Origin of the sequence: Trueperella bernardiae (assembly GCF_001469025.1) — a bacterium.
GTDB classification, from domain to species: domain Bacteria; phylum Actinomycetota; class Actinomycetes; order Actinomycetales; family Actinomycetaceae; genus Trueperella; species Trueperella bernardiae.
In genome coordinates this window covers 1-53,862 of the sequence record NZ_LNIZ01000004.1, presented here as the reverse complement: position 1 = coordinate 53,862, position 53,862 = coordinate 1, and the positions used below count along the sequence as shown (strand labels likewise).

At 64.3% G+C, this 53,862-nt stretch carries 69 protein-coding genes (1 of these 69 only partly in view); 56 read left to right on the top strand and 13 right to left on the bottom strand.

All coding sequences use genetic code 11. From position 1 onward, the window contains the following. A protein-coding gene (gene rpoC, locus AQZ59_RS05050) for a DNA-directed RNA polymerase subunit beta' (protein ID WP_062613591.1) crosses the window boundary here: on the top strand, positions 1-1,945 show its 3' end. 2,030 nt of this gene lie to the left of the window's left edge; the window shows 1,945 of its 3,975 coding nt (coding positions 2,031-3,975); its start codon lies beyond the left edge, outside the window; its stop codon occupies positions 1,943-1,945. 453 nt (positions 1,946-2,398) lie between these two features. Here the strand turns inward: rpoC and AQZ59_RS05045 are convergent, their stop codons facing one another. After that, positions 2,399-2,788, bottom strand: coding sequence for a hypothetical protein (locus AQZ59_RS05045; protein ID WP_062613590.1), 390 nt, complete (start codon positions 2,786-2,788; stop codon positions 2,399-2,401). 399 nt (positions 2,789-3,187) lie between these two features. Continuing rightward, positions 3,188-4,663 carry an amino acid permease gene (locus tag AQZ59_RS05035; RefSeq protein WP_101923780.1) on the bottom strand — a complete coding sequence of 492 codons (1,476 nt, stop codon included), beginning with the start codon at positions 4,661-4,663 and terminating at the stop codon, positions 3,188-3,190. Between the two features lie 392 nt (positions 4,664-5,055). Here AQZ59_RS05035 and rpsL point away from each other — a divergent pair, with 392 nt between their 5' ends. From rpsL to rplQ, 35 genes are all read left to right on the top strand, one after another. Then, complete coding sequence (rpsL, locus tag AQZ59_RS05030; protein WP_062613587.1) at positions 5,056-5,430, top strand: 30S ribosomal protein S12; 375 nt, start codon at positions 5,056-5,058, stop codon at positions 5,428-5,430. Further along, the gene (gene rpsG, locus AQZ59_RS05025; protein ID WP_062613586.1) at positions 5,430-5,900 is read left to right on the top strand and encodes a 30S ribosomal protein S7; all 471 of its coding nucleotides are present in this window, start codon (positions 5,430-5,432) and stop codon (positions 5,898-5,900) included. The genes rpsL and rpsG overlap by 1 nt, the downstream gene beginning before the upstream one ends. Before the next feature lie 89 nt (positions 5,901-5,989). Continuing rightward, the gene (fusA, locus tag AQZ59_RS05020; protein WP_062613585.1) at positions 5,990-8,059 is read left to right on the top strand and encodes an elongation factor G; all 2,070 of its coding nucleotides are present in this window, start codon (positions 5,990-5,992) and stop codon (positions 8,057-8,059) included. 107 nt (positions 8,060-8,166) lie between these two features. Then, a complete protein-coding gene (tuf, locus tag AQZ59_RS05015; protein WP_062613584.1) occupies positions 8,167-9,357 on the top strand; it encodes an elongation factor Tu in 1,191 nt (396 codons plus the stop codon). Positions 9,358-9,578: 221 nt separating this feature from the next. Continuing rightward, the gene (locus AQZ59_RS05010; protein WP_062613583.1) at positions 9,579-10,211 is read left to right on the top strand and encodes an HAD family hydrolase; all 633 of its coding nucleotides are present in this window, start codon (positions 9,579-9,581) and stop codon (positions 10,209-10,211) included. A 367-nt stretch (positions 10,212-10,578) separates the two neighbouring features. Then, positions 10,579-10,887 (top strand): 30S ribosomal protein S10, encoded by a 309-nt coding sequence (rpsJ, locus tag AQZ59_RS05005; protein ID WP_024963332.1) that lies wholly within the window; start codon positions 10,579-10,581, stop codon positions 10,885-10,887. An 11-nt stretch (positions 10,888-10,898) separates the two neighbouring features. Beyond that, the gene (gene rplC / locus AQZ59_RS05000) at positions 10,899-11,561 is read left to right on the top strand and encodes a 50S ribosomal protein L3 (RefSeq protein ID WP_062613582.1); all 663 of its coding nucleotides are present in this window, start codon (positions 10,899-10,901) and stop codon (positions 11,559-11,561) included. Between the two features lie 2 nt (positions 11,562-11,563). Then, on the top strand, positions 11,564-12,202 hold the full coding sequence (rplD, locus tag AQZ59_RS04995; RefSeq protein ID WP_062613581.1) for a 50S ribosomal protein L4: 639 nt from the start codon (positions 11,564-11,566) through the stop codon (positions 12,200-12,202). Beyond that, on the top strand, positions 12,199-12,510 hold the full coding sequence (rplW, locus tag AQZ59_RS04990; protein WP_236698671.1) for a 50S ribosomal protein L23: 312 nt from the start codon (positions 12,199-12,201) through the stop codon (positions 12,508-12,510). The genes rplD and rplW overlap by 4 nt, the downstream gene beginning before the upstream one ends. A gap of 27 nt (positions 12,511-12,537) precedes the next feature. Beyond that, entirely contained in the window at positions 12,538-13,377 is an 840-nt protein-coding gene (gene rplB, locus AQZ59_RS04985) for a 50S ribosomal protein L2 (RefSeq protein ID WP_062613579.1), read from the top strand. Between the two features lie 12 nt (positions 13,378-13,389). Beyond that, entirely contained in the window at positions 13,390-13,671 is a 282-nt protein-coding gene (gene rpsS, locus AQZ59_RS04980; RefSeq protein ID WP_024963327.1) for a 30S ribosomal protein S19, read from the top strand. 18 nt (positions 13,672-13,689) lie between these two features. Further along, complete coding sequence (gene rplV / locus AQZ59_RS04975; protein WP_062613578.1) at positions 13,690-14,043, top strand: 50S ribosomal protein L22; 354 nt, start codon at positions 13,690-13,692, stop codon at positions 14,041-14,043. 2 nt (positions 14,044-14,045) lie between these two features. Next, positions 14,046-14,867, top strand: a complete 822-nt coding sequence (gene rpsC, locus AQZ59_RS04970; protein ID WP_062613577.1) for a 30S ribosomal protein S3 — start codon at positions 14,046-14,048, stop codon at positions 14,865-14,867. Positions 14,868-14,872: 5 nt separating this feature from the next. Then, positions 14,873-15,289, top strand: a complete 417-nt coding sequence (gene rplP, locus AQZ59_RS04965) for a 50S ribosomal protein L16 (RefSeq protein WP_062613576.1) — start codon at positions 14,873-14,875, stop codon at positions 15,287-15,289. Then, complete coding sequence (rpmC, locus tag AQZ59_RS04960) at positions 15,289-15,522, top strand: 50S ribosomal protein L29 (protein ID WP_062613575.1); 234 nt, start codon at positions 15,289-15,291, stop codon at positions 15,520-15,522. Before rplP ends, rpmC begins: the two co-directional genes overlap by 1 nt. 10 nt (positions 15,523-15,532) lie before the next feature. Then, positions 15,533-15,814: a 30S ribosomal protein S17 gene (gene rpsQ / locus AQZ59_RS04955; protein WP_062613574.1), complete on the top strand. Its 282-nt coding sequence runs from the start codon at positions 15,533-15,535 to the stop codon at positions 15,812-15,814. 81 nt (positions 15,815-15,895) lie between these two features. Further along, positions 15,896-16,264: a 50S ribosomal protein L14 gene (gene rplN / locus AQZ59_RS04950; protein ID WP_062613573.1), complete on the top strand. Its 369-nt coding sequence runs from the start codon at positions 15,896-15,898 to the stop codon at positions 16,262-16,264. A gap of 1 nt (position 16,265) precedes the next feature. Then, the gene (gene rplX, locus AQZ59_RS04945) at positions 16,266-16,604 is read left to right on the top strand and encodes a 50S ribosomal protein L24 (RefSeq protein WP_062613572.1); all 339 of its coding nucleotides are present in this window, start codon (positions 16,266-16,268) and stop codon (positions 16,602-16,604) included. Further along, entirely contained in the window at positions 16,601-17,146 is a 546-nt protein-coding gene (rplE, locus tag AQZ59_RS04940; protein ID WP_062613571.1) for a 50S ribosomal protein L5, read from the top strand. Before rplX ends, rplE begins: the two co-directional genes overlap by 4 nt. After that, entirely contained in the window at positions 17,146-17,331 is a 186-nt protein-coding gene (locus AQZ59_RS04935; protein WP_024963318.1) for a type Z 30S ribosomal protein S14, read from the top strand. Before rplE ends, AQZ59_RS04935 begins: the two co-directional genes overlap by 1 nt. Positions 17,332-17,386: 55 nt before the next feature. Next, positions 17,387-17,785 (top strand): 30S ribosomal protein S8, encoded by a 399-nt coding sequence (gene rpsH, locus AQZ59_RS04930; RefSeq protein ID WP_062613570.1) that lies wholly within the window; start codon positions 17,387-17,389, stop codon positions 17,783-17,785. Between the two features lie 14 nt (positions 17,786-17,799). Beyond that, positions 17,800-18,336 carry a 50S ribosomal protein L6 gene (gene rplF, locus AQZ59_RS04925; protein WP_062613569.1) on the top strand — a complete coding sequence of 179 codons (537 nt, stop codon included), beginning with the start codon at positions 17,800-17,802 and terminating at the stop codon, positions 18,334-18,336. Then, complete coding sequence (gene rplR / locus AQZ59_RS04920) at positions 18,336-18,692, top strand: 50S ribosomal protein L18 (protein WP_062613568.1); 357 nt, start codon at positions 18,336-18,338, stop codon at positions 18,690-18,692. The genes rplF and rplR overlap by 1 nt, the downstream gene beginning before the upstream one ends. 22 nt (positions 18,693-18,714) lie before the next feature. After that, positions 18,715-19,404, top strand: a complete 690-nt coding sequence (gene rpsE / locus AQZ59_RS04915) for a 30S ribosomal protein S5 (protein WP_062613567.1) — start codon at positions 18,715-18,717, stop codon at positions 19,402-19,404. After that, positions 19,401-19,580: a 50S ribosomal protein L30 gene (gene rpmD, locus AQZ59_RS04910; RefSeq protein ID WP_062613566.1), complete on the top strand. Its 180-nt coding sequence runs from the start codon at positions 19,401-19,403 to the stop codon at positions 19,578-19,580. Before rpsE ends, rpmD begins: the two co-directional genes overlap by 4 nt. Then, positions 19,580-20,053, top strand: a complete 474-nt coding sequence (gene rplO, locus AQZ59_RS04905; RefSeq protein WP_062613565.1) for a 50S ribosomal protein L15 — start codon at positions 19,580-19,582, stop codon at positions 20,051-20,053. Before rpmD ends, rplO begins: the two co-directional genes overlap by 1 nt. Positions 20,054-20,271: 218 nt before the next feature. Continuing rightward, positions 20,272-21,558 carry a preprotein translocase subunit SecY gene (secY, locus tag AQZ59_RS04900; protein WP_062613564.1) on the top strand — a complete coding sequence of 429 codons (1,287 nt, stop codon included), beginning with the start codon at positions 20,272-20,274 and terminating at the stop codon, positions 21,556-21,558. Beyond that, positions 21,555-22,139 carry an adenylate kinase gene (locus AQZ59_RS04895; protein ID WP_062613563.1) on the top strand — a complete coding sequence of 195 codons (585 nt, stop codon included), beginning with the start codon at positions 21,555-21,557 and terminating at the stop codon, positions 22,137-22,139. The genes secY and AQZ59_RS04895 overlap by 4 nt, the downstream gene beginning before the upstream one ends. Further along, positions 22,136-22,963, top strand: a complete 828-nt coding sequence (map, locus tag AQZ59_RS04890) for a type I methionyl aminopeptidase (RefSeq protein WP_082661171.1) — start codon at positions 22,136-22,138, stop codon at positions 22,961-22,963. Before AQZ59_RS04895 ends, map begins: the two co-directional genes overlap by 4 nt. 120 nt (positions 22,964-23,083) lie before the next feature. Further along, the gene (gene infA / locus AQZ59_RS04885; protein ID WP_062613562.1) at positions 23,084-23,305 is read left to right on the top strand and encodes a translation initiation factor IF-1; all 222 of its coding nucleotides are present in this window, start codon (positions 23,084-23,086) and stop codon (positions 23,303-23,305) included. Between the two features lie 40 nt (positions 23,306-23,345). Then, entirely contained in the window at positions 23,346-23,459 is a 114-nt protein-coding gene (rpmJ, locus tag AQZ59_RS09145; protein ID WP_009748913.1) for a 50S ribosomal protein L36, read from the top strand. Between the two features lie 133 nt (positions 23,460-23,592). Continuing rightward, positions 23,593-23,961 (top strand): 30S ribosomal protein S13, encoded by a 369-nt coding sequence (gene rpsM, locus AQZ59_RS04880; RefSeq protein ID WP_062613561.1) that lies wholly within the window; start codon positions 23,593-23,595, stop codon positions 23,959-23,961. Between the two features lie 17 nt (positions 23,962-23,978). Then, the gene (rpsK, locus tag AQZ59_RS04875) at positions 23,979-24,371 is read left to right on the top strand and encodes a 30S ribosomal protein S11 (protein WP_062613560.1); all 393 of its coding nucleotides are present in this window, start codon (positions 23,979-23,981) and stop codon (positions 24,369-24,371) included. Between the two features lie 110 nt (positions 24,372-24,481). Beyond that, complete coding sequence (locus AQZ59_RS04870; RefSeq protein ID WP_062613559.1) at positions 24,482-25,477, top strand: DNA-directed RNA polymerase subunit alpha; 996 nt, start codon at positions 24,482-24,484, stop codon at positions 25,475-25,477. 93 nt (positions 25,478-25,570) lie between these two features. Further along, positions 25,571-26,077, top strand: coding sequence for a 50S ribosomal protein L17 (gene rplQ, locus AQZ59_RS04865; protein ID WP_062613558.1), 507 nt, complete (start codon positions 25,571-25,573; stop codon positions 26,075-26,077). A gap of 169 nt (positions 26,078-26,246) precedes the next feature. Here rplQ and AQZ59_RS04860 read toward each other — a convergent pair whose 3' ends face one another. The 5 genes from AQZ59_RS04860 to AQZ59_RS04840 all read right to left on the bottom strand — a co-directional run bounded on the left by AQZ59_RS04860 (position 26,247) and on the right by AQZ59_RS04840 (position 30,886). Beyond that, positions 26,247-27,023, bottom strand: a complete 777-nt coding sequence (locus tag AQZ59_RS04860; protein WP_062613557.1) for a MerR family transcriptional regulator — start codon at positions 27,021-27,023, stop codon at positions 26,247-26,249. A gap of 161 nt (positions 27,024-27,184) precedes the next feature. Continuing rightward, positions 27,185-27,943 carry an amino acid ABC transporter ATP-binding protein gene (locus AQZ59_RS04855; protein WP_062613556.1) on the bottom strand — a complete coding sequence of 253 codons (759 nt, stop codon included), beginning with the start codon at positions 27,941-27,943 and terminating at the stop codon, positions 27,185-27,187. Positions 27,944-27,987: 44 nt separating this feature from the next. Then, complete coding sequence (locus AQZ59_RS04850; RefSeq protein WP_062613555.1) at positions 27,988-28,965, bottom strand: amino acid ABC transporter permease; 978 nt, start codon at positions 28,963-28,965, stop codon at positions 27,988-27,990. A gap of 79 nt (positions 28,966-29,044) precedes the next feature. Then, positions 29,045-29,944 carry an ABC transporter substrate-binding protein gene (locus AQZ59_RS04845; protein WP_062613554.1) on the bottom strand — a complete coding sequence of 300 codons (900 nt, stop codon included), beginning with the start codon at positions 29,942-29,944 and terminating at the stop codon, positions 29,045-29,047. A 174-nt stretch (positions 29,945-30,118) separates the two neighbouring features. Then, on the bottom strand, positions 30,119-30,886 hold the full coding sequence (locus AQZ59_RS04840; RefSeq protein WP_062613553.1) for an ROK family protein: 768 nt from the start codon (positions 30,884-30,886) through the stop codon (positions 30,119-30,121). Positions 30,887-30,959: 73 nt separating this feature from the next. Between AQZ59_RS04840 and truA the strand changes: the two genes are divergently transcribed. Then, the gene (gene truA, locus AQZ59_RS04835) at positions 30,960-31,802 is read left to right on the top strand and encodes a tRNA pseudouridine(38-40) synthase TruA (RefSeq protein WP_062613552.1); all 843 of its coding nucleotides are present in this window, start codon (positions 30,960-30,962) and stop codon (positions 31,800-31,802) included. A 335-nt stretch (positions 31,803-32,137) separates the two neighbouring features. Then, a complete protein-coding gene (locus AQZ59_RS04830; protein ID WP_062613551.1) occupies positions 32,138-32,581 on the top strand; it encodes a methylglyoxal synthase in 444 nt (147 codons plus the stop codon). Between the two features lie 78 nt (positions 32,582-32,659). Here the strand turns inward: AQZ59_RS04830 and AQZ59_RS04825 are convergent, their stop codons facing one another. Continuing rightward, positions 32,660-33,043, bottom strand: coding sequence for a CBU_0592 family membrane protein (locus AQZ59_RS04825; protein ID WP_143602044.1), 384 nt, complete (start codon positions 33,041-33,043; stop codon positions 32,660-32,662). A gap of 71 nt (positions 33,044-33,114) precedes the next feature. On the opposite strand from AQZ59_RS04825, the gene AQZ59_RS04820 reads away from it, so the two are divergent. The 4 genes from AQZ59_RS04820 (at position 33,115) to glmM (ending at position 36,672) form a co-directional block, all read left to right on the top strand. Further along, positions 33,115-34,047, top strand: a complete 933-nt coding sequence (locus tag AQZ59_RS04820) for a LysR family transcriptional regulator (protein ID WP_062613549.1) — start codon at positions 33,115-33,117, stop codon at positions 34,045-34,047. Positions 34,048-34,230: 183 nt separating this feature from the next. Beyond that, the gene (gene rplM, locus AQZ59_RS04815; RefSeq protein WP_062613548.1) at positions 34,231-34,671 is read left to right on the top strand and encodes a 50S ribosomal protein L13; all 441 of its coding nucleotides are present in this window, start codon (positions 34,231-34,233) and stop codon (positions 34,669-34,671) included. Positions 34,672-34,692: 21 nt separating this feature from the next. Continuing rightward, positions 34,693-35,175 carry a 30S ribosomal protein S9 gene (rpsI, locus tag AQZ59_RS04810; RefSeq protein WP_062613547.1) on the top strand — a complete coding sequence of 161 codons (483 nt, stop codon included), beginning with the start codon at positions 34,693-34,695 and terminating at the stop codon, positions 35,173-35,175. A 168-nt stretch (positions 35,176-35,343) separates the two neighbouring features. Beyond that, positions 35,344-36,672, top strand: a complete 1,329-nt coding sequence (glmM, locus tag AQZ59_RS04805) for a phosphoglucosamine mutase (RefSeq protein ID WP_062613546.1) — start codon at positions 35,344-35,346, stop codon at positions 36,670-36,672. 72 nt (positions 36,673-36,744) lie between these two features. Here glmM and coaA read toward each other — a convergent pair whose 3' ends face one another. Next, positions 36,745-37,680 carry a type I pantothenate kinase gene (coaA, locus tag AQZ59_RS04800; RefSeq protein ID WP_062613545.1) on the bottom strand — a complete coding sequence of 312 codons (936 nt, stop codon included), beginning with the start codon at positions 37,678-37,680 and terminating at the stop codon, positions 36,745-36,747. Positions 37,681-37,767: 87 nt separating this feature from the next. Here coaA and AQZ59_RS04795 point away from each other — a divergent pair, with 87 nt between their 5' ends. The 9 genes from AQZ59_RS04795 to AQZ59_RS04755 all read left to right on the top strand — a co-directional run bounded on the left by AQZ59_RS04795 (position 37,768) and on the right by AQZ59_RS04755 (position 46,500). Next, positions 37,768-39,234 carry an NAD(P)H-hydrate epimerase gene (locus AQZ59_RS04795; RefSeq protein ID WP_062613544.1) on the top strand — a complete coding sequence of 489 codons (1,467 nt, stop codon included), beginning with the start codon at positions 37,768-37,770 and terminating at the stop codon, positions 39,232-39,234. Further along, positions 39,227-40,324, top strand: coding sequence for an alanine racemase (gene alr, locus AQZ59_RS04790; protein WP_062613543.1), 1,098 nt, complete (start codon positions 39,227-39,229; stop codon positions 40,322-40,324). Before AQZ59_RS04795 ends, alr begins: the two co-directional genes overlap by 8 nt. 38 nt (positions 40,325-40,362) lie before the next feature. Beyond that, on the top strand, positions 40,363-40,869 hold the full coding sequence (gene tsaE / locus AQZ59_RS04785; protein WP_062613542.1) for a tRNA (adenosine(37)-N6)-threonylcarbamoyltransferase complex ATPase subunit type 1 TsaE: 507 nt from the start codon (positions 40,363-40,365) through the stop codon (positions 40,867-40,869). Next, positions 40,869-41,723 (top strand): hypothetical protein, encoded by an 855-nt coding sequence (locus AQZ59_RS09570; protein ID WP_062613541.1) that lies wholly within the window; start codon positions 40,869-40,871, stop codon positions 41,721-41,723. The genes tsaE and AQZ59_RS09570 overlap by 1 nt, the downstream gene beginning before the upstream one ends. Further along, positions 41,704-42,363, top strand: coding sequence for a tRNA (adenosine(37)-N6)-threonylcarbamoyltransferase complex dimerization subunit type 1 TsaB (gene tsaB, locus AQZ59_RS04775; protein WP_062613540.1), 660 nt, complete (start codon positions 41,704-41,706; stop codon positions 42,361-42,363). The genes AQZ59_RS09570 and tsaB overlap by 20 nt, the downstream gene beginning before the upstream one ends. Next, positions 42,363-42,875 (top strand): GNAT family N-acetyltransferase, encoded by a 513-nt coding sequence (locus AQZ59_RS04770; RefSeq protein ID WP_062613539.1) that lies wholly within the window; start codon positions 42,363-42,365, stop codon positions 42,873-42,875. The genes tsaB and AQZ59_RS04770 overlap by 1 nt, the downstream gene beginning before the upstream one ends. A gap of 175 nt (positions 42,876-43,050) precedes the next feature. After that, complete coding sequence (locus tag AQZ59_RS04765; RefSeq protein WP_236698670.1) at positions 43,051-43,776, top strand: succinate dehydrogenase cytochrome b subunit; 726 nt, start codon at positions 43,051-43,053, stop codon at positions 43,774-43,776. A gap of 13 nt (positions 43,777-43,789) precedes the next feature. Further along, positions 43,790-45,760, top strand: coding sequence for a fumarate reductase/succinate dehydrogenase flavoprotein subunit (locus tag AQZ59_RS04760; RefSeq protein WP_062613537.1), 1,971 nt, complete (start codon positions 43,790-43,792; stop codon positions 45,758-45,760). Then, entirely contained in the window at positions 45,757-46,500 is a 744-nt protein-coding gene (locus AQZ59_RS04755; RefSeq protein WP_062613536.1) for a succinate dehydrogenase/fumarate reductase iron-sulfur subunit, read from the top strand. Before AQZ59_RS04760 ends, AQZ59_RS04755 begins: the two co-directional genes overlap by 4 nt. Before the next feature lie 107 nt (positions 46,501-46,607). Here AQZ59_RS04755 and AQZ59_RS09390 read toward each other — a convergent pair whose 3' ends face one another. Beyond that, entirely contained in the window at positions 46,608-46,712 is a 105-nt protein-coding gene (locus tag AQZ59_RS09390; protein WP_143602046.1) for a methionine/alanine import family NSS transporter small subunit, read from the bottom strand. Positions 46,713-46,722: 10 nt separating this feature from the next. Continuing rightward, positions 46,723-48,261, bottom strand: a complete 1,539-nt coding sequence (locus AQZ59_RS04750; RefSeq protein WP_062613535.1) for a sodium-dependent transporter — start codon at positions 48,259-48,261, stop codon at positions 46,723-46,725. 20 nt (positions 48,262-48,281) lie between these two features. Between AQZ59_RS04750 and AQZ59_RS04745 the strand changes: the two genes are divergently transcribed. Together AQZ59_RS04745 and tsaD are read left to right on the top strand one after the other, a co-directional pair. Next, a complete protein-coding gene (locus AQZ59_RS04745; RefSeq protein ID WP_062613534.1) occupies positions 48,282-48,467 on the top strand; it encodes a hypothetical protein in 186 nt (61 codons plus the stop codon). 5 nt (positions 48,468-48,472) lie between these two features. Further along, positions 48,473-49,516 carry a tRNA (adenosine(37)-N6)-threonylcarbamoyltransferase complex transferase subunit TsaD gene (gene tsaD, locus AQZ59_RS04740; protein WP_062613533.1) on the top strand — a complete coding sequence of 348 codons (1,044 nt, stop codon included), beginning with the start codon at positions 48,473-48,475 and terminating at the stop codon, positions 49,514-49,516. A gap of 107 nt (positions 49,517-49,623) precedes the next feature. Here the strand turns inward: tsaD and zupT are convergent, their stop codons facing one another. Together zupT and AQZ59_RS04730 are read right to left on the bottom strand one after the other, a co-directional pair. Beyond that, complete coding sequence (gene zupT, locus AQZ59_RS04735; RefSeq protein WP_062613532.1) at positions 49,624-50,442, bottom strand: zinc transporter ZupT; 819 nt, start codon at positions 50,440-50,442, stop codon at positions 49,624-49,626. Between the two features lie 56 nt (positions 50,443-50,498). After that, positions 50,499-51,677 (bottom strand): class I SAM-dependent methyltransferase, encoded by a 1,179-nt coding sequence (locus AQZ59_RS04730; RefSeq protein ID WP_101923786.1) that lies wholly within the window; start codon positions 51,675-51,677, stop codon positions 50,499-50,501. Between the two features lie 181 nt (positions 51,678-51,858). Between AQZ59_RS04730 and groES the strand changes: the two genes are divergently transcribed. From groES to AQZ59_RS09910, 3 genes are all read left to right on the top strand, one after another. Further along, positions 51,859-52,155 (top strand): co-chaperone GroES, encoded by a 297-nt coding sequence (groES, locus tag AQZ59_RS04725; RefSeq protein WP_062613530.1) that lies wholly within the window; start codon positions 51,859-51,861, stop codon positions 52,153-52,155. Positions 52,156-52,612: 457 nt separating this feature from the next. Further along, positions 52,613-53,194 carry a hypothetical protein gene (locus AQZ59_RS09385; protein ID WP_160326872.1) on the top strand — a complete coding sequence of 194 codons (582 nt, stop codon included), beginning with the start codon at positions 52,613-52,615 and terminating at the stop codon, positions 53,192-53,194. Next, positions 53,154-53,705, top strand: a complete 552-nt coding sequence (locus AQZ59_RS09910) for an amidase domain-containing protein (protein ID WP_145989875.1) — start codon at positions 53,154-53,156, stop codon at positions 53,703-53,705. Before AQZ59_RS09385 ends, AQZ59_RS09910 begins: the two co-directional genes overlap by 41 nt. Positions 53,706-53,862: the final 157 nt, after the last annotated feature.

Here is a 53,862-nt window from a genome sequence, read left to right as displayed (position 1 = left end):
CAAGAAGGTGCTGGGCGGCATCGTCAACGAGCTTGCCGAGCGTTACCCGAAGGTCGACGCGGCGGCGTCGTTGGACGCGCTGAAGGAGACGGGCTTCTACTGGGGTGGCCGCTCCGGCGTGACCATCGCGGTGTCTGACGTGATCGCGCCTGCGAACAAGACGAAGATCCTGGAGGAGGCCGAGGAGCGCGCTGCGAAGATCGAGCAGGACTTCCAGGAAGGCAACATCCGCGACGAGGACCGCCGCCGTGACCTGGTGGCCCTGTGGACTGAGGTGACCGACATGGTTGCCGACGAGATGCGCAAGAACTTCGACGACCTGAACAACATCAACCAGATGGTTCAGTCCGGGGCGCGAGGCAACTGGATGCAGATTCGTCAGGTTGCCGGTATGCGTGGCCTCGTGGCCGACCCGAAGGGCGAGATCATTCCGCGTCCGATCAAGTCGAACTACCGCGAGGGCCTGTCGGCGCTCGAGTACTTCACCGCAACGCACGGTGCGCGTAAGGGTCTGGCCGATACCGCTCTGCGTACGGCTGACTCGGGCTACCTGACCCGTCGTCTGGTGGACGTGGCGCAGGACGTCATCGTTCGCGAGGCCGACTGCGGCACCAGCCGCGGCCTGCCCAAGCCGATCGTGGCACTCGATTCCGACGGCAACGAGCTGCGCCTGGCCACGGTGGACGGCGTTCCGACCGAGGTCACCGAGAAGGAGGTCTCGGCCGCCGAGTGGGCATCCGCCGAGCTCATCCGTTCCGAAGACATCGACACGTCGGTCTACGCACGCACGCTCGCCAAGGATGCGCTGGACGCCGACGGGAATGTCGTCGTCGCGGCCGGCACCGACATCGGCGACGTCGCACTCGAGAACCTGCTCGCCGCGGGGATCAAGCAGATCCACGTGCGCTCGGTCCTCACCTGTGACTCGCGCGTGGGCACGTGCGCCAAGTGCTACGGCCGATCGCTCGCCACCGGCAAGCTGGTGGACATCGGCGAGGCCGTGGGCATCGTGGCCGCCCAGTCGATTGGCGAGCCCGGCACCCAGCTGACGATGCGTACCTTCCACACGGGTGGTGCGGCGTCGGCCGAGGACATCACCCAGGGTCTGCCGCGTGTCCAGGAGCTCTTCGAGGCGCGCACCCCGAAGGGTGAGGCGCCGATCGCTGAGGCCGCCGGCCGCCTTGAGATCGAGGACCTTGAGCGTTCCCGCCGCCTCATCATCAAGCGCGACGACGGCGACGAGGACCTCACCTACCTGGTGGCCAAGCGCGCCAAGCTCCTCGTGCCCGAGGGCGCTCACGTACCGGTGGGCCAGCAGCTGGTTGAGGGTTCGGTTGACCCGAAGAAGGTGCTGCGTATCTCCGGCCGCCGCGTGGCCCAGCTCCACCTCGTGTCCGAGGTGCAGAACGTGTACCGCTCGCAGGGCGTGGAGATCCACGACAAGCACATCGAGGTCATCGTGCGCCAGATGTTGCGCCGCGTCACCGTTCTCGAGGCCGGCACCACCACGTTGCTCCCGGGTGAGCTGGTGGACGTGGCCCAGTTCGAGCAGGCCAACCGCGCCGCGATGGCGGAAGGCGGGAAGCCGGCGTCGGGCCGTCCGGAGCTGATGGGTATCACGAAGGCGTCGCTGGCCACCGACTCGTGGCTGTCCGCGGCGTCCTTCCAGGAGACCACGAAGGTGTTGACGGAGGCGGCGCTCAACGCGAAGTCCGATCCGCTTGATGGTCTGAAGGAGAACGTCATCCTCGGTAAGCTCATCCCGGCCGGTACCGGCCTGGAGCAGCTGCGCCACGTCAAGGTGGAGCCGACGTCGGAGGCTCGTTCGGAGTACGAGCAGCTCAACACGTTCGGCGGCCTGGATTCGTTCGACGACATCTACGGTTACAGCTCGCTTGACGACTACGACACGTCGATGGGCTACGGATACGGTCTGAACTTCTAGGGCTGCGAAGAATGTGAGGCTGGGCCGGATTCTTTCCGGCCCAGCCTCGTTTTGTGCGGACCTGCGCTGGCGGGGGCGTGACGTGCGCGACTTGGTGCTTTCACGGCGGCGCTTTCCATCCGCCTTGCCTTTCCCGTTGCTCTCGCCTATGGGGAGACCACTCATTTAGCGACCGTTTCTACTGCGGCTGTCGATGCCCAGCCCGGACCGAGCCTCGCCTTGGCCGAGGGTAACCCGGCGGAGGAGATCGCGCAGGTCCAGCAGTCCTCCCAGCTGTCGCACTTCCCGTGGGGGCGTCATCTTCACGGTGGTCGCCGTCGTGGCCGTGTACCTGTGGCGTAGCGGCTACGCCCGACACAAGTCGTGAACCTGGGGCCAACCAGGCTCCTATAGGATTCGGCAGCCGACATATTCACGAGCTTTGCGCACCACGCGCTGAACTGGGAAGAGCCGCTAATCCAGGTCGACGAGGTTGACACCGGGGAAGATGACGTGTTCTGCCTGCGGGTAGAGCTTGCCACCGCATTCGAATCCATCTGGGATCTCATGCGTGACGCTGGTCTCGAAAGACTCGCCGACCTTGATGGTGACGTCTCCGACCGTGATCGACTTGGCGGCGCTCGCAGATACCGGCTCGGAAAAGACGATGAGCGTATCGTCCCCGACAATGGGGCAGGCGTACCCCTCCGCAACGTCGATGCGGGTGAGAGTGTTCAGTTTAGCGGCTAGGGGGCCTTCCGTCTCGCGCGGGAGGGTGGGCACAGTAAGCGCCTCGGAATTCGTGCATGCGGCGAGGGCTGCTAGATACAGCGCCGCGGTTATCAAAACCTTGTGCTTCATCATGGTCCTTCCTTACTAGAGCATCAGCCGCGCGGCATATGTGGCGGCGATCTTGCGCCAATCCACTACGTATGTAGTCGACTTTCCGATGAGCGGGTTCTTGATTCCAGAGACGATTCCGGTGACCTTCACGCTGGATCCGAAGTCTGCATATGCCATTCCGCCGGAATCCCGCGTTGCGAGTGACATCGAGGTCTCGATGAACACTTGAACCCTGGGTGATTCGGGCGCGCGGCTTGCCGTTGTCGAGGAATCGAGCAGGTAGTCCGCGGGAAGAGCCAGGACTTGCTGGTCTCTTTAGGGCTATAGAAGTAGTAGCGGCTCAAATACGGATCTATGTCCGTGATGCTATCGAACGTGGTCAATGGCGTGAGGGCTCAGGAAGCCCGCAGGGGCGCGCAGTTAGTCGGCGTCCGAACGCCGGGTCAGATCCGCCTCCAGCGGCTTGACCGCCGGCGCGCGCGTGATGAGCTTGTGCCCAGCCCACAGCGCCAGGAACAGCGGCAGGCCGATGTAGCTGGACAGCAGCGACATGAACTCCGTGTCGCCCAGGAGTGCCTCGGTGTTCTGGCCGACGATCACCACCAGCGTCATCGCGAGCGCCAGGAGCGGTCCGAGGGGGAAGAACGACGCGCGGAAAGGCAGCTCGGCGGGGTCGTGGCCCTGAGCCACGTACGCCTTGCGGAACTTGTAGTGGCTCCACGCGATGCCCACCCAGGTGATGAACCCGGCCAGCCCGGAGGCGTTGACGAGCCAGGTGTAGGCTTCGCCGTCGCCGATGAGGGAGGTGAGGAAGGAGGCCGCGCCCACCGCCGTGGTGGCGAGCAGGGCGGCCATGGGGATGCCGCGCCGGGTCGTCGTCGCGAAAATCGCGGGAGCCTGGCCGGACTTGGCAAGGCCGTAAAGCATGCGGGTGGAGGCGTACAGCCCCGAGGTGCCGGCCGACAGCACCGAGGTGAGGATGACTGCGTTCATGATCGCGGCCGCCGCGGCGATGCCGGCACGCTCGAAGACGAGGGTGAAGGGGGACAGAGCGATGTCGCCGCCAGGGTTGAGGAGCGCGGGATCGGTGTAGGGCAGGAGGAAGCCGATGACGGCGATGGCGCCGATGTAGAAGATGAGGATGCGCCAGAAGACGGCATGGATGGCGCGGGGGATGGTGCGGTCGGGGTCCTGGGCCTCGCCGGCCGCGATGCCGACCATCTCGGTGCCCTGGAAGGAGAAGCCGGCGATCATGAACACGGACAGGATGCCGAGCCCGCCGCCCACGAACGGGGCGTCGCCCGTGGTCCAGTTCGCGGTGCCGGGGGAGGTGCCGCCCATGATGCCCGCGATCATGAGCACGCCGAGGCCGAGGAAGACGAGGACCGTGACCACCTTGATTGCGGCGAACCAGAATTCGCCCTCGCCAAACGTGCGCGCGGAGATCGCATTAATAAGGAAAAGGATGACGAGGAAGAGTGCCGACCACACGATCGACGGCGTATCCGGGAACCAGTAGGCCATGACGAGCGCGGCGGCCACGAGCTCGGCGGCCACGGTGATCGCCCAGTTGAACCAGTAATTCCACCCCATCGCGAAACCGAACGATGGGCTGACGTAGCGCGTGCCGTACTCGCCGAAGGAACCGGCAACGGGGGAGTAGGTGGCCATCTCACCCAGCGACTGCATGAGGAAGAAGACCATGATGCCGATCAGCGCGTAGGCGAGCAGGGCGCCGCCGGGGCCGGCCTGGGAGATTGTGGCGCCGGAAGCGACGAACAGCCCCGTGCCGATCGCGCCGCCGATGGCGATCATGTTGAGGTGGCGGGCGCGAAGGCCGCGGTGAAGGCGGCCGGCGGAGGCGGGCGCGCTATGTTGGGTGGGGTCGGTGGTCATGGCAGGCTCCATCATGGGCGAACGTCAATCGTTGTGCATCCTACACCCGGCCGCAGGCAGACCTTCGGAGGCGTCTACGACTCGGGCGTGCCGGCGTGGTGAGTTCCCTCATGTTCGCCCCTGCCGGACGGCCCTGGGAACGACGCCGTGTGGGTAGCGCCACGCACGCGTTTCGGTCACAATCTTTGACCGGATTGGCGCGCTAACGCTATTCTGGAACGCGGTGCCCGTCCCACGGGGTGGCGTTGCGGCGCCGGATTGGTGATAGTTGCTCATGCCGCCGGCGATAAAGACAGCCCGTGGGCGCGTGGAAGGTACGGTGTCCTTTCACCCGCACGTTCGACCGAGCAGGCGGGCAGTTCGACGATCTGAACTCATATACAGGAGAAGTAGTGCCTACTATTCAGCAGCTGGTCCGCAAGGGCCGCTCCAGCAAGGCGTCCAGCTCCGCGACCCCGGGCCTGAAGAGGAGCCCGCAGCGTCGCGGCGTTTGCACGCGTGTGTACACCACCACCCCGAAGAAGCCGAACTCGGCTCTTCGTAAGGTTGCTCGTGTTCGCCTTTCCTCCGGCGTTGAGGTCACGGCTTACATCCCCGGCGAGGGTCACAACCTCCAGGAGCACTCGATCGTGCTCGTCCGCGGTGGCCGTGTGAAGGACCTTCCCGGCGTTCGCTACCACATCGTCCGTGGCGCGCTTGACACGCAGGGCGTGAAGAGCCGCGGCCAGGGCCGCTCCAAGTACGGTGCGAAGAAGGAGAAGAAGTAATGCCTCGTAAGGGTCCCATCCGCAAGCGCCCGCTCGTTAACGATCCGGTCCACGGCTCGCCCGTGGTCACCCAGGTGATCAACCGCGTGCTTCGTGACGGCAAGAAGTCCACCGCCGAGCGCATTGTTTACGGCGCGCTGGCCGGCGTCGCCGAGAAGACCGGCCAGGAGCCGCTTGAGGTGCTCAAGCGCGCCCTGGACAACATCCGCCCGCAGCTCGAGGTCCGCTCCCGCCGCGTCGGCGGTGCCACCTACCAGGTGCCCACCGAGGTCAAGCCGAACCGCGCGAACGCCCTCGCGATCCGCTGGCTTGTGGACTACTCGCGCGACCGCCGCGAGAACACGATGCTCGAGCGCCTCCAGAACGAGATCATGGACGCCTCCAACGGCCTCGGTGCCGCCGTCAAGCGCCGCGAGGATGTCCACCGTATGGCTGAGGCCAACCGCGCCTTCGCTCACTACCGCTGGTAAAAACGGCCGCCCGGCCTGAATTTTAGGAGAGCCAAAACGTGGCACATACACCACAGAAGGATCTGAACAAGGTCCGCAACATCGGCATTATGGCGCACATCGACGCTGGTAAGACCACCACGACCGAGCGCATTCTGTTCTACACCGGCCTGAACTACAAGATGGGCGAGACGCACGACGGTGCGTCCACCACCGACTGGATGGAGCAGGAGAAGGAGCGCGGCATCACGATTACGTCGGCTGCCGTCACCACCTTCTGGCACAACAACCAGATCAACATCATCGACACCCCCGGCCACGTGGACTTCACGGTTGAGGTGGAGCGCTCGCTGCGCGTCCTCGACGGCGCCGTTGCGGTGTTCGACGGCAAGGAAGGCGTGGAGCCGCAGTCTGAGACCGTGTGGCGTCAGGCTGACAAGTACAACGTCCCGCGCATCTGCTTCATCAACAAGATGGACAAGATGGGCGCCGACTTCGATCACGCCGTGCAGACCATCCGCGATCGCCTCAAGGCGACCCCGCTGGTCATGGCCTTCCCGATCGGTGCTGAGTCAGACCTGTCCGGTGTCGTTGACGTCCTGAACAAGAAGGCGCTGCGCTTCCCGGCCAAGGACGACAAGGGCAACGACACGATGGGCTCCATCGTTGTCGAAGAGGAAATCCCAGCCGAGCTCGCGGACAAGGCGGAGGAACTCTACAACGAGCTGGTTGAGACCGTGGCCGAGACCGACGAGGCCCTTCTGGAGAAGTACCTCGGCGGCGAGGAGATCACGGTTGACGAGCTCAAGGCCGGCATCCGTAAGCTCACGATCGCTGGCGAGCTCTACCCGATCTTCGCCGGTTCGGCCTACAAGAACATTGGCGTGCAGCCGGTGCTCGACGCCGTCGTTGACTTCCTGCCCTCGCCGCTCGACATCGGCCTCATCAAGGGCATGGATGTCAAGGACGAGGAGGTTGTGATCGAGCGCAAGCCCGCGACGTCCGAGCCGTTCGCGGCTCTGGCGTTCAAGATCGCCGCGCACCCGTTCTTCGGCCGTCTGACCTACGTCCGCGTCTACGCGGGCAAGATCGAGCCGGGCGACCAGATCCTCAACGCCTCCAAGGGCAAGAAGGAGCGCGTGTCGAAGATCTTCCAGATGCACTCCAACAAGGAGCAGCCGGTGGATTCGGCGTCGGCAGGTAACATCTACGCCGTCATCGGCCTGAAGGACACGACGACGGGCGACTCCCTTTCCGCGATCGACGCCCCGATGCTGCTCGAGTCGATGACCTTCCCGGACCCGGTGATCCACGTGGCCGTTGAGCCCAAGTCGAAGGCCGACCAGGAGAAGCTCGGCATCGCTATCCAGAAGCTCGCCGAAGAAGATCCGACCTTCACCGTCCGCCTGGACGAGGAGTCCGGCCAGACCGTCATCGGCGGCATGGGCGAGCTCCACCTTGACGTGCTCGTGGACCGCATGAAGCGCGAATTCAAGGTCGAGGCGAACGTCGGTGCGCCGATGGTTGCTTACCGCGAGACCATTCGCGGCAAGGCCGAGCACATCGAGTACACCCACAAGAAGCAGACGGGTGGTTCCGGCCAGTTCGCGAAGGTCATCGTCACCTTCGAGCCGCTGGAGGAGAACGAAGAGGGCGTCACCTACGAGTTCGTGGACGAGGTCACGGGTGGCCGCGTCCCGCGCGAGTACATCCCGTCGGTCGACCAGGGTATCCAGGCGGCCATGGAGAACGGTGTGCTTGCCGGCTTCCCGATGGTGAACGTGAAGGCCACGCTTGAGGACGGCGCCTACCACGACGTCGACTCCTCGGAGATGGCGTTCAAGATCGCCGGCCAGATGGTGTTCCGCGAGGGCATCAAGCGAGCCAAGCCGATCATTCTCGAGCCGATCATGGATGTCGAAGTCCGTACCCCGGAGGAGTACATGGGTGACGTCATCGGTGATCTCAACTCCCGTCGTGGCCAGATCGCCTCGATGGAGGATGCCACTGGCGTCAAGATCGTCCGCGCTCTGGTTCCGCTTTCCGAAATGTTCGGTTACGTCGGCGACCTGCGTTCCAAGACGCAGGGCCGCGCCGTGTACACCATGCAGTTCGCGAAGTATCAGGAAGTTCCGAAGAACGTTTCGGACGAGATCATCCAGAAGGCTCACGGCGAGTAAGCCGCTGGAATTTACAAGTAAGTAGCAGAAAAGTAAGATTCATTTAGCGGTGCGCGCCCAGGCGTGCGATCAAGCTAAAGAGTCAATCTAGTCCCAGGAGGGCGCAAGTGGCCAAGGCCAAGTACGACAAGTCCAAGCCGCACATGAACGTCGGCACCATCGGTCACGTCGATCACGGTAAGACGACGACGACCGCCGCTATCACCAAGGTGCTGGCGGACAAGTACCCGGAACTGAACGAGTTCACCCCGTTCGACAAGGTCGACAACGCTCCGGAAGAGCGTCAGCGTGGTATTACCATCAACGTCTCCCACGTTGAGTACCAGACGCCGAAGCGTCACTACGCGCACGTTGACGCCCCGGGCCACGCCGACTACATCAAGAACATGATTACCGGTGCTGCTCAGATGGACGGCGCCATCCTCGTTGTGGCCGCAACCGACGGCCCGATGGCGCAGACCCGCGAGCACGTCCTGCTCGCCCGCCAGGTTGGCGTGCCGGACATCATCGTTGCGCTGAACAAGTGCGACATGGTTGACGATCCGGAGCTCATCGAGCTCGTCGAGATGGAGGTCCGTGACCTCCTGTCCTCGCAGGATTACGACGGCGACAACGCCCCCGTGGTCCAGATCTCCTCTCTGAAGGCTCTTGAGGGCGAGGAGAAGTGGGTTAGCTCCGTCCTCGAGCTCATGGACGCCGTGGATTCCTACTTCCCGGATCCGGTCCGCGACCTCGACAAGCCGTTCCTCATGCCGATTGAGGACGTCTTCACCATCACCGGCCGTGGCACCGTGGTGACCGGCCGTGTCGAGCGTGGTCTGCTCAACATCAACGAGGAAGTCGAGATCCTCGGCATCCGCGCCCCGCAGAAGACCACCGTCACCGGTATCGAGATGTTCCACAAGCAGATGGATCACGCCGACGCCGGCGAGAACTGTGGTCTGCTCCTGCGCGGCACCCGCCGTGAGGACGTGGAGCGTGGCCAGGTTGTTGCCAAGCCGGGTACCATTACCCCGCACACCAACTTCGAGGCTCAGGTCTACATCCTGAAGAAGGAGGAGGGCGGTCGTCACAACCCGTTCTTCACCAACTACCGTCCGCAGTTCTACTTCCGTACCACGGACGTCACCGGCGTCATCACGCTGCCCGAGGGCACCGAGATGGTCATGCCTGGCGACAACACCGAGATGACGGTCGAACTCATCCAGCCGATCGCCATGGAGGAGGGCCTCGGCTTCGCTATCCGTGAGGGTGGCCGCACCGTTGGCTCAGGTCGAGTCACCAAGATCATCAAGTAATCTTCTGATTGCTTGAGTGGGCCCCAGCTTCGGCTGGGGCCCACTGCTATTCCCGCGGGTGTCGGCCGGGATGTTGGCCCGGCGTGTTGGCCCGGTGTATTCCACGCGGGGGCCAGCACGTTGCCGGCCCGTGTGCGGCCGACCCGCACATGAGCGGTCCGCACGTGAGTGGCTGCCGGGCCCGGATCGCTCCTGTCGGCGGGCCACGATAGGATGGCGGCATGAATCTGGACTTCCTTGGAAAGCTGCCCGCCGCCGTCTTGTGGGACATGGACGGCACGATTGTTGACACGGAGTGGGCGTGGGGTGAGCTGTCCGAGGACGTGGTGAAGGCAGCCGGCGGGGTGTGGGGGAGTGAGGACACCGAGTTCATCCTCGGCGCCTCCACCTTGGATCACGCGAACCGGCTTGCCGACGCCGTCGAGCGTGGCGGTAAGCCGCGGCCAGAGCCGATGGAGATTTTCGGCGAGCTCACTGAGCTTATGGCCGAGCGGGCCTACCCGTTCGTGGAGTTGTTGCCGGGAGTGCGTGAGCTGCTCGTTGCCTTCCGCGAGGCGGGGATTGCCCAAGCGCTAGTGACGGCCACGCCGAAGGATCTGGTGGACATCGCACTTGAGAGCTTGGGGGAGACGTACTTCAATACCGTCGTGACGGGTAGTGACGACGTGCCCGGCAAACCCGATCCGGGGCCCTACCTCCTGGGAGCCAGGAGACTCGGGGTCGAGGCGGCCGACTGCCTTGTCTTCGAAGACTCCCGGGCGGGCCTGGCGGCGGCGCGGGCGAGCGGGGCCGACGTTGTCGATGTCAATGACACCCCACCGGCAGAGTTCGCGCGGCGGGCCGGGCTGCTTTAGGGTCGGGCAACTCTAGAGCCAGGCAGTTCTAGCCCCGACCCTGTCAGCCGCTTCACAGGGGGCTACCCTAGTCGGGGTCGGCGTGCGGTGTTAAGATAGATCCCCGGACAGAACTCCACACCGCGCCCCGCGCGTGTGATTGGCCACCATCGCCGGCTGAAGTTGGCGAAGGCCGGGGAAGATACGTCATACTAGTAAAGTTGCTCGGGACGACCGGGCGAGTGAACTTGGCCGAAGGCAGAAAGCATTCGGTACATAAAATGGGTTCGCAAAACCACATAGGGCTTCGTTTGTTACCTCCATCAGGTGCGACACGCCCGACTGCGGGGGACGTGAACACCGAAGGTAGAGAGAGGGAGACGACGCCATGGCGGGACAGAAGATCCGCATCCGTCTGAAGTCATATGACCACGAGGTCATCGACAACGCAGCGAAAAAGCTCGTCGACGAAGTTACCCGTACTGGAGCGTCGGTTGTGGGACCGGTGCCGCTGCCCACGAAGCGCAGCGTTTTTACCGTGATTCGTTCGCCCCACAAGTACAAGGACAGTCGCGAACAGTTCGAAATGCGTACGCATAAGCGACTGATCGATATTGTCGATCCGACCCTGAAGACAATTGACACCCTGCGTCGCCTGGATCTCCCGGCAGATGTCAGCGTCGAGATCAAGCTCTGAGGTAACGCATCATGACAAAGAACAAGACCGCCGCAGCGCCCGTGAAGGCGCTCCTCGGCGTTAAGCTAGGAATGACCCAGGTGTGGGACGAGAACGCTAATCTCGTTCCGGTTACCGTGGTCAAGGTTGGCAAGAACGTTGTCACCCAGATTCGCACCATGGACACCGACGGCTACGAGGCCCTGCAGATCGCCTCGGGCGAGCTGAAGAACAAGAACGTCACCAAGCCGCTCGCGGGCCACTTCGAGAAGGCCGGCGTCGAGCCTCGCCGTTTCGTTGCTGAGATCCGCACCTCCGACGCCGGCGAGTACACGCTCGGCCAGGAGCTCGGCGTGGAGCTGTTCGAGGCCGGCCAGAGCGTCGACGTCGTCGGCAAGTCGAAGGGCAAGGGATTCGCTGGCACGATGAAGCGTCACGGCTTCGCCGGCGTCTCCGCCTCGCACGGTGCGCACCGCAACCACCGCAAGCCCGGTTCGATCGGCGCTTCGGCAACCCCCGGTCGCGTCTTCCGCGGCCAGAAGATGTCTGGACGCATGGGCAACGCCCGCGTCACCGTCCAGAACCTGACCATTCACGCCGTTGACACCGAGAACGATCTTCTCCTTGTCTCGGGCGCTATCCCCGGCAACAAGGGTGGCGTCGTCGTGATCCGTACTGCCGCGAAGGGAGCCTAACGATGGCGGACCTCAAGGTTGACGTTATTGATCTGACCGGCAAGAAGGCCGGCAACGTGGAACTCGACTCGGCCGTCTTCGGTCTCGAGCCGAACATTCCGCTGCTTCACCAGGTGGTTAACGCCCAGCTCGCCGCTCGTCGCGCGGGTACCGCGAAGACCAAGACCCGCGGTGAGGTTTCCGGCGGCGGCATCAAGCCGTGGCGCCAGAAGGGCACCGGCCGCGCCCGCCAGGGCTCGATCCGTGCGCCGCACTGGACCGGCGGCGGCGTCGTTCACGGCCCTGTCCCGCGCGACTACTCGCAGCGCACCCCCAAGAAGATGATCGCTGCCGCTCTGCGTCAGTCGCTCTCGGATCGTGCCAAGCATGACCGCGTGCACATCGTCAAGGGCTTCGTGGAGGGCGACAAGCCGTCCACCAAGGTCGCACTCAAGTTCCTGCTCGAGGTGACCGAGGGTCGCAAGGCGCTGGTCGTCGTCGATCGCACGGACGAGCTGACGATCCTGTCGCTGCGTAACGCCCAGGAAGCACACTTGCTCTACTTTGACCAGCTCAACGCGTACGACGTCCTCGTCGCCGACGACGTCGTGTTCACCGAAGCTGCTTACGAGGCATGGACGAACAAGGAGGAGACGAAGTGACTCACGCTGCGTTCCAGAACAAGGATCCTCGCGACGTCATCATCGAGCCGGTAGCCTCCGAAAAGGCCGCCCGCCTCGAGGACGAGGGCAAGTACACGTTCATCGTTGACCCGCGCGCCAACAAGACCGAGATCAAGATCGCGATCGAGAAGATCTTCGGTGTCAAGGTTGCTTCGGTTAACACCCAGAACCGTCAGGGCAAGGCCCGCCGCACTCGCGATGGCATTGGCCGCCGCAAGGCCACCAAGCGCGCCATCGTCACCCTGCGCGAGGGCACCATCGACATCTACGGCGATATCGTCGGCTAAGCCGACGGGAAGTATTGAGGAACACTCATGGGAATTCGCAAGTACAAGCCGACGACCCCGGGTCGTCGCGGTTCGAGCGTTGCCGACTTCGTCGAGATCACCCGATCTACGCCGGAGAAGTCGCTGCTGCGCCCGCTGCCGAAGACCGGTGGTCGTAACAACCACGGTCGTATCACCACGCGTCACATCGGTGGTGGCCACAAGCGCCAGTACCGCGTGATCGATTTCCGTCGTCACGACAAGGACGGCGTGCCCGCCAAGGTCGCTCACATCGAGTACGATCCGAACCGCACCGCGCGCATCGCGCTGCTGCACTACGTCGACGGCGAGAAGCGCTACATCCTCGCCCCCGAAGGCGTCAAGCAGGGCACGATGGTGGAGAACGGTCCGAACGCGGACATCAAGCCCGGCAACAACCTCCCGATCCGTAACATCCCGATCGGTACGATTATCCACGCCGTGGAGCTCCGCCCGGGTGGCGGCGCCAAGATCGCCCGCTCGGCCGGCTCGTCCGTCCAGCTGGTCGCGAAGGAAGGTAAGTACGCCCACCTGCGCCTGCCGTCGGGCGAAATCCGCCTGGTCGACACCCGCTGCCGCGCCACCGTTGGTGAGGTCGGCAACGCCGAGCAGTCGAACATCAACTGGGGCAAGGCTGGCCGCATGCGCTGGAAGGGCGTCCGCCCGACCGTCCGCGGTGTCGTCATGAACCCGTTCGACCACCCGCACGGTGGTGGCGAGGGCAAGACGTCCGGTGGACGTCACCCGGTCTCCCCGTGGGGCCAGAAGGAATCTCGCACCCGTCATCCGAACAAGCCCAGCGACAAGCTCATCGTGCGCCGTCGCAAGACCGGCAAGAAGTCTCGATAGGAGTAGTCAGCTATGCCGCGTAGTTTGAAGAAGGGCCCCTTCGTCGACGATCACCTTCAGAAGAAGGTTGATGAGCAGAACGAGAAGGGCACCCACAACGTCATCAAGACCTGGTCGCGCCGTTCGGTCATCACCCCGGACTTCCTTGGTCACACGTTCGCAGTCCACGACGGCCGCAAGCATGTGCCGGTGTTCATCACCGAGTCCATGGTCGGCCACAAGCTCGGCGAATTCGCTCCGACTCGCACCTTCAAGGGTCACGAGAAGGACGATCGCAAGGGCCGTCGCCGATAAGGCAGGAGAGGCAGAATAATGGAAGCAAAGGCACAGGCGCGCTACGTCCGCGTCACGCCGCAGAAGGCTCGCCGAGTGATCAACGAGATCCGCGGTTTGAATGCAACCAACGCCTTGGACGTGCTCGAGTTTGCACCCCAGGCTGTTGCCCGCGACGTTCGCAAGATCGTCCAGTCGGCAATCGCGAACGCCCGTTACGCAGCCGGCCAGGCCGGCGAGCGCTTCGATGAGTCCGCTCTCGAGATCCTCGAGACCTACGTGGATGAGGGCCCGACCATGAAGCGCATCCAGCCGCGCGCCCAGGGGCGTGCGAATCGGATCATGAAGCGTACGAGTCACATCACCGTCATCGTCGGAACCAAGGAGGCCTAAGAATGGGACAGAAAGTTAATCCGGTAGGTTTCCGTCTTGGTATCACCACGGACCACCGCTCGAAGTGGTTCACGGACTCCAACGAGGCCGGCAAGACCTACGCCGACTTCCTCGGTGAGGACATCAAGATCCGCAAGATGATCGAGAAGAACCTCGAGCGCGCGGGCGTGTCCCGCGTCAACATCGAGCGTCGCAACGAGCGCGTGGTCATCGACATCCACACCGCTCGCCCCGGCATCGTCATCGGCCGCCGTGGCGCCGAGGCTGACCGCCTCCGCCAGGACCTGGAGAAGCTGACCGGCAAATCCGTCCAGCTCAATATCCTCGAGGTTAAGAACCCGGAAGCCGACGCCCAGCTCGTGGCTCAGGGCATCGCCGAGCAGCTCGCATCCCGCGTTTCCTTCCGGCGCGCCATGCGCAAGGGCATCCAGTCCGCGCAGCGCGCCGGTGCCAAGGGCATCCGCGTGCAGTGCTCCGGCCGTCTCGGCGGCGCCGAGATGTCCCGCTCGGAGTTCTACCGTGAGGGCCGTGTGCCGCTGCACACCCTGCGCGCCAACATCGACTACGGCTTCTACGAGGCCCGCACCACCTTCGGCCGCATCGGCGTGAAGGTGTGGATCTACCGCGGTGACGTCACCGACGTCGAGTACTACCGCTCCCTGACCGAGGCCCCGCGTGGTCGCGGCGGCCGTGGCCGTGGCGAGCGCCGTGGTGAGCGTCGTGGCGGTAACCGTGGTCGTCAGAATCAGGCCGAGCAGGCCACCACCGAGGCGCCCGCCGCTCCGGCAGCTGAGGCGCCCGCTACCCAGGAAACGGAGGCCTGAGTTACATGCTCATTCCCCGCCGAACCAAGCATCGCAAGCAGCACCGCCCGAACCGTCATGGCATGGCCAAGGGTGGCACCACCCTGGCTTTCGGTGAGTACGGCATCCAGGCTCTCGAGCCGGCCTACGTGACCAACCGCCAGATCGAGGCTGCCCGTATCGCGATGACCCGTCACGTCAAGCGAGGCGGCAAGGTCTGGATCAACATCTTCCCGGATCGCCCGCTTACGAAGAAGCCGGCCGAAACCCGTATGGGTTCTGGTAAGGGCTCAGTCGAATGGTGGGTTGCCAACGTCAAGCCCGGCCGCGTTCTGTTCGAGCTGGCCGGTGTTGACGAGCAGCTGGCTCGTGAGGCCATGTCCCGCGCCCAGCACAAGCTCCCCATGAAGACTCGTTTTATTACCCGTGAGGATGGTGAATAATGGCTAAGGGCATTACCACTGAAGAGCTCGATCAGCTCACCGATGTTGAGCTCGCCGAGCGCCTCCAGGAGGCGAAGGCTGAACTGTTCAACCTTCGTTTCTCGGCCGTGACCCATCGCCTGGAAGACTCCGGCCGTCTGAAGGAGGTGCGTCGCTCCATTGCGCGCATCTACACGGTCGCCCGCGAGCGCGAGCTCGGAATCCGCACCGCCCCGACGGCTAAGAAGAAGTAGAGGAAGCGCGATGAGCGAGCAGGAAAAGAACGTACAGACGCAGCGCAACTACCGCAAGGTTCGCACCGGCTACGTCGTGTCCGACAAGATGGACAAGACCGTCGTGGTCGAGGTCGAAGATCGCCGCAAGCACGCGCTTTACGGCAAGGTCATGACCCGGTCCAAGCGCATCAAGGCTCATGATGAGACGAACGAGGTTCGCGAGGGCGATCTCGTGCGCATCATGGAGACCCGACCGCTGTCCGCGACCAAGCACTTCCGTGTGGTCGAGGTCATCGAGAAGGCCAAGTAATCTCAGGTATCTTTACCTGAGAAAACATCCGTTCGGCAAGGCTCAATATTGAGAACCGGCACGACGACAGGAGATAAGTAAATGATCCAGCAGGAGACGCGACTGAAGATCGCTGATAACACGGGTGCGAAGGAAATTCTTTGCATGCGTGTGCTCGGCGGTTCTGGTCGGCGCTACGCCGGAATTGGCGACGTGATCGTCGCCGCTGTCAAGGATGCAATCCCTGGCGGCAATGTCAAGAAGGGCGACGTGGTCAAGGCCGTCGTCGTCCGCACGAAGAAGCACACGCGCCGTGCAGACGGCTCGTACATTAAGTTCGATGAGAACGCTGCTGTCATTTTGAAGAATGACACCGAGCCGCGCGGCACCCGTATCTTCGGCCCCGTCGCACGCGAGCTTCGCGACAAGCAGTTCATGCGCATCGTTTCGCTCGCGCCGGAGGTGATCTAACATGGCGAAGATCAAGAAGGGTGACCTCGTCCAGGTCATCGCAGGCCGTGACAAGGGCATGCAGGGCCGAGTCCTGCAGGTCCGTGACGATCGCGTCGTGGTTGAGGGCGTCCAGCGCGTCAAGAAGCACACCCGGGTTGGCCGTACCGACCGTGGTGGCACGACCGGTGGCATTGAGACCGTCGAGGCGCCGATTCACATCTCGAACGTGATGCTTGTTGGCCCGGACAAGAAGCCTATCCGCGTGGGATTCCGCGAGGTTGAGGTGGAGCGTAACGGCCGCAAGAAGATCATGCGCGAGCGCATCGGCCGCCGTGGCGGAGAGGAGATCGAGCTGTGACCCCTCGTCTGAAGACCAAGTACCGCGAGGAGATCCTCCCGGCGCTGCAGAAGGAGTTCAACCACACCAACGTGAACAACGTGGGTGGTCTGGACAAGATCGTCGTCAACATGGGCGTGGGCGAAGCCGCTCGCGATTCCAAGATTCTCGACGGCGCGATTGCGGACATCACCGCGATCACCGGCCAGAAGCCCCAGGTGACGAAGGCCCGCAAGTCCATCGCGCAGTTCAAGCTGCGTGAGGGTCAGGCCATCGGTTGCCACGTCACCCTCCGCGGTGACCGCATGTGGGAGTTCCTGGACCGTCTTCTGTCCACCGCGCTGCCGCGCATCCGCGACTTCCGCGGCCTGTCGCCCAAGCAGTTCGACGGCAACGGGAACTACACGTTCGGCCTGACCGAGCAGACCGTGTTCCACGAGATCGACATGGACAAGATTGATCGCGTCCGCGGCATGGATATCACCTTTGTCACCACCGCGACGACCGACGACGAGGGCCGCGCGCTCCTGCGCCACCTCGGCTTCCCGTTCAAGGAGGACTAATGGCAAAGACTGCTCTCAAGCAAAAGGCGGCCCGGAAGCCGAAGTACGCTGTTCGCGCCTACACGCGCTGTCAGCGTTGCGGTCGTCCGCACTCCGTCTACCGTAAGTTCGGCCTGTGCCGAGTCTGTGTTCGTGAGATGGCCCTCGCGGGCGAGCTCCCGGGCGTAAAGAAGGCAAGCTGGTAAGAAACTACGTCGCAGGTCCGGTAAGGAAACCACGACGAGGAAGGGCTGTGGCCCGATGTCTATGACAGACCCCATTGCAGATATGCTCACGCGTCTGCGCAACGCCAACTCGGCGTTCCACGAGTCGGTTGAAATGCCGTACTCGAAGATGAAGGCGTCGATCGCCGACATCCTCAAGCGTGAGGGTTACATCGACGGTTTCACCGTCGAAGACGCCAAGGTGGGCAAGACGCTCACCCTGACCCTGAAGTACGGCCCGAACCGCGAGCGCTCGCTCGCCGGCCTGCGCCGCATTTCGAAGCCGGGACTTCGCGTGTACGCCAAGTCGACCAATCTCCCTCAAGTCCTGGGCGGCCTGGGCGTGGCAATCTTGTCCACGTCCTCCGGCCTCCTCACCGACCGCGAGGCCAAGGACAAGGGCGTAGGTGGGGAAGTCCTCGCCTACATCTGGTAGAAGGAAGGGCTGCAATGTCACGTATTGGTAAGCTCCCAATTTCTATCCCGTCCGGCGTCGACGTCGCCATTGATGGCAACAACGTCAAGGTCAAGGGACCGAAGGGCGAGCTTGAGCTCACCGTCGCGTCCCCGATCGAGGTCAAGGTGGAGGACGGCCAGATCGTCGTCACCCGTCCGAATGACGAGCGCGAGTCGCGTTCGCTTCACGGCCTGACCCGTACCCTCGTGGCTAATAACATCATTGGCGTGACCGAGGGTTACAAGAAGGACCTTGAGATTCACGGTACCGGTTACCGCGTGCTGGCTAAGGGCTCGGACCTCGAGTTCTCCCTCGGCTACTCGCACACGATCCTGGTCAAGGCCACCGAGGGCATCTCCTTCGTGGTTGAAGGGCCGACCAAGTTCTCGGTCGTCGGTATCGACAAGCAGAAGGTTGGCGAGATGGCCGCCTCTATTCGCAAGCTGCGCAAGCCCGAACCATACAAGGGCAAGGGTATTCGTTACGCTGGCGAGCAGGTGCGTCGCAAGGCTGGAAAGGCTGGTAAGTAATGTCTAGTCACAAGTTTGCTGCGCGTAAGCGCCGCCACCAGCGCCTTCGCAAGCGCGTCGTTGGAACCGCTGAGCGTCCCCGTCTGGCCGTCTCCCGTTCGAACCGTCACATGATCGCCCAGGTCATCGACGATTCGGAGGGCAAGACCCTGGCCTACGCCTCCACGCTCGAGGCCGACTTCCCGTCGGACACCGAGGGCAAGGTGGGCGCCGCCCGCATCGTGGGTGAGCGCATTGGTAAGCGCGCGATCGAGGCCGGCGTTTCCGCCGTCGTTCTCGACCGCGGTGGAAACAAGTATCACGGTCGCGTGGCCGCGGTTGCCGATGGCGCCCGCGAAGCCGGCCTGAACCTGTGATCTGAAACGAGAGGATATAGACATGGCTGCAGAGCAGCGTGGACGCCGCTCCGAGGGTGACCGCGAGGAGCGCGGCAACCGCGAGCGTCGCAACGAGCGTCGTACCGATCGTCGCGCAGATGACAGGAATGCCTACATCGAGCGCGTCGTGACCATTAACCGTGTTGCCAAGACCGTCAAGGGCGGCCGTCGCATGGCCTTCACCGCGCTCGTCGTGGTGGGCGATGGCAACGGCACCGTTGGCGTCGGCTACGGCAAGGCCAAGGAAGTGCCGGCCGCTATTGCGAAGGGCACCGAGAAGGCGAAGAAGAACTTCTTCAAGGTTCCGCGCATCGGCACCACCATCCCGCACCTGGTGCAGGGCGAGGACGCCGCCGGCGTCGTCCTCCTGCGTCCGGCGTCCGCCGGTACCGGCGTTATCGCGGGTGGCCCGGTTCGCGCCGTCATGGAGGCCGCTGGCATCCATGACATCCTGTCGAAGTCGCTTGGCTCGTCCAACGCGATCAATATCGTGCACGCCACCGTCGCGGCGCTCAAGCAGCTTGAGCAGCCCGAGGCGGTTGCGGCTCGCCGTGGCCTGCCTGTTGACCAGGTTGCCCCGGCTGCGATGCTCCGGGTCCGTGCCGAGCACGAGGCCAAGGAGCGCGAGGACGCCGAGCTCGAAGCTAAGCGCGAAGAGAACGAGGCTGCCGCCGCAGGAGTTGGTGCATGATGCTGAAGATTACGCAGAAGAAGGGCCTCGTTGGGGCCACGCAGTCCCAGAAGGCGACCATCGCCTCCCTTGGCCTGCACAAGATTCACCAGAGCGTGACCCACCAGGACAACGCCGCGATCCGCGGCCAGGTCCGTAAGGTGACACACCTGGTCGATGTGGAGGAGGTCGAGTAATGACTGATTCGACGACCAAGTCGGAGCCGCTGAAGATTCACGACCTGCGTCCGGCCCCGGGCTCGAACAAAGCCAAGATCCGCGCTGGTCGCGGTGAGGGCGGCAAGCGCGGTAAGACCGCGGGCCGTGGCACCAAGGGTACGCACGCCCGCAACACGGTTCGTCCGGGCTTTGAGGGTGGCCAGATGCCGCTCCACATGCGTCTGCCGAAGCTGCGCGGCTTCAAGAACCCGGCCAAGGTCTACTACCAGGTTGTCAACCTTGACGCCCTGAACGAGTTGTTCCCCGAGGGTGGCGACGTCACCGTCGAGCAGCTCGTGGCCAAGGGCGCGGTTCGCAAGAACCGCCCGGTCAAGATTCTTGGCACCGGTGAGATCACGGTCAAGATCAACGCCGTGGTCGACGCCTGGTCGGCGTCGGCCCAGGCCAAGATCGAGGCCGCTGGCGGAACGCTGGCGAAGCGAGATGCCTAACACTTAGTCAATTGGCCCCCACAACCTGTGGGGGCCAATTGCGTTTCACCGCGATTTGTCGCACATCCGTCCATTTTGGTTATTTGTATCAGGGTGGGAGTAGGTATAGTGAAACGGTGTCTGCCTAGACACCGGCAAGATCTGCATGCGCAGATCTCACGAGCTCGATTGATCGGGCACCACGCGACGGCCCACGGGCTGGCATTTGGAGGATTGTTTTGTTCAAAGCACTGGTATCGGCATTCCGTACACCGGATCTGAGGCGCAAGCTTCTTTTTACGATGTTTATCATGGCGATCTATCGCCTCGGTACCTACATGCCTGCACCGTTTGTGTCGTACGCCAACGTCAAGCAGTGTCTGGACGAGCAGGGTAGCGCTGATCTGTTGACGATGTTGAATATGTTCTCGGGCGGTGGCTTCCTGCAGCTGTCGATCTTCGCCCTGGGCATCATGCCCTACATTACGGCGTCGATTATCGTCCAGCTCATGCGAGTGGTCATCCCGCGCTTCGAGGAGCTACACAAGGAAGGGCAGACCGGTCAGGCGAAGCTGACCGAGTACACCCGTTACCTCACGATCTTTTTGGCTGTCCTCCAGGCCTCGGTGATCGTGTCGGTGGCTAATTCTTCGATCTTCCAGCTGTGCACGGTTGACCCGATCCCGAACGCGAACCCGGGCAAATACCTGCTGACCATCCTCGCGGTGACCGCCGGTACGGGCCTCATCATGTGGCTGGGCGAGCTGATCACCGAGCGCGGAGTTGGCAACGGCATGTCGCTGCTCATCTTCACGGGTATCGCGGCGTCGTTCCCCACGATGCTCACGAACGTCTACCGTTCCGACGGCGGCGTCTCCCGCCTCCTCATCGTGCTCGCGATGTTCCTGGCGATCACGCTCGTGGTCGTGTTCGTGGAGCAGTCCCAGCGTCGCATCCCGGTCCAGTACGCCAAGCGCGTGGTCGGTCGTCGTACTTACGGCGGCACCTCCACCTACATTCCGCTGAAGATCAACATGGCGAACGTGATCCCCGTGATCTTCGCGTCCTCCATCCTTGGCCTGCCGCAAATGATCGCCCAGTTCGGTGACCAGAACTCCGGCTGGACACGCTGGGTGGCGGAGAACTTCTCGCACGGCTCGGGCTGGTACCTGGTCATGTATGCGCTCCTCATCATCTTCTTCGCGTTCTTCTACACCTCCATCACGTTTAACCCGGAGGAGATCGCGGACAACATGAAGCGTTACGGCGGCTTCGTGCCGGGCATACGCGCCGGGCAGCCGACCGCCGACTACCTGCGCTACGTCATTAACCGCATCAACTGGGTGGGTGCGATGTACCTCGCGATTATCGCGCTCATTCCGCAGATCGTCTTCAACTCCATGGGTATTAATTCCCTATCCTTCGGTGGAACGTCGATTATTATTCTCGTGGGCGTCGGCCTCCAGACCGTGAAGGACATCGACGCTCAGCTCCAACAGCGTCACTATGAAGGATTCCTCCGATGAATTACCGTCTCGTCATTGTTGGCCCTCCCGGGGCTGGCAAGGGCACGCAGGCAGCCGGCGTCTCTGAACGCCTGGGCATTCCGTGGCTTTCTACCGGCCAGGCGTTTCGCGACGTCATTACGTCCGGTTCCGAGCTCGGCGATCTGATCGCCTCCTACATCAATGAGGGCAACCTCGTGCCTGACGAGCTGACGGATCGCCTTGTGGCCTCTCGCCTGGATGAAACGGGCGCGGAGAATGGCTTCCTCCTTGATGGGTATCCGCGAACGCTCGCGCAGGTCGAGGCGTTGGACAAGATGCTCGAGGAGCGGGATGCTCCGCTCGACGCCGTGATTGAGCTCGACTTCCCGGAAGAGGCGATCGTGGATCGTCTTCTCAAGCGAGCCGAGGTTGAGGGGCGCGAGGATGACACGGAAGAGGTCATCCGCCACCGTATTGAGGTCTACCACGAGAAGACCCAGCCGCTTTTGGACGTCTACCGCAAGCGCGGGATCCTCGTGCCGATCGACGGCCGCGGCACGATCGAAGAAGTGCGCGACCGCCTGATTGCCGGCTGCCGGGCTTTCCTGGGCTCAAAGTGATCGAGTACAAGTCTGACGCCCAGATCGTCGCCATGCGCAAGGCTGGCCTTGTGGTGGCGGCGATTCACACGGCGTTGCGCGATCAGATTCGTGCGGGCATGACCACGGCGGACCTCGACGCGATTGCCCTCGACGTCCTGCAAGCCCACGGCGCGGTCTCCAATTTTTACGGGTACTACGACTACCCGGGCCAGATTTGCGCGTCGGTCAACGACGTCGTCGTCCACGGTATCCCCGGCCCGCTCGAGTTGCAGCCGGGGGACCTGGTGTCGATGGACTGCGGCGCCGTCGTCGATGGGTGGCACGGGGATGCCGCGATTTCGGTGGTCCTGCCCGGGGGAGACCCGCAGGTGCGGGAGGCGCGCGAGCGGCTGAATGACATCACACGTGAATCGATGTGGGTAGGGATTGCGGCGATGGCCACCGGGAAGCGTGTGGCGGACATCGGCAACGCGATCGACGACTACGTCACCGGCCTCGACGACGCCGACCAGCCCGACATCCTGCTCGACTACGTCGGCCACGGGATTGGCACGTCGATGCATCAGGACCCGGAGGTCCTCAATTATCGCACGTCGGGGCGTAGCCCGAAGCTCAAGCGCGGAATGGTGCTGTGCATCGAGCCGATGCTGGCGGCGGGCAACCAGGCCACGAGCGTCGACGACGACGAGTGGACGGTGCGCACGCAGGACGGCTCGGACGCCTGCCACTGGGAGCACATGGTGGCCAAGCACAAGGGTGGCATCTGGGTGCTGACCGCGCCGGACGGGGGAGTCGGAGGGCTGGCGCCGTACGGCATTGTTCCCGTCCCGCTCGAGGCGTGACGAGATACACCGCGAACGCCCTTTCGAACGGTTGGGCCGATCCCGTAGTATTGAACGTTGGTGCCACGTCGGTACCCGTCGGATCCGTCCGGCGATAGCAATTTCAGTTAAGCGGGGAACATGGCGAAAAAAGAAGGCGTCATCGAGGTAGAGGGCACGGTCACTGAGGCCTTGCCTAACGCGATGTTTCGTGTCGAGTTGGAAAACGGGCATATGGTGCTCGCACACATCTCTGGCAAGATGCGTCAGCACTACATCAGGATCCTTCCGGAAGACCGGGTGGTTGTAGAGCTCACGCCCTACGATCTCAGCCGCGGCCGGATCGTTTATCGCTACAAGTAAACCGCACTCTACCGCCACTTTGGCAACAGGAAGCACCCGAATGAAGGTCAAGCCTAGTGTTAAGAAGATCTGCGACAACTGCAAGGTGATTCGTCGCCACGGTCGCGTCATGGTTATCTGCGATAACCCGCGCCACAAGCAGCGCCAAGGCTAAGTCACAGATCGCGGGGTAACCCGCAGCAATTGCATTACTAGTGCGAAAGCACAACCCTCAGTCCGAAGGCTGAGGCCCGATCAGGGACAGTAATGCTCCACACCTTCGGAAGAAGACAATAGGGAGCCACAACATGGCACGTCTTTCCGGCGTTGATCTCCCGCGCGAAAAGCGCGTCGAGATTGCGCTTACGTACATTTTCGGCATCGGCCGGACCCGTTCTCAGGAGACCCTCGCGGCCACCGGTGTGAATCCGGACATCCGCGTGAAGGATCTGACCGAGGAGGATCTGGTTAAACTCAAGAACCACATCGACGAGCACTACAAGGTCGAGGGCGATCTTCGCCGCGAGATCCAGGCCGACATTCGCCGCAAGGTCGAGATTGGTTGCTACCAGGGTATCCGCCACCGTCGTGGCCTGCCCGTGCACGGTCAGCGTACGAAGACGAACGCGCGTACCCGCAAGGGTCCGAAGCGGACTGTCGCAGGCAAGAAGAAGTAGGGTAGAGGAGTTTAAACATGCCACCTAAGACTCAGCGCCGCCCGCGTAAGGCTGCGCGTAAGAACGTCCTCAACGGACAGGCGCACATCAAGTCCACCTTCAATAACACGATCGTCTCGATCACCGATGCCAAGGGCGAGGTCCTCGCTACGGCGTCGGCGGGCATGGTCGGCTTCAAGGGTTCGCGTAAGTCCACGCCGTACGCCGCTCAGCTCGCCGCTGAGAATGCCGCGCGTCGTGCGATGGACATGGGCCTGAAGAAGGTCGACGTCTTCGTCAAGGGCCCGGGCTCCGGCCGCGAGACCGCGATTCGTTCGCTGACCGCGTCCGGCCTGGAGGTCACCTCGATTTCCGACGTGACCCCGCAGGCGCATAACGGCTGCCGCCCGCCCAAGCGCCGTCGTGTGTGATCGCAGGCCCTTTGGGGCCTCAAGCCGCAGGGCCACGCCCTGCAGGGGATGAACCCACATCAGAGAATCAGGGTGTCATATAGCGGGCACCCGTTGAAAGGACATCACCAGTGATCATTGAACAGCGACCCACGCTGACGGAAGAGAAGCTTTCCGATACACGTTCGCGTTTCACGCTCGACCCGCTCGAGCCCGGCTTCGGCTACACGCTGGGTAACTCCCTGCGTCGTACGCTGCTGTCCTCGATCCCCGGCGCAGCCATCACCTCGATTCACATCGACGGCGTCCTGCACGAGTTCTCGACTGTTCCCGGCTGCAAGGAAGATGTCGCCGAGATCATCTTGAACCTCAAGGAGCTCGTTGTGACCTCCGAGCACGATGAGCCGGTTCTCATGTACCTGCGCAAGCAGGGCCCGGGTCAGGTCCTGGCCTCGGACATCACGCCCCCGTCGGGCGTGGAGATCCACAACCCGGACCTCGTGATCGCCACCCTCAATGAGAAGGGCAAGATCGAGGTTGACCTGACTGTCGAGCGCGGCCGCGGTTACGTGTCCGCTGCGCAGAACAACTCGCCGGATTACGAGATCGGTCGTATTCCGATCGATTCGATCTACTCGCCGGTGGTGAAGGTTTCCTACAAGGTCGAGGCCACGCGTGTGGGCCAGCGTACCGACTTCGACAAGCTCATTGTCGACGTGGAGACCAAGCCGTCCACCCAGCCGCGTGACGCGTTCGCGTCCGCCGGCAAGACCCTTGTCGAGCTCTTTACGCTGTGCACGGAGCTCAATGAAGAGGTGGAGGGCCTGGAGCTCAAGGAAGCCCCTGTTGTCGAGCAGCAGTCCTCGGATCTGCAGCGCCCGATCACGATCCTGAACCTGCCCGCCCGCTCGCAGAATTGCCTGCAGCGCGAGGGCATCCACACGATCGGTGAGCTCGTCATGCGCTCGGAGGCTGACCTCCTCGATATCCGTAACTTCGGCGCCAAGTCGATTGAGGATGTCAAGGATGAGCTGGCCAAGCTCGATCTTCGTCTGAAGGATTCGCCCACGGGCTTCATGTCCGGTTTCGGTGACGACTACGGCATGCAGTTCAGCGACGACGCGTAATTTAGGAATTACCTTCGCCTGGGACTAGGACGCCGCAGGCGAAGGCGCGGAAGAGCTCGCAGAGCTTGCCCGCACAGTTATTGAGGAGTAAATATGCCCAAGCCCGCAAAGGGTCCGCGCCTCGGGGGCAGCCCGTCCCACGAGCGCAAGATTATTGCCAACCTGTGCAAGTCGCTCATCATGAATGAGCAGGTTGTGACCACGGAGGCCCGTGCCAAGCGCGTGCGTCCGCACATCGAGAAGCTCATCACGAAGGCGAAGAAGGGCGACACCTACAACCGTCGCCTCGCCCTCAAGGTCCTCGGCGACCGCGAGGTTGCCTACGTCCTGTTCGAGGAGCTCGCCCCGAAGTTCGCCGAGCGCAACGGTGGCTACACCCGTACCACCAAGCTGCCGAACCGCAAGGGTGACAACGCTCCGATGGCCCTGATCGAGCTCGTTCTCGAGCCGGTCTCGCCCAAGCAGGCCGTTGTCAAGGAGGCCGAGAAGGCTGCCCAGAAGGCCGCTGAGGCTGAGGAGGCCGAGGTTGAGGAGGCCGCAGTCGAGGCCGAGGAGGCCCCGGCTGAGGCTGAGGACGCTCCGGCGGAGGACACCGAGTAAGAAGCTCGCATGAACGATGCCCGGCATAAGCCGGGCATCGTTGTATCACGGGTGCGGTTCGGACCGATTTAAATGAACTGGACGATTCCGGGGTGATCTCCTCATATACGAAGATCTCCCCGGAATCGTCCAAAAGTTTTTAGTGGGTCGAGCCTGACGTCGCTTGAATTCAGACCCACTCGACCCGCTCGAGGTCGACACCGTGGGCTGCCGCGTTGGCGTCGATCACCTGGTGGAGCCAGTGGGTGAGCCCGGGGGCGACGTCGTCGTAGTGGGCGCGGAAGCGCCGGTCAGCGACATAGCCACGCCCAAGGATGACGTGTTTGGCGTGTGTGACGGGGAAGAAGCCCTCGGATAGAAGTGCCCGATGCTCCTCGGCAAGGGCGTTTGCCTCCTCAGAGCCGGGGACGACGCCGGCCTGCACGGCCTGGGCGAGCCGGGTTTCGACGTCGTGCTGGCACCTGGCCACCCTCTCCCAGTCGGCCTTGGTCATGCGGGCTTGGCGCTTGGCTGAGATCTCCCAGTCAGATGTTTCGCCGTAGGCCTCCTCGGCTTCGGCCTGGTAGGCGGGGAAGTTGGCCTCGCCCAGGATTGCGGCGACCTCGTCGACGCTAAGTTCGTGATTGTTCATGGCATCCTCCAGAAGGTAGTCGAGGGCGTCGATCATGCGTGTCAGTTCGCCCTGTTTTTCCATGAGAAGCTGGCGCTGGCGGCGTAGGTGGTCGACGCCGGTACCCGGCCCGGCGAGCAGATCTCGGATCGCGTCAAGGCTCATGCCAGTGGCTCGGTAGGCCATGACCTGCTGGAGACGGGCGATGTCGGTGTCGGAGTAGAGGCGGTAGTCGGACCAGGTGCGCTCGGGAACCACGAGCCCGCGCTCCTCCCAATAGTGGAGCGTTCGTACCGAGATTCCCAGGAGCTGGGCTACGTCACCAACTGTTCTCATATCTCGATCATGGTTCCTGACGCGGCGTGAGGGTCAAGGGAGACTTAGAGTGTGATGAACAGGAACAGTCCGAATGCGCCGGTCATCCCGATGAGTACCCACTTGAACTTGACCAGGATCGCCACGTACTCGCGTAGGAAGGCGGGGCGGCACAGTGCGCGCTAGAGCACCTTCGCCAGGAATTCCTTGGTGCGAGGGTGGGAGGGGTGGTCGAAGACGTCGGCGGGGGTGCCGGATTCGACGATCTGGCCCTCGTCCATAAGGATCACCTGGTCGGAGACTTCGCGGGCGAAGCCGATCTCGTGGGTGACCACCACCATGGTCATGCCCTGGGCGGCGAGGTTTTTCATGACGGCGAGCACCTCGCCCACAAGCTCGGGGTCGAGCGCGGAGGTGGGCTCGTCGAAGAGCATGAGCTCCGGTTGCATGGCGAGCGCCCGGGCGATGGCGACGCGCTGCTGCTGGCCGCCGGAGAGCTCGGCGGGGTAGTGGCTGGCGCGGTCGGCGAGCCCGACCTGGGCGAGCAGCTCCTCGGCGCGCTTCTTCGCGGCCGCTTTCTCCACGCCTTTGACCTGGATCGGGGCCTCCATGACGTTCTCGAGCGCGGTCATGTGCGGGAAGAGGTTGAAGCGCTGGAAGACCATCCCAATTTGCGTGCGCTGGACGGCCACCTGCTTTTCGGTGAGCTCGTGGAGTTTGCCGTCCACCTTCCGGTAGCCCATGAGCTGCCCGTCGACGATGATCGACCCGGCCTGAATCGTCTCCAGTACGTTGATGCACCGCAAGATGGTGGACTTGCCGGAGCCGGAGGGGCCGAGGATGGTGGTGACCGACCCACGCGGCACGTCGAAGCTGACCCCGCGCAGGACGTGGAGGTTGTCGAAGAACTTGTGGACGTCGTGGACCTCAACCATGTTCATAGCGTTCTCTTTTCCCAAAGTCTCAGTTAGCAGGGCGGCGCGCCTTAGGGCGTGTATTCGATCATCGGGTTGTCAACCGTGGTGCCGGCGGCGTTGATCGCGGCCTGGCGCGAGCGGCGTTGCTTGGCCTTTGCGCGCCGGGAGAGCCGGTCGACGTCGCCGTCCTTGACCCCGCGGCCGTAGTAGGCCTCGATGTAGTGCTGGCCGACCATGAGGATAGAGGTGATGGCGAGATACCAGATGACGGCGATGAGCAGCCACGGGATTTGGCGCAGGGAGGCGAAGCCGAGGGCGTTGGTGACGTAGGTAAGGTCGAGGGTGAAGGGGACGGCGGAGACGAGCGAGGTGGTCTTGAGCATGGAGATCGTCTCGTTGCCGGTGGGCGGGATGATGACGCGCATGGCCTGCGGGAACACGATCCGGCGCAGCACCTGGCCGCGCGACATGCCGAGCGCTTTGGCGGCCTCCTCCTGGCCGGCGTCGACAGAGTTGAGGCCGGAGCGGACGATCTCGGACAGGTAGGCGCCCTCGTTGAGGCCGAGCCCGAGCACGGCGTAAATGAACATCGTGCGCTGGAGGTCGCCGGGGACTAGCCGGTTGGGGTTGAGGGTGAAGAAGTTGATGTCCGTCCATGGGATGCCCACGGTAATCGTGGTGAACAGGGTGCCGATGAGACCCCAGAAGATGAGCTGGGTGTAGATCGGGGTGCCGCGGAAGAACCAGATGTAGGCCATCGCCACCCAGCGCAGCACGGGGTTTTGGGAGCGGCGCATGACGGCCATGGTGACGGCAAGGATGATGCCAAGCACCATGGCCCCCACGGTGAGTGCGAGGGTCCAGCCCACCGCCCTGATGACTTCGGGGCGGAAGAGGTTGGCCCACACCACGTCCCAGTGCCAGTTGGGGTTGGTGATGAGCACGTTGATGATCATGAGGGCGAAGATGCCCACGACGACGGCGGAGACGATGCGCCCCCAGTGCCGGACGGGGACGGCGTCGATGATTTCGATGTTGTCGTGCATGGTGTGCTTTCTGAGGACCACGGGAGGGGTGGGCAAAGGCCCCGGGCGGCAACCAAGCCGCCGACCCGGGGTTGCGCGATTAGGAGGCGGGGTTGAGCACGGCCTGGTCGGCTACGCCCTCGGAGATGCCCCAGGTGTCGAAGATGGCCTTGAGCTGGCCGTCGTCCATGAGCTTTTGGAGTGCGGCCTGGATGGCGGCGGTGAGCTCGGCGCTGTCCTTGGGGGTGACGATGCCGTACGAGGCGGAGTCCTCGACCTCGCCGATGCGCTCGATCTTGCCCTCGTTGAGGGAAATGGCGTAGTCGGCCACGGGGGAGTCGGTGTACATGGCGTCCACCTGGCCCGAGGCCACGCGCAGGGTGACGGCGGACTGTTCGGACAAGGACTGGATCTGGATCGGGTCGTCCTTGCACTGGCCCTCGTTCATGTCGGCGAGGACTTCTTCCTGGTAGGTGCCGGTCTGGACGCCCACCACTTTGCCGCACGGCTGGGTCTGGTCAAAGCCGTTGGGGTTGCCGGCGGGCACGGCCCAGGACGAGCCGGCCTGGAGGTATTTGATCATGTCGACCACGTCTTGGCGGTCGGCGTTGATGGTGAAGTTCGCGATGCCGATCTCGTAGCGGGTGCCGATGCCGGGGATGATCGCGGCGAATTCGGCTTGCTGGAATTCGACGTCGAGTCCAAAGACCTTGCCGATCGCGTTGCCCATGTCGATGTCGTAGCCGAGCGGGGTGACGCCGTCGGGGGCGTAGAACTCGGCGGGGGCAAAGAAGATGTTGGTGCCGACCACCAGCTTGCCGTCGGCGGCGATCGCCTCGGGGACCATGGCGGCGATCTTGTCGTCCTTGGTGATGCCGGACAGGTCGGCGGCGAGCATACCCTCGCTCGTGGCGTCGCTTGCGTTGACGTCGTCGTTGGAGCAGGCCGCGAGCGTGAGTGCAAGGGTGGCGGCTGCGATGGCCGAGATCGTGCGCTTCATGATTCCTCCGTAGAACGTGGGTGCGCCTGCGTGGCGCACTCACAAGTATATGCGTTGGAGCGAATAAGTATGCAACTGTTCCATGGTGTGGTCGCCCACAGTACTTGCGCTTCGGAGGGTTCACGACGCCGTCGCGCGGCTTTCGCGGGTACGCGGTCTCGCGATGGCGCCTGGCTACCTGCCGACCATCGACCAGGCGCGCACGCCCCCGGCCATCCCGGCCATGTTGGGCACCCAGTTCGCCTGCGGCATGCGGGCGCGCACGGAGTCGGTCACGCGCGCGGCGTTGCCCCCGCCGATATACAACGAGTCCCAGCGGAAGACGGGCCACAGGGTCTCCACGGCCTTGGCCACGCGGCGCGACCAGGCCGAATCGCCGAGGCGGACGCGCTCGTGTTCGCCGAGGATGTCGTCGAAGGTGAGTCCCCAGCGCACGGTGGCGTGTGAGATTTCGAGATGGGGTGCGAGGCGGCCGTTGTCGAGGAAGGCCGAGCCGAGACCGGTGCCGAGGGTCAGCACGAGTTCGAGCCCCTTGCCGGACACGATCCCCGCGGCGGCAACCTCGGCGTCATTGAGTACGAGCGCGGGCACGCCGAAGCGCGCCTCGAGCGCGGTTTGCATGTCCTGCCCGTTCCAGGCGTGCTCGAGGTTGGGCAGGATGCGCGTGTGGGGGCCGGCGCGGCGGATGTAGTGCGGGGTGTAGGCCACCACGCCGTGGCGGATCATGCCGGGCATGCCAAGCGTCATGCGGTCGATGTGCGGCGCGCCGAGCTCGGAAAGCTGGGCCTCGATGACCTGAAGCAGGTCCTCGGGGGAGAAGGGGTAGGGGACCGGGGTGCGCACCACGTCGCTGCGCTGGAACCCGCCCGCGTCCAGGACGCAGGACTTGATGCCGCCACCGCCGCAGTCGACGGCGAGCGTGTAAATCTGGGATGCGTCCATGCTTAGACGGTAGCGCAAAAGTCTAGACATTCGATAATTTCTACAGGCCCGCCCGGCCCCGTAGTCTGGGGGCATGAGGATTCGCATCGATCTGTCCTACGACGGCACCGGCTTCCACGGCTGGGCCGCCCAGCCCGGCCTGCGCACGGTCCAGGGCGAACTCGAGTCGGCGCTCGCGATGATCCTGCGCCAGGATGTGGCGCTCACGGTGGCGGGCCGCACCGACGCCGGGGTCCACGCCGCCGGACAATGCGCGCACCTCGACGTCGCCCCCGCGGCCTGGGAGGCACTGCCCGGGCGCTCCAGTCGCACCCCGGGCGAGGCGCTGGTGGCGAAGGTCAACGCGATCACGGCGCGCGGGGCGGGCGGGGCGCCGGGCTACACGGATGTCATCGTGGGCGACGCCCGGGCGGTCCCGCAGGACTTCGACGCTCGTTTTTCCGCGCTGTGGCGGCGATACTCCTACCGGATCGCCGACGGGGTGGGCGCCTGGGATCCGCGCCGGCGCGACGTGCTCTGGCTCGACTATCCGCTCGACGTCGACGCGATGAACCGGGCGGCGCAGGGCCTGCTCGGTGAGCACGACTTCCTGTCCTTCTGCAAGCCGCGCGAGGGGGCGTCGACCGTGCGCACGCTGCTCGAGCTCGGCTTCGAGCGCACGGGCGGGATGGTCGTGGGGTATGCCAAGGCTGACGCGTTTTGCCACTCGCAGGTGCGCACGCTCATGGGAACCCTCATCGAGGTCGGCCGTGGGGCCCGCGACGAGGGCTGGCCGGCCGCGCGCCTGAAGGAGGCGGTGCGTAACGGGGAGGTGGTAGTCGCCGCTCCTCATCCCCTCACGCTCGAGGAAATCGGCTACCCCGCACCCGAGCTCTACGGGCAGCAGGCCACCCTCACGCGGCGCTACCGAGGATAGCGCCCCGCGCGAGGGAGGGGCGGTAGTGGGTGGCTAGTCCTGCCGGCCGGCGGCTATGGGTGTGCGACGCGCTGGCGGTGATGATGATCGTGGCGGGCAACCGGTTGCCCGACCACTCGATGAAGTTGAGGAAGCGGTCGATCGGGCCCGTCTTGGGTGTGGGTGGAGGTTAGCTTCACAGTTTTCCAGCTTCACCTAGGCTGGTGGTCCTGCTAGCGTGGAAGGTGCAAGGAAGCCCCTTGGTCGAATGGCCAAGGGGCTTTGTCCTGCCCGGGGTATCCCTGGTGGGAAAGCGCGGCAACGTGCCGCATGAGTGGCATCCTAGGAGGTGTCAGATGAGAATTGCACTGGTCGCACATGACCGCAAGAAGCAGGAGCTCCTCGAGTGGGCTCAGTACAACTTCCCCGTGCTGAAGGAGCACATCCTGTGTGGTACGGGAACCACCGCGACTCTGATTCGCAACGAAACGGGCCTCGACGTCGAAATCCTCAAGTCGGGCCCCAAGGGTGGCGACGCCCAGATCGGCGCCCGCATTGTCGAAGATCGTCTGGACGCGATGTTCTTCTTCTGGGACCCGGAGGCTGCCCAGCCTCACGATCCGGACGTCAAGGCGCTCCTGCGCCTGGCCACCCAGTACAACATCCCGGTGGCGATGAACCGCGCGACTGCGGACATCATCATCGGCAGCCCCCTGTTCTACAACGAGGGCTACGAGCGCGCCATGTACGATCCGGCGCTGCGTGATCCCTACGAGGTGCTCGATATCGTCGAGGCCTAAGGGAAAGCGAACAAACAAAAGCGGCGAGTGTTCCTCGCCGCTTTTTCGTTGCGATCGTCCGTATCGCACACTTGATCCCTATTTGCCCAGGGCGTGGGCGGTCACCACCTCGTCAATGTAGGAGAAGGTGATGTGGGCGTCGTCGGAGGGCAGCTCGTAGAGGGGCTCGCGGCGCGGGCGGCGGGCCTTGGTGGCGATGAGCTGGCGCAGGTAGGCGCGCTTGACGGTGAGCACCACGTAAAAGCCGATGAGAACGAACATGGCGTTGGAAAACACCGAGGGCCAGGCGCCGGTGGCGGAGGCGAGGATGACCATGAATAGCCCCGAGCTGATGCACATGAGCTGGTAGCGCAGTGAATCGGCCGCGAGCTTGCCGGTGGAGACGAGGTAGTACCCGCCGAGGTAGAGCGCGGCGCCGATCCATCCAAGACACTGTGCGATGGTCTGCATTGTTTCGTTCACAGCTCTATAGTGACGGCCCAGAAGGTTAATGACAATTGAAATTAGCTGGAGTTGGGGTTAAGTTTTACTTCATGGCTATTTCGGTGCAACGTCTTGACGTTCTCTTGGCCGTCTCGAGGGAAGGTGGCATCCAAGCGGCGGCCGACGCCCTGCGTGTCTCGCCCTCGGCGGTAAGCCAGCAAATCCGCAAGCTGGAGCGGGAATGCGGGGTCGAGCTGCTCGTGCGCACGCACTCCGGCGCGGTGCTGACGGAGGCGGGCAAGATCGTCGTCGCGGGTGCCGAACGCATCGAAAGTGAACTCGATCGCACTGTGCGCGAGCTGCTCGAAGCCGAGGGGGTGCCCACCGGAATCGTCCGCCTCGCCTCCTTCCAGACCGTCATCCGTGGTCTCGTCCTGCCCAACCTGGACCTCTTCGCCGAGATGGCCCCCGGCATCGACCTCCATCTGCGCGAATCCACCACCGACGCCGCGCTGGCCGCCGTGCGTCGTGGGCGGGCCGACATCGCCGTGCTCGAATATGACTCGGAGATCCCGCGTGGCCCCCGCGGGGTCAACGTGCTACCGCTCCTGCAAGAGCCGTGGTACATGGTCTACCCCTCCTCCTATGCTGAGCCGGCTGATCCGCGCGAGTTCGCCAGCGAGACTTGGCTCGGCGTCGACCCGGACACAGCCGCCGGGATCGCCACCACGCGCCTGGCCCACCAGTGGGGGTTCACGCCGTCGGGGAAGTATGTGTATGAGGACTACGACGTCGCCCTCCACATGGTCGCCGCGGGCCTCGGCATCGCCGTGCTCCCCAAACTCGGGCTGGGGGTGCTCCCGGGTGGGGTCCAGGTGCGGATGCTCACTGGGCTCGGCACCCGCCGGCTCGTCTTGTGTGTGTCCGCAGCCCTGTCACGCCAATCCGATACCATTGACCACACGTGCAAGGTCCTGCGGCAGATCGCACTCACGGCCTCCGAGCAGGGCAACATGCACACCCCGCCGGCGGGCGGTGCGTAGGTGGTGGAACTGGCCACACCGCCCGCGGCACCTTTGACGCCGCTAAGCCGCGCTGATTAAAATAAAAAACCGTTGTGCCCTGATGCTTTTCCCACTCGTCTTGGCACGGCGGCGAATCCGACCATTTGGCACATAGCGGCAAAGCCATCCGCTAGCCAAACATGAATAGAAAAGGCTACGCAAGTGCGCACTTTTACACCGAAGCCCGGTGACATCGAGAAGAAGTGGTACGTCATTGACGCCACCGATGTTGTCCTTGGCCGACTGGCAGCCCAGGTTGCCCCCCTGCTCCGTGGGAAGCATAAGCCGACCTTTGCTCCGCACGTTGACACGGGTGACTTCGTCATTGTTATCAATGCTGACAAGGTCGCTCTGACCGGTATGAAGCATACGCAGAAGATGGCCTACCGCCACTCCGGTTTCCCGGGCGGGCTGAAGGCTACCTCGTACGCAGAGCTTCTAGAGGAGAATCCCGAGCGCGCCGTCTACAAGGCTGTCGCCGGCATGCTCCCCAAGGGCACCCTCGGACGTCAGCAGCTGAGCAAGCTCAAGATCTACCGTGGCGCTGAGCACCCGCATTCCGCTCAGAAGCCCGAGGTCTACGAGCTCAAGGCTGCCAAGTAACCACTTTACTTAAGGAGAACCGTGGCACAGACCACCGAAACTGAAGAGCTCGAGGAGCTGAGCTCGTACACTACCGAGACCGCCGAGGAGCAGACCGGCCAGGGTACCTCCCTGACCGCCCCGGGCGCTGGTCTCGGCCGCCGCAAGGAAGCAGTTGCTCGCGTCCGCCTCGTTCCTGGCACCGGCCAGTGGACCATCAACGGTCGCTCGCTGGAGGACTACTTCCCGAACAAGCTGCACCAGCAGCTCGTCAATGATCCGTTCACCCTGCTTGACCTCAAGGGTCGCTTCGACGTGGTCGCCCGCATCCGTGGCGGCGGCACGTCCGGCCAGGCTGGCGCGCTCCGCCTTGGCATCTCGCGCGCGCTGAACGAGATCGACCGTGAGGCGAACCGCCCGGCCCTGAAGAAGGCTGGCTTCCTCACCCGCGACGCCCGCGCTGTCGAGCGCAAGAAGGCCGGCCTCAAGAAGGCGCGCAAGGCCTCGCAGTTCTCGAAGCGTTAATCGCACCTTTTTCATTGGCCCCGCCCATGCCGCATGCCGGCCCGGGCGGGGCCTTTGCATTCGTCGGACAAGAAGGCTATCTCACGAAAGTGGGCCGCCGGGTTCTCCGGCCCGGGCGGGCCGCGTGCGATAATTGGTGGGACATACGTGTTTGGTAAAGGAGTAAACGTGGCTCGTTTGTTTGGTACCGACGGTGTGCGTGGCCTCGCGAATCGCGAAATCACGCCCGAATTTGCGCTCCAGCTTGGGCAGGCCGCCGCGCGCGTGCTGGCCGAGGAAGCCGAGGGCCGCCCCAAGGCGATCGTCGGGCGCGACACGCGCCAGTCCTCCGCGATGCTCTCGCATGCGGTGGGCGCGGGCCTGGCGTCGGCGGGCGTGGATGTGGAGCACGTGCGTGAGATCCCCACCCCGGGCATCGCCTACCTCACGTCGGCGCGCGGCTACGACCTGGGCGTCATGATTTCCGCCTCGCACAACGCGATGCCGGACAACGGGATAAAGTTCATCAACGCGAACGGCTTTAAGCTGGACGACGCGATCGAGGACCGCATTGAGGCCACCATGTCCTCCGACTGGGAGCGCCCGGTGGGCGCCGACGTGGGCATGATCGACGAGTCCGCCGCCGTCTCCGACCGGGTCTACATGGACCACCTCGTGTCCGTGGGCGCGGACCTCACGGGCCTGTCCATCGTGCTCGATTGCGCGAACGGTGCGGCCTCCCGCGTGGCGCCGAAGGTGTTCCAGGAGCTGGGCGCGGACGTCGTCGTCATCAACGCCAGCCCCGACGGGCGTAACATCAACCGTAATGCCGGCTCGACCCACCCCTACCGTCTCCAGCAGATGGTCAAGGCCGCCGACGCCGACATGGGATTCGCGTTCGACGGCGACGCCGACCGTTGCATGGCCGTGGACACGAACGGCAAGCTGGTCAACGGGGATGAGATCATGGGCCTGCTGGCGCAGTCGATGAAGGATAAGGGGGAGCTGGCGGGCAACACGCTGGTCATCACGGTCATGTCGAACCTGGGCCTGCGCCTGGCGCTCGATGAGAAGGGGATCGACTACGCGATCACGGGCGTGGGCGACCGCTACGTGCTGGAGAACATGCTGGCCAACGGCTACGTGCTGGGCGGCGAGCAGTCCGGGCACGTCATCAACCTCAACCATGCCACCACGGGCGATGGCACGCTGACTGCGATCCTCGTGGCCTCGGAGGTGGCCCGCCGCAAGGAGGCGCTACACCGCGCAGTGGAGTGGGTGCACGAGCTGCCCCAGCGCCTCATCAACGTGCCGAACGTGGACAAGAACCGCACCGACGAAATCGCTGCCGAGGTGGCGGCCGCGGAGGCCGAGCTGGGCGAGACCGGCCGTGTGCTGCTGCGTGCGTCGGGCACGGAGCCGCTGGTGCGCGTCATGGTCGAGGCCCAGACCCAGGAGCAGACTGACCGGGTGGCCGAGAATCTCGCGGCCGTCGTCGCTGAGCGTCTCGCACTCTAAAACGCGAGTATTGACACGGGCGCCCCGGAGGGATCCGGGGCGCTGTCGTATGCTTGCCGCCGCCCGGCGTCGCTAGATCTTGCGCAGCTGGATCTGCTCGATGCGGTGGTCGGGGCCCTTGGTGAGGGTCACCGTGGCGCGCGAGCGCGTGGGGGCGATGTTCTCGCGCAGGTTGGGCAGGTTGATTGAGGCCCAGATCTGGCGAGCCGTGGCGGTGGCCTCCTCGTCGGTGAGGTTGGCGTACGAGCGGAAGTAGGAGTCCTTGTGAGAGAACGCTGTGGTGCGCAGGGAGCGGAAGCGGGAGATGTACCACTCTTCGAGGTCAGCTTCGGCGGCGTCGATGTAGATGGAGAAGTCGAAGTAGTCGGAGACGGCGAGCTGCTGGGCCGCGTCGGTACGCGCGGGTTGGAGGACGTTGAGGCCTTCGACGATGAGGATGTCGGGTCTGCTGACTACGATCGTTTCGCCGGGGACGATGTCGTAGGTGATGTGATCGTAGACCGGCACCTCGATGTGGGGCTCGCCGGATTTGACCTGCTGGAGGAAGTCGAGGAGTGCCCGGCGGTCGTAGGATTCGGGGAAACCCTTGCGGCCCATGATCCCGCGCTCGGTGAGCACCGCGTTGGGGTAGAGGAAGCCGTCGGTGGGCACGAGCTCGACGTTGGGCGTGTAGGGCCAGCGCGAGAGCAGTTCGCGCAGGAGACGCGCGGCGGTGGATTTTCCGACAGCGACCGAGCCGGCGATCCCCACGATCCAGGGCGTTCGTTCGGTTTTGCGCTCGAAGAAGGCGCTGGTGTCTTTGCGCAGGTTGGAGGTGCACGTGGCGTAGGTCTGCATGAGGGCGGATAGTGGCCGGTAGATCGCGTCGGCCTCGGTGAGGTCGATGGGGTCGCCGAGGGAGGAGATGCGGTCGAGGTCGTGCTGGGTGAGGGGCAGTGGCGCCTTGTCCGCGAGCTCCGCCCACTCGTCGTGGGTGAAGGAGACGTATGGGGAGTGCAGATCGGTCATTCCTTAAGTGTGCCAAGGTGTGCTGGTTTTCGCACGCCGCGGGGCTGGAGTGGACGCGCAGGCGTAGAGTAGGGGAGACAAGGGGGAATGATGGATCAAGCGTTTGCCGCGGATGTGGTGCGGCGTGCCGAGGAGCCGCTGCTTGCCTCGGGCGTGCCCCTCATGGATCGCGCCTCCTACGCGCTGGCCACAAAGGTGGCTACGTTGCGGCTGCCCGGTGAGCGGGCGCTGGCGCTCGTGGGCCGGGGCAACAACGGCGGGGACGCGCTCTTTGCTGCCGCCTACCTCACCCGGCGCGGGGTGTCGGTGAGCGCCGCTATTGCGGGTGACGTCCACGCGGAGGGCCTAGCTGCCGCCAGGCGTGCCGGGGTGCAGATCTGTGAGATCGATGGCGTGGCGGCCCTGCGCGAGATCGCGCGCGGTGCGGACATCTGGATCGACGGCCTGCTCGGGATCGGCGCCTGCGGTCCTATCCGCGAGCCGTATGCCTCCTGGATTCGGGTGCTGAACGAGGAGCGGGCCGGGCGAATCGTCGTTGCGGTGGACGTGCCCTCCGGCGTTGCCGCTGACGACGCCGATCTACACGGTCCCGTCCTTTGCGCCGACCTCACGCTAGCCATGGGATGCCTCAAGCCCGCCCACCTCCTGCCGCCCGCGCGGTATGCGTGCGGGGCCGTGGAGGTGGTGGAGCTCGGGCTCGGGCCGCACCTGGGCGAGCCGGCGGCGCGGCAGCTGACGGACGCGGACGTGGCCGGCTTGTGGCGCGTGCCGGGGCGGGAGGATCACAAGTACACGCGCGGCGTGGTCGGGCTGCTCACCGGCTCGCGCGACTACCCGGGAGCCGGCGTGCTGAGCGCGGCCGGGGCGCTGGGCGGCGGGCCCGGCATGGTGCGCTACCTCGGGAGCAGTCCGGACGTCATGGCCGCCCACCCGGAGGTGGTGCCCGGCGAGGGCCGCGTGCAGGCGTGGGTGATCGGGTCGGGGCTGACCGACCTCGAGGGCGCCGGCGAGGTTTTCGAGCAGGCGCTGGCCGAGGGCCTGCCCGTGGTGCTGGACGCCGGGGCGATCGCCCTGGTCTACGATCGGGAGCTTCCCACCCGCGTGGTGCTCACCCCGCACGCCGGCGAGCTGGCCGAGCTCATGTCCGCAATCTCCGGCGAGGAGTGGGATCGCACGCGCGTGGAGTCCGCCCCGGTGCGGGCGGCGCGTGAGGCCGCCGCCCGCACCGGTGCCACGGTAGTTGCCAAATTCGCCACCACGATCATCGCCGGCCCCGGTGCGCTCTATGCGCAGAGCGGCGCGCCGGGTTGGGCCGGCACGGCGGGCTCGGGCGACGTGCTCGCCGGGCTCACCGGCACCATCCTCGCCGCTCACGCCGATGCCCTCGCCCGCGACCCCGGCCTGACGACGCTGTATGCGGCCGCCGCCGTCCACGTCCACGCCCGAGCAGCCGCACGCGCCGCGGGCACGACGGGCGGCCAGGTTGGCCACCCCATCACCGCCACGGACATTGCCCGCAAGCTCGCCTCCACGATCGGATCGATGAATGACTAGCTTCCCTTCTCGCGCCCTCATCTCCCGCAGCGCCTTCGCCCACAACGTCGGACGCGTGCGGGCCGCAACTGACGCCGAAGTCATGGCGATCGTCAAGGCCAACGCCTACGGCCACGGCCTGGAGCGCGTGGCGCGTTGGGCCTGGGAGGAGGGCGTGCGCTGGTTCGGCGTAGCACAGCTCGCCGAGGCCCTCGAGCTGCGCGGCTACCTCCCGGACGCCCGAATCCTCACGTGGATCTACAGCCCGTCTGACGATCTGGCCGAGGCGCTCGCGGCCGGACTCGACCTCTCGGTCGGGTCGCAGTGGGCACTAGAGAAGCTAGCGGGGGCCGATCGAGCCCGCGTCCACATCAAAGTCGACACCGGCATGGCCCGCGGCGGGCTCACCATGGCGGAACTCGAAAGTTGCGCCGAGCGCATTGCGAGCCTCGAGCGCGAAGGCCGGATCGACGTCGTCGGGCTGTGGTCGCACCTGGCGCGCGCCGACGAACCGGACAGCGAGGAGACCGCCCGGCAGATCGAGCGCTTCGAGCGGGCCCGGCAGGTGCTCGCCGACGCCGGCGTGGTCCCGCAGCGCCTGCACCTGGCGGCTTCCGCCGGCACGCTGTGGCACCCTGCCGCGCACTACGACATGGTCCGCCCCGGCATCGCGCTCTACGGGCTCAGCCCCAACCCGGAGGTCGCCACCGCTGCCGAACTCGGGCTGCGGGCCGTCATGCAGCTTGAGGCCGACGTCATGACCGTGCGCGACGTGCCGGCCGGCACCGGCGTGTCCTATGGTCACACGTACGTCACGGGCGGGGACGCTCACCTCGGCGTCGTGCCCCTCGGGTATGCGGACGGAATCCCGCGGATGGCCTCCAACACGGCCGCCGTCACCGTGGCCGGCCAAACCTGTCCGATCCGCGGCAAGGTGTGCATGGACCAGTTCGTCGTGGAGGGGGAGCTGGCCCCGGGCGACGTGGCCGTCCTGTTCGGCGACGCCGCCACCGCCGCCACCGCCGACGACTGGGCGGAGGCGACCTCCACCATCGGCTATGAGATCGTCACCCGTATCGGATCCCACGTTCCCCGCGTGGACGCCCCCTAGGAGGGGCCGCGTAGAATGTGGGGAGGAAAGGATGGCTGATGAAGCTTCTCGTACCCACTGTTGATGACATCCACCGCGTAGGGCGCGCCCTCGGCGCACACGCCCAGCCGGGGGACCTCGTCATGCTCAACGGCCCCCTCGGCGCCGGCAAGACCACGATGACGCAGGGGATCGCGGACGGGCTCGGGGTCACGGACGCCGTGTCCTCGCCCACGTTCGTCATCGCTCAGATCCACCCCGGCCGCTTCGACCTCGTGCACGTGGACGCCTACCGGCTCACCTCCATGGAGGAACTCGACGCGCTTGACCTGGACGCCTCGCTCGACGAGTCGCTCACTGTGGTCGAGTGGGGCAGCGGCAAGGTGGAAACCCTCACCGGCTCGCGCCTCGAGATCGACATCGTGCGCCCCACCGGGGCTGACGCGGCGGTGGGCGAGCTTGGCGAGGACGAGCCGCGTACCCTCACCTTCCACCCCTACGGCGAGCGGGCCGAGGAGCTGGCGCGCGCTGTAAGGGCCGAGGTTCCAGATTTAGAGAGCCGCTAATGCACCGCCTCCTTCTTCTGCTCGTGCTCTCCCTCCCACTGGCGCCCATCGCCGCCACCACCGACCCCGCGGAGATCCCCGAGTCCGTGGCCGCCTGGTTTAACGACAAGGCGCTCGCCACCGTCCGTTCCCACGCCTCCGAGGCGTTCCCGGACGCGAGCGCGGAGGAGGTGGCTGCGATGAAGGTGGGCGCGCCCCAAAAGACGGCCGTGTTCGCCGACACCTCGGGAGTCAACGCCATTCAAACCTCCGACCGCTGGATCGCGCCCATCATGAGCGGCTCGGACGCCGTGGGCGCCGTCTCGGTCGACTTCGCTTCCGGGATCGCCGCCGATGAGATCGTGCGCGGGGACGAACGGCTGGGAACCGCGATTGCGCGCGGCGAAGCCGACGTCACCTTCGTGTGGGACCCGCGCCTGAGAGCCTGGTTCGCCATGCGCGAGTCAACCATCGAACCCGCCGGTTCCGCGGGTGCCAGCATCGTGCTCGGCGCGATTCCGCTCACCGATTTCCTCGCCCAGCGCGCCCGGATCCTGTCCAGCTCCACGCCCGTGCCCGAGTCGCCGTCGGTAAGCGCCGTGGCCCCGGCCGAAACGGGGCGCAACCTGCCGGTGACGATCATGCTCGTGCTCGTGGTGCTCGGCCTGATCATCGGTTCGCTCGTGTGGCTGCGCTCGGAGCAGGGCACCGATGAGGACGAGGAAGCCGAGCAGAGCGAGCTTTCCACGGTTCTCCGCAAAGGCCTGGTGGGGATCGGCGAATCGAAGATGCGCTTTCGCGATTCGGCGAAGAAGATCAACGTGTATAAGTCACCGAAGAAGAAGGACGAATCCCGTGCACTTTCTGACGATTGATTCATCGACCGGCATTGAGGCTGGCGTGTGCCACGAGGAGCTGGGGATGGTGCGCGACCTCGCGGTGGCCACCTCGGCCTCCACCCGCGAGCACGCCGAGAAGCTCACGCCCCTCATCCAGGGCGCGCTCGCCAAGGCCGGGATCGAGCGCCCCGACGCGATCGTGGTCGGCACCGGCCCGGGAGCCTTCACTGGCCTGCGCGCCGGGCTCGTCACCGCCCGCACGCTTGCCCGCGCCTGGGGCGTGCCGCTCTACGGCGTGTCCACCCTGGAGATCCTGGGCCTGGCCGCCTCTGACCAGGGTGCGCAGGAGGTCGTGCCGATTATCGACGCGCGGCGTAAAGAGGTCTACGCGATGCGCGTGCGGCCAATGGGTGCCGACGACGTCGCCGTCATCGAAGCGCCCGAGGTCCTCACCCCGGCCGAATTGGCCGAGCGCCTGCGCCACGAGCCGGCGATCCTGGCCGCGATGTCCGCTGACCTCTACCCCGAGTTGGGCGAGCGCCTCGTCGTCGCGCCGCGCCCGTCCGTCATGGCCCGCATCGCCTCCTCGCGCCTGGCCCGGATCGAGGCAGGTGAGGAGCTCTCGCTCGACACAGAGCCACTCTACCTGCGCCGCCCCGACATCCACCAGGGCTAATGGACGCGCCCGCCGGGGTGAGGCTGGTCCGCCCGCCGCAGGCGTGGTGGCCTAAGACCGCCAGCTTCGACGCGGCGAACTTTGGCCAGGACTCCTGGCCCGCCCCCGTGTGGGAGAGCGAGCTAGCCGCGCCCGGCCGCACCTACCTCGCGCTCGTCACCGACGTGCTGGGGGAGGGCACGGTCGTGGGGCTCGGCGGGATCTCGCACGGGCCGGAGGCCGAGGTCCTGACGATCGCGGTGGCCTCGCACATGCGCGGGCGCGGCCTGGGCGCCTTCCTGCTCGCGCGGCTGCTGGAGATTCCGTGCGAGCACGGCGCCGACGTCGTCTTCCTCGAGGTGCGCGCCCACGACGCCGGAGCCCGGCGTCTCTACGAACGCGCCGGCTTTGCCTCGGTGGGCCTGCGCAAGGGGTATTACTCCGACGACGACGCGCTCATCATGCGCCTGGATCTGAACCCGCGCGAAGGGGAGCAAGCGTTGGAATGCCAAGGAAAAACGGATAGCGATTAACGCACTCGGATTGTCACGAAAATGGGTCCGGAGGCCCAGGCGGGCCGAAAGTCGCACTTTGGCCATGATTGGCGCGGAAAACCGGGGAAAGCCGGGCTTTGACAGGTGTTACGGCCGCGCGAATCTGGGCCGTTCGAACGATATCCCCCGTTATTCTTTTGATAGATTCAAAAACGTGGCTACTTCAACTGTTGATTCTGTGAAGGGTCGTCGCACCACGGTCGCATTAAAGATCGCGATGGCTGTGACGGGCCTGTTTTTTGTCCTCTTCCTCCTCATGCACATGTACGGAAATCTCAAGATGTTCGTCGGGCCTGAGGCATACGATGGCTACGCGCACTGGATGCGCACGATCCTCTACCCGGTGTTGCCGCACGAAGGCACCCTGTGGGTCCTGCGCTTTGTGCTTCTTGCCTCGATCCTGATCCACGTCTGGGCAGCCGTGACGCTGTGGAAGCGCGCTGGCAAGGCCCGCGGTCAGGCGTACAAAGTCAACACCGGCAAGAAGATCACGGCGATCCACTCCTACACCGGTTCGCTCATGCGCTGGGGCGGCATCGCGCTCGCCTTCTTCATCGTCTTCCACATCCTGCAGTTCACCAGTCTGCACATCAACGCTGTGGGTGGAACCCGCGCGGACTACGTGGCGCTTGGCCCCTACTACCGCATGATCGGTTCGTTCCAGCCGGAGAACTGGTGGGTTTACGTCATTTACCTCATCGCGATCGCGGCGCTGGCTTTCCACATGCATCATGGCGTGTGGTCGGCGCTTGCCACCCTCGGCCTGTCGCGCTCCAACCGCGAAAAGGCGTACAAGGTTATCGCCGACGTGGTCGCTTTGGCGATCTTCGTTGGCTTCATGACCCCGCCCACCGCGATCCTCTTCGGCATCATTTCTTAAAGGAGGAGGAAAAATGACTGACAACCTCATTCAGGGCCTCTACCGCGAAGGCGACGCAATCGCGGACACCAAGGCTCCTTCCGGTCCGCTCGCTGAGCGCTGGGAGAAGCGCAAGTTCTCGGCTCGCCTGGTCAACCCGGCCAACCGCCGCAAGCTGGACATCATCATGGTCGGCACGGGCCTGGCCGGCGGCGCTGGAGCCGCCTCGCTTGGCGAGATGGGCTACAACGTCAAGGCCTTCTTCTACCAGGATTCGGCCCGCCGTGCGCACTCGATCGCTGCGCAGGGTGGTATCAACGCGGCGAAGAACTACAAGAACGACAACGACTCCACCTACCGTCTGTTCTATGACACGATCAAGGGTGGCGACTTCCGCGCTCGCGAATCGAACGTGTACCGCCTGGCCGAGGTCAGCGCCAACATCATCGACCAGTGCGTGGCCCAGGGTGTCCCGTTCGCCCGCGAGTACGGTGGCCTGCTGGATAACCGCTCCTTCGGCGGCGTCCAGGTCTCCCGTACCTTCTACGCGCGTGGCCAGACTGGCCAGCAGCTGCTCATCGGCGCCTACCAGGCGCTCATGCGGCAGGTGAAGGCCGGCACGGTCAAGACGTACAGCCGCCACGAGATGGTCGAGCTCATCGTGGTGGACGGCCGTGCGCGTGGCATCATCGCCCGTGACATGGTCACCGGTGAAATCGAAACTCACCTGGCCGACGCGGTGGTGCTCGCCACCGGCGGCTACGGCAACGTCTTCTTCCTGTCCACCAACGCCATGGGCTGCAACGGCACCGCGATTTGGCGTGCGCACCGCAAGGGCGCCTACTTCGGCAACCCCTGCTACACGCAGATCCACCCCACCTGCATCCCGCAGCACGGCGAGTCGCAGTCGAAGCTGACCCTCATGTCGGAGTCGCTGCGTAACGACGGGCGCATCTGGGTCCCCAAGAAGGCGGAGGACTGCAAGAAGGATCCTCGCGACATCCCGGAAGAGGATCGCGATTACTACCTCGAGCGCATCTACCCGTCCTTCGGTAACCTCGTGCCGCGTGACATCGCCTCCCGCCAGGCGAAGAACATGTGCGACGAGGGCCGCGGAGTCGGCCCGGAGATCGGCGGCGTCGCGCGGGGCGTCTACCTTGACTTTGCCGACGCGATCGAGCGCATGGGCAAGGCCGCGGTCTCGGCCAAGTACGGCAACCTGTTCGACATGTACCAGCAGATCACGGACGAGAACCCCTACGAGGTTCCGATGCGTATCTACCCGGCCGTCCACTACACGATGGGTGGCCTGTGGGTGGACTACGATCTCATGTCCACGGTCCCCGGCCTGTACGTGACGGGCGAGGCGAACTTCTCCGACCACGGCGCCAACCGCCTGGGCGCGTCCGCGCTCATGCAGGGCCTGGCAGACGGCTACTTCGTCCTGCCGAACACGATCAACGACTACCTGGCCGATGGCCCGTTCGAGAAGGTGGACGAGAACCACCCGGCCGTCGTCGAGGCGCGCAAGGGCGTGGAAGAGCGCGTCGCGTTCTTCACGAACAACGCGGGCAACCGGTCGGTTGACTCCTACCACAAGGAACTCGGCCACATCATGTGGGAGTACTGCGGTATGGAGCGCACCGCCGAGGGCCTGAAGAAGGCGATCGGCATGATCCGCGAGCTTCGCGCAGACTTCTGGAAGAACGTCCGCGTCCCGGGCCAGGTCGCAGAGCTCAACCAGTCGCTGGAGAAGGCCGGCCGCGTGGCCGACTTCCTCGAGCTTGGCGAGCTCATGTGTGTCGATGCCCTGCATCGTGAGGAATCCTGTGGCGGCCACTTCCGTGCCGAGTCCCAGACAGAGGAAGGCGAGGCGCTGCGTCACGATGACAAGTACGCGTATGTAGCCGCCTGGGAGTGGACGGGCGAAGGAAACGCCCCGATTCTCCACAAGGAGGACCTCAACTACGAATTCGTCGAGATGAAGCAGCGGAGCTACAAGTGAAGATTAACCTTGAATTTTGGCGTCAGAATGGACCGTCAGAGGCGGGCCATTTCGACACGCACACGATCAACGACGTTGACGACACGGCCTCCTTCCTGGAGATGCTCGATCAGCTCAACGAGGAGTTGTTTGCCGAGGGTAAGGAGCCTGTGGCGTTCGACTCCGACTGCCGTGAGGGCATCTGCGGCCAGTGTGGCATCGTTATCAACGGCGATCCGCACGGCCCGAAGGTGACCACCACCTGCCAGCTCCACATGCGCACCTTCAAGGATGGCGACACGATCACGATCGAGCCGTGGCGTTCCACCGCCTTCCCCGTCCTCAAGGACCTGGTGGTCGACCGCTCGGCGCTCGACCGCATCGTGCAGGCCGGCGGCTACATCTCGGTCAACACGGGTGCGGCCCCGGACGCCCACTCGGTGCCGATCCCGAAGGAGAACGCTGACCGCTCGTTCGAGGCGGCCGCCTGCATCGGCTGTGGTGCGTGCGTGGCCGCGTGCCCGAACGGTTCGGCCATGCTGTTCACGTCCGCGAAGGTCATGCACCTCGGCCTGCTTCCGCAGGGCCAGCCCGAGCGCTACGACCGCGTGGTCAACATGCTCTCCCAGCACGACGCCGAGGGCTTCGGTGGCTGCACGAACGTCGGCGCATGCCATGAGGCCTGCCCGAAGGAAGTGCCACTCGAGCTGATCTCGTTGCTCAACCGCGAGCTCATGAAGGCCCAGGTGCACGGCCGCTAAAACAGTTCAGCCACACAGAAGGGTGCCTCCCCAGTGCGGGGAGGCACCCTTCTGTGTACTGCGTACCGTGGCGGGGACGAGGCGCGCCTCGTCCCCGCCACCCGGCCCTAGTTGCGCTTACCGGCGCGCACGTGGTGGACGATTGCGAGTCCGAGGCCGCCCCACACGGTGACGAGGGCGACGATCATCATGACGATAGCTGAGGTACCCATGGTGTGCTCCTTATTTGGTGAGTGAGGCGCCGGCGTCGTGGAAGGCGACCGGATCGTAGTCGTCCACGTTGGTTCGCCACGGCACGAAGGACAAGATGAACGAGATGAAGACGACTGCCACGATCATGAACCAGCCGTACTGGTAGACGAAGGTCTGGGGGTAGGAATCGTAGCCCTCGGTGATGAGGCTGTAGGCGGTCAGGACGAGCGTGACCGTGAGGATCGCGGGCGTCACCACGCCGACCAGCGCGTACCACCACGATCCGATCTTGATCGACGAGTAGTAGTTGAGGTGGTGGCGCAGCTCCGGTAGCTTCTTCGCCACGAAGGTGATGAGGCCGGTCATGACGATCGCGGCGGTGACGATGCCGAGCTCGTTGATGAACTTGTCCACCACGTCGAGAGCGTTGAGGCCGTTCGTCGTCGAAAAAACGAAGACGGAGGCCACGCCCGCGACGCCGGTGGCGATGAGTGAGGCGAGGCGGCGCCGAAGCCCGAACTTCTCCTGGACCGCGGCGGAGACCACCTGGATGAGGGAGACGAGCGAGGTGAAGCCGGCGATCGTGAGGCTGGCGAAGAAGACGAAGCCGAAGACGGGCCCACCGGGCATGAGCGAGATAATCGCGGGGAAGGTGACGAAGGACAGGATCGGGCCGGTGATGCCCTCGAGCTCGCTGACCCCCACGCCGCTCTGCATCGCCATGTAGCCCAGGGTGGCGAACACGCCAATGCCGGCGAGGATCTCGAAGGAGGAGTTCGCGAGGCCTGTGACGAAGCCGGTGGAAGTGACGTCGGTGCGCTTGCCGAGGTAGCTGGAGTAGGTGAGCATGATGCCGAAGGCCACTGACAGGGAGAAGAAGATCTGTGAGTAGGCCGCGATCCACACCTGCGGGTTGGCGAGCGCGGACCAGTTGGGCGTAAAGAAGGCGTTGAGACCCTCGGCGGCGCCGGGCAGGAAGAGGGCGCGGACCACGAGGGCGGCGAAGATGACGATGAGGAAGGGGATGAAGAAGCGAGAGAGCTTTTCCAGACCGCGGGTGACGCCGAGGGCAATGACGATCGCGGCGGCGGCCCACACGGCCACGAGCGGCCAGAAGATGCCGGGCACGACCTCGGAGCTGGCGCCGGGGTCGGACAGCTGGAGGAAGTCGCCCACGAAGAAGTTCAGCGTGTTCTCTCCCCAGGCTTCGTTGACGGAGAAGAACATGTAACGCACGGCCCACGCCAAAATCACGGCGTAGTAGGCCATGATGACCAGGCAGATGAGCACGTGGAACCAGCCGAGTGCCTCCCACTTGCGCGAGATGCGGCGGAAGACGGTAGGGGAGGATCCGCGGTAGCGGTGGCCGAGGGAGTAGTCGAGGAGCAGGATCGGGATGCCTGCCGTGAGGAGTGCGACGAGGTAGGGGACGAGGAATGCCCCTCCTCCGTTGGTGTAGGCAACCCCGGGGAATCGCCAGATGTTGCCAAGGCCGATCGCGGATCCGACGGCGGCAAGGATGAAGCCATATTGGCCCGACCATTGCTCACGTTTCGCTGGCGGGTTCATCGTGTCCTCTTTTCGTGTGCGTGGTATCTGTTGAGCACATCATCTTTAGTTGTGCCCACATTCGCGAGCTTGCCCAGATGGTGGACGGTGATCCTACGGGCTGGGACGGGGTGGAGTCGGCGTCGGGAGCCCTCCTCTTGGTCCCTGGGCGAGCTATGATCCCGCGCACCCTCGCCGTTGCCGGGGAGGGCGTGGCGGTAGAGTAGTCGGCGTGAATGAACTGATTCTTGGCATTGAGACCTCCTGTGATGAGACGGGCGTGGCGCTCGTGCGCGACGGCGAGCTGCTGGCCGACGTCACCGCCACGTCGATGGACGAATACGCCCGCTACGGCGGTATCATCCCAGAGATCGCCTCGCGCGCCCACCTGGAGTCCTTCGTTCCCACCCTGGATGCCGCGCTTGAGAAGGCGGGCGTGGTGCTTGACGACGTCGACGCAATCGCGGTCACGGCCGGCCCCGGGCTGGTCGGCCCGCTCACCATCGGCGTCTCGGCTGCGAAGGCCCTGTCGCTGGCGCTGAAAAAGCCGCTGTACGCCGTCAACCACATCGTGGGCCACATCGCGGTGGACCAGCTCGTTCACGGCGAGTTTCCCGAGCGCTTCATCGGGCTCGTGGTCTCCGGCGGTCACTCCCACCTGCTCAAGGTGGACTCCATTGCGGACTCGATCGAGGAGCTGGGCGGCACGCTCGACGACGCCGCCGGCGAGGCCTTCGACAAGGTCGGCCGCCTGCTCGGCTTGCCCTACCCGGGCGGCCCCCATATCGACAAGCTCTCCCAGAAGGGCGACCCGCACGCGATCGCCTTCCCGCGCGGCCTCTCGCGCGGCAAGTTCAAGGCCCGCCACCAGTACGACTACTCCTTCTCCGGAGTCAAGACGGCGGTGGCCCGCTACATTGAGGGCCTCGAAGCGCGCGGCGAGGAGCTGCCGAAGGAAGACATCGCGGCCAGCTTCTCCTTCGCTGTGTGCGACGTGTTGGTGGAGAAGGCGTTCGCGGCCTGCCAGATCCACGGCTGTGACACGCTGGTGGTGGGCGGCGGCTTCTCCGCCAACTCCATGTTGCGTGCCATGGCCGAGGAGCGAGCGCAGGAGTACGGGATCACCGTGCGCATCCCGCCGATCCGCTATTGCACTGACAACGGCGCAATGATCGCGGCGCTCGGCTGGTCGGTGGTCCGCGCCGGCGGCCTGCCCTCGCCGCTTGACGTCACAGTTAACACGGGCCTTCCGCGCCAGACGGTGGTGCTGCGCTAACCGGCTCTTCCCCGCGGGGTGTGGCCGTCAGAACTCGTGAATATACCGGCTGCCGATCGTAGAGGCGCCCGGTGGACCTCAGATTCACGAGTTGTGTCGGGCGCGCTCTAGAGCAGAAGGAGCGACAGCGCCATGACGGCCATGCCAGAGATGAGGCCGACAATCGCGTGGTGGTGCTGGCCGAATTTCTCGGCCGAGGGCAACAGCTCGTCGAGCGAGATGTAGACCATGACACCGGCGATGCCAGCGAAGGTCATGCCGAAGATCGTGTCGTTCATGACCTGGCGCAACACGATGTAGCCCACGAGCGCGCCCACGGGCTCGGACAGTCCGGAGGCGAAGGAAAGTATGAAGGCGCGGCGGCGCGAGCCGGTGGCGTAGTAGATCGGCACGGAGACCGCAATGCCCTCGGGGATGTTGTGGATCGCGATGGCCACCGCCACGGGGATCGCCAGTTCGGGGCTGTACAGGCCGGACATGAAGGTGGCGAAGCCTTCGGGGAAGTTGTGGATGGCGAGTGCGAGGGCGGTCATGAGGCCCATGCGCATGAGCTTGGCCTGCGCGCCGTCTTTGATGACGAGGGTCTGGTCGCCGGGCTGGGAGAGGAAGTCGTCGGCGTCGTGGAACTCGTGCGGGTTCGAGGCGTCGGGGACCAGCCAGTCGATGAGCGCGATCACGGCGATGCCGGCGAAGAATCCGCCCGCCATGAGCCACTCGGCGTTATCGCTGACACGGGAGAGAATGTCCACCGCGTTGGGCATGATCTCCATGAAGGACACGTACAGCATGACGCCCGCGGAAAATCCAAGGGCGGGGGAGAGGAAGCGTGGGGTGGGCGTACGGATGAGGAAGGCCGCGCCGGCTCCGATGCCCGTGGCGAGGCCGGCGAGTAGCGTGAGCATGAAGGCGAAGACTTCGTTGGACATGGGCACCCCTTTTTCGGTACACCGAAAGTCTTGCCCGATGGGGGCGTCGTGTCAAACTAGCGTTCGCAGAGGAAGACGCGGTGCTTGCCCGTGAGCGTGGGGGAGGCGATGAGGGTGGCCTCGCCGGGGCGCTTCGGGTCGAGCTTGAGCTTTTTGCGGAAGGCCTCCGGCTCGAGCTCGGTGCCGCGCTTCTTGATCTCCGCCCGCCCGACGTTCAGTTTCGCCAGCGCCTTGCGCAGCGGCTTGGGCTCCGTGGTGTACGTGCCGAGCACGGTGAAGCGCGTGAGGAAGGGTGAGTCGATTGGTTCGTTACCCGTGAGGTAGGCGATCCCGGGCGCGATAGGGGCGAGGCCGTGGTGGGCGCAGATCGAAGCGATCGAGCCGGAGCGGATGATCGCCGGGTCCGGCTCGAAGATGAACGCCCCCACGGGCTCGGGGGACAGAAGCGTGGGAGGTACGTGCGGGTTCACGACGCCGGCATCCCAGGTTGCGTTGGTGGCGCCGGCGACGACGAGCGCGCGGCGGCCAGGGGAGGGGGCGGCGTCGCCGAGCCAGATGACGGCCTCGACGAGCGAGCCGTCCACCGAGATCCACTCCACGAGCGCGTCCTCGGGGATCGCGGCGTAGTCGATGCCGGGGGCGACCTTGATGCCGGCGGTGGGGAATGTGCGGGCAATCTCAATCGCCTCGCTCAGGGGTGGGGCCCAGTCCTCGGGATTCTTCAGCCGCTTGCCGTCGCGCCGGCGGGCGGGGTCGATCCACACGGCGTTGGCGCCGAGGGAGGCGAGGTCGATGTCGCGGGCGTCAGCGTGCAGGACGCGCGCCTCCGGGAAGGGCGTGAGGTTGTAGGTGGCCGCCGCGGCGGCGTCGGGATCCATCTCAATCGAGGTGGTGAGCAGGCCGAGGCCCGCGAAGGCCAGGGAGTCGGCGCCGATCCCGCAGCCGAGGTCGATCACGTGGGTGGCGCCGGCGTCGCGCAGGCGGGCGGCATGGAAGGCGCCCACGCTGAGCCGGGTGGCCTGCTCCAGGCCGTCGCGCGTGAAGATCATGCGCCCTGCGAACGGGCCGAACTTGTCGTGGGCGCGCTCGCGCAGACGGCTTTGGGTGAGGGCCTCGGCAATGAGGTCCGGATCGTAGCCCTCGCGCTGCAGGCGCTCGGAGAGGGGAAGGACCTGGGAGTGGTCATAGGGCGGGAGGGACTCGAGGAGTTCCAAGCCGTCGGGGGTCAATAGCATCGCGCTCACGCCCCCATCGTCTCACAGTGTTCGCGCTCAGCGTGCTCCCTGGCACTCTACTTGAAGGAGTGCCAAAAGGGCGTTACTCTTTATGTCGGTAGCAAACGCTACGGCCTGGTACCGGCCCCCGCGACGGCGGTTAGCCAGCGAACAGTTTTGTGAGACGAGAAGGAGGAGCCGCATGACGGTCTCCATTAAGCCGCTCGATGACCGCATCGTCATCCAGCAGGTTGAAGCTGAGGAAACCACCGCATCTGGCCTTGTTCTGCCGGACACCGCCAAGGACAAGCCACAGGAGGGCACGGTTGTGGCCGTTGGCCCCGGCCGGATTGACGACAACGGCAACCGCGTTGCCATGGAGGTCGCGGTAGGTGACACCGTGATCTACTCCAAGTACGGAGGCACCGAGGTCAAGTACGGCTCGGATGAGTACATCATCCTCTCCCAGCGTGACGTGCTGGCGGTCGTGACGCGCTAAGTAGTGCTGAGGTGAAGGCTCCCCGGGGTTCAGCCCCGGGGAGCCTCGCCACCTCCTGGCGTGGGCCCGGGCTCGCTGGAGGGGTGAGATGGGCATCCCTGCCCATATCTTCGGCGCTGGGTGTGCCCTCGCTTGGCGCTCTTTGCCAAACGCTCTCGTCGGCAACCAGCACACCGAATAGAATGGAAAGCGGTTCGGGCGGTGTGAATTACCGCCCTTGAGCCGGTTTGCTGCGGTCACTTCCATGTCGACTCTCGTGGAGTCCCTCTACCGCCTTGAGGTTTGGGGCGTAATACCAGAGGTGTAGAAAGGTTGCCAAATATGTGTAGAAGTGGTGGTTATTTCTGAAATATGATCGCCAGCACGCGAGCAGCTACATGCTCCTGTTGAGGTGGCAACGGTGCCGCCGTTAGTATGAGGCGGCTCTATGTTACGTGGAGTTTTAGCCTTAGCCGCTATGTTTACGCTGGCGGTTCAGCCTATGCCGTTGGCATCACAAGAGAATACTGAAATGGATTCCGTCGTACACGTTGATCGATTTCAGAGTGACAGTGCCGTCAATGAAGACGGATTCGTTGAGGTGACAAACAAGTATAAGGTTAAGTTGAGTGGTAAGAGTTATACCATTGTCTCTGATGCTCGACTACTTGATGAAGAAGCAGTTTTGGATCGTTTTCGTGCGGAGAATCAACTTGCTCTCGATCGGATGTCGGAGATAGTTAGATTCTCGGCACTGACAATGGATAACGTAGACGACTACGTAACGGCGCTTATCCCGGTGATGACTGCCACCGAATACGAAGGCAATGCTATTACGCCTCGTGATGTTCAGGATGCGAACTCAATCCTTAGTATGTGTTTCTTGCTCTTAGGAGGCGAGAACTCCGATCTATTGGATGATGCCCTCGGGGTAATCGACGGGCTGGATCCTTCATCTGAGGAATTTGCATTGAGCCTTGATCGGGTTTCTACCTACGCGCCAGCGCTTGCAGGTGACAATGCTGACTTTGTACAGGATGCTCAGGTTTTTTCTCTCTAGCCGTAGTGCTGTAGTCCCCTTTTCTGCGACGCCTGGAATTGATGGAAGCAGTTTCTCTTTAACGAGGGCGAACAACTACGCAAAGCGTTGGGCGTATTCGCATAATCCGCAATACGAGTATTATGCGGGTCGTGACTGTGCGAACTTTTTGTCGCAGATCATGAAGGCCGGTGGTTTTAAAGAGAATGCAGTTTGGAGTTATCGCGCAGGGAATCCGACTCATTCGTGGTCGGTGGCGAATGGCCTTGCCAATAGATTTGGAGTGACGAGGAAGACCACATCTTTGACGACGTTTACTTCTCGTGCTGTCGTCGGGCGGCCGGTGGCATTATATAATAACACCCGGATCTATCATGTTGGATACGTGATGGGAAAGAGTGGCTCGTCCTCTTATCATGGTGTGTCGTATCGACCGTTAACAATTGCACAACACACCGATGGCTATTACGGGTCAATGGACGGTGGGGCTGCAAGGCGTTGGCGTGATCAAGGTAGGTGGGTGACGCCATGAGGGGCGGTGTGCTACTGCAGGTCGGTGTACTGAAGCGTCCTGGGTTTAGTTCCGCTTCTTTTACGGCCCTGTGTTGATGGGCTGGGTGAGATAGTACTCGGTTTCTACTTCTTGTGGGGTGGCGTAGTCCAATGCTTCGTGAAGCCGCTTGGTGTTC

Bases quoted from the DNA above. Each gene is read 5' to 3' on its own strand.
- AQZ59_RS05045 (WP_062613590.1), bottom strand. From the start codon at position 2,788: ATGATGAAGCACAAGGTTTTGATAACCGCGGCGCTGTATCTAGCAGCC.
- AQZ59_RS05035 (WP_101923780.1), bottom strand. From the start codon at position 4,663: ATGACCACCGACCCCACCCAACATAGCGCGCCCGCCTCCGCCGGCCGC.
- rpsG (WP_062613586.1), top strand. From the start codon at position 5,430: ATGCCTCGTAAGGGTCCCATCCGCAAGCGCCCGCTCGTTAACGATCCG.
- fusA (WP_062613585.1), top strand. From the start codon at position 5,990: ATGGCGCACATCGACGCTGGTAAGACCACCACGACCGAGCGCATTCTG.
- AQZ59_RS05010 (WP_062613583.1), top strand. From the start codon at position 9,579: ATGAATCTGGACTTCCTTGGAAAGCTGCCCGCCGCCGTCTTGTGGGAC.
- rpsJ (WP_024963332.1), top strand. From the start codon at position 10,579: ATGGCGGGACAGAAGATCCGCATCCGTCTGAAGTCATATGACCACGAG.
- rplC (WP_062613582.1), top strand. From the start codon at position 10,899: ATGACAAAGAACAAGACCGCCGCAGCGCCCGTGAAGGCGCTCCTCGGC.
- rplD (WP_062613581.1), top strand. From the start codon at position 11,564: ATGGCGGACCTCAAGGTTGACGTTATTGATCTGACCGGCAAGAAGGCC.
- rplB (WP_062613579.1), top strand. From the start codon at position 12,538: ATGGGAATTCGCAAGTACAAGCCGACGACCCCGGGTCGTCGCGGTTCG.
- rpsS (WP_024963327.1), top strand. From the start codon at position 13,390: ATGCCGCGTAGTTTGAAGAAGGGCCCCTTCGTCGACGATCACCTTCAG.
- rplV (WP_062613578.1), top strand. From the start codon at position 13,690: ATGGAAGCAAAGGCACAGGCGCGCTACGTCCGCGTCACGCCGCAGAAG.
- rpsC (WP_062613577.1), top strand. From the start codon at position 14,046: ATGGGACAGAAAGTTAATCCGGTAGGTTTCCGTCTTGGTATCACCACG.
- rplP (WP_062613576.1), top strand. From the start codon at position 14,873: ATGCTCATTCCCCGCCGAACCAAGCATCGCAAGCAGCACCGCCCGAAC.
- rpmC (WP_062613575.1), top strand. From the start codon at position 15,289: ATGGCTAAGGGCATTACCACTGAAGAGCTCGATCAGCTCACCGATGTT.
- rpsQ (WP_062613574.1), top strand. From the start codon at position 15,533: ATGAGCGAGCAGGAAAAGAACGTACAGACGCAGCGCAACTACCGCAAG.
- rplN (WP_062613573.1), top strand. From the start codon at position 15,896: ATGATCCAGCAGGAGACGCGACTGAAGATCGCTGATAACACGGGTGCG.
- rplX (WP_062613572.1), top strand. From the start codon at position 16,266: ATGGCGAAGATCAAGAAGGGTGACCTCGTCCAGGTCATCGCAGGCCGT.
- AQZ59_RS04935 (WP_024963318.1), top strand. From the start codon at position 17,146: ATGGCAAAGACTGCTCTCAAGCAAAAGGCGGCCCGGAAGCCGAAGTAC.
- rpsH (WP_062613570.1), top strand. From the start codon at position 17,387: ATGTCTATGACAGACCCCATTGCAGATATGCTCACGCGTCTGCGCAAC.
- rplF (WP_062613569.1), top strand. From the start codon at position 17,800: ATGTCACGTATTGGTAAGCTCCCAATTTCTATCCCGTCCGGCGTCGAC.
- rplR (WP_062613568.1), top strand. From the start codon at position 18,336: ATGTCTAGTCACAAGTTTGCTGCGCGTAAGCGCCGCCACCAGCGCCTT.
- rpsE (WP_062613567.1), top strand. From the start codon at position 18,715: ATGGCTGCAGAGCAGCGTGGACGCCGCTCCGAGGGTGACCGCGAGGAG.
- rpmD (WP_062613566.1), top strand. From the start codon at position 19,401: ATGATGCTGAAGATTACGCAGAAGAAGGGCCTCGTTGGGGCCACGCAG.
- rplO (WP_062613565.1), top strand. From the start codon at position 19,580: ATGACTGATTCGACGACCAAGTCGGAGCCGCTGAAGATTCACGACCTG.
- AQZ59_RS04895 (WP_062613563.1), top strand. From the start codon at position 21,555: ATGAATTACCGTCTCGTCATTGTTGGCCCTCCCGGGGCTGGCAAGGGC.
- infA (WP_062613562.1), top strand. From the start codon at position 23,084: ATGGCGAAAAAAGAAGGCGTCATCGAGGTAGAGGGCACGGTCACTGAG.
- rpmJ (WP_009748913.1), top strand. From the start codon at position 23,346: ATGAAGGTCAAGCCTAGTGTTAAGAAGATCTGCGACAACTGCAAGGTG.
- rpsM (WP_062613561.1), top strand. From the start codon at position 23,593: ATGGCACGTCTTTCCGGCGTTGATCTCCCGCGCGAAAAGCGCGTCGAG.
- rpsK (WP_062613560.1), top strand. From the start codon at position 23,979: ATGCCACCTAAGACTCAGCGCCGCCCGCGTAAGGCTGCGCGTAAGAAC.
- rplQ (WP_062613558.1), top strand. From the start codon at position 25,571: ATGCCCAAGCCCGCAAAGGGTCCGCGCCTCGGGGGCAGCCCGTCCCAC.
- AQZ59_RS04860 (WP_062613557.1), bottom strand. From the start codon at position 27,023: ATGAGAACAGTTGGTGACGTAGCCCAGCTCCTGGGAATCTCGGTACGA.
- AQZ59_RS04855 (WP_062613556.1), bottom strand. From the start codon at position 27,943: ATGAACATGGTTGAGGTCCACGACGTCCACAAGTTCTTCGACAACCTC.
- AQZ59_RS04850 (WP_062613555.1), bottom strand. From the start codon at position 28,965: ATGCACGACAACATCGAAATCATCGACGCCGTCCCCGTCCGGCACTGG.
- AQZ59_RS04845 (WP_062613554.1), bottom strand. From the start codon at position 29,944: ATGAAGCGCACGATCTCGGCCATCGCAGCCGCCACCCTTGCACTCACG.
- AQZ59_RS04840 (WP_062613553.1), bottom strand. From the start codon at position 30,886: ATGGACGCATCCCAGATTTACACGCTCGCCGTCGACTGCGGCGGTGGC.
- truA (WP_062613552.1), top strand. From the start codon at position 30,960: ATGAGGATTCGCATCGATCTGTCCTACGACGGCACCGGCTTCCACGGC.
- AQZ59_RS04830 (WP_062613551.1), top strand. From the start codon at position 32,138: ATGAGAATTGCACTGGTCGCACATGACCGCAAGAAGCAGGAGCTCCTC.
- AQZ59_RS04820 (WP_062613549.1), top strand. From the start codon at position 33,115: ATGGCTATTTCGGTGCAACGTCTTGACGTTCTCTTGGCCGTCTCGAGG.
- coaA (WP_062613545.1), bottom strand. From the start codon at position 37,680: ATGACCGATCTGCACTCCCCATACGTCTCCTTCACCCACGACGAGTGG.
- AQZ59_RS04795 (WP_062613544.1), top strand. From the start codon at position 37,768: ATGATGGATCAAGCGTTTGCCGCGGATGTGGTGCGGCGTGCCGAGGAG.
- alr (WP_062613543.1), top strand. From the start codon at position 39,227: ATGACTAGCTTCCCTTCTCGCGCCCTCATCTCCCGCAGCGCCTTCGCC.
- tsaE (WP_062613542.1), top strand. From the start codon at position 40,363: ATGAAGCTTCTCGTACCCACTGTTGATGACATCCACCGCGTAGGGCGC.
- AQZ59_RS09570 (WP_062613541.1), top strand. From the start codon at position 40,869: ATGCACCGCCTCCTTCTTCTGCTCGTGCTCTCCCTCCCACTGGCGCCC.
- AQZ59_RS04770 (WP_062613539.1), top strand. From the start codon at position 42,363: ATGGACGCGCCCGCCGGGGTGAGGCTGGTCCGCCCGCCGCAGGCGTGG.
- AQZ59_RS04760 (WP_062613537.1), top strand. From the start codon at position 43,790: ATGACTGACAACCTCATTCAGGGCCTCTACCGCGAAGGCGACGCAATC.
- AQZ59_RS09390 (WP_143602046.1), bottom strand. From the start codon at position 46,712: ATGGGTACCTCAGCTATCGTCATGATGATCGTCGCCCTCGTCACCGTG.
- AQZ59_RS04750 (WP_062613535.1), bottom strand. From the start codon at position 48,261: ATGAACCCGCCAGCGAAACGTGAGCAATGGTCGGGCCAATATGGCTTC.
- zupT (WP_062613532.1), bottom strand. From the start codon at position 50,442: ATGTCCAACGAAGTCTTCGCCTTCATGCTCACGCTACTCGCCGGCCTC.
- AQZ59_RS04730 (WP_101923786.1), bottom strand. From the start codon at position 51,677: ATGCTATTGACCCCCGACGGCTTGGAACTCCTCGAGTCCCTCCCGCCC.
- groES (WP_062613530.1), top strand. From the start codon at position 51,859: ATGACGGTCTCCATTAAGCCGCTCGATGACCGCATCGTCATCCAGCAG.
- AQZ59_RS09385 (WP_160326872.1), top strand. From the start codon at position 52,613: ATGTTTACGCTGGCGGTTCAGCCTATGCCGTTGGCATCACAAGAGAAT.
- AQZ59_RS09910 (WP_145989875.1), top strand. From the start codon at position 53,154: ATGCTGACTTTGTACAGGATGCTCAGGTTTTTTCTCTCTAGCCGTAGT.